Annotated in this window: 54 protein-coding genes and 4 tRNA genes (2 of these 58 running past the window's edge); 33 read left to right on the plus strand and 25 right to left on the minus strand. The window is 65.3% G+C overall.

Annotation, left to right across the window (positions count from 1 at the left end):
- Positions 1–874 carry the 3' portion of an ATP-dependent Clp protease ATP-binding subunit gene (locus TZ00_RS05335; RefSeq protein WP_044439821.1) on the plus strand. It extends 1706 nt beyond the left edge of the window, so only the last 874 of its 2580 coding nucleotides appear in the window; the start codon falls outside the window, past its left edge; the stop codon is at positions 872–874.
- Positions 875–976: 102 nt separating this feature from the next.
- On the opposite strand, the gene TZ00_RS05340 is transcribed toward TZ00_RS05335, so the two are convergent.
- The 8 genes from TZ00_RS05340 to TZ00_RS05375 all read right to left on the minus strand — a co-directional run bounded on the left by TZ00_RS05340 (position 977) and on the right by TZ00_RS05375 (position 10411).
- Positions 977–1759 (minus strand): SCO1664 family protein, encoded by a 783-nt coding sequence (locus TZ00_RS05340; RefSeq protein ID WP_044439822.1) that lies wholly within the window; start codon positions 1757–1759, stop codon positions 977–979.
- On the minus strand, positions 1760–2323 hold the full coding sequence (locus tag TZ00_RS05345; RefSeq protein ID WP_044439824.1) for a DUF3090 domain-containing protein: 564 nt from the start codon (positions 2321–2323) through the stop codon (positions 1760–1762).
- Positions 2324–2351: 28 nt separating this feature from the next.
- On the minus strand, positions 2352–3038 hold the full coding sequence (locus tag TZ00_RS05350; RefSeq protein WP_044439825.1) for a histidine phosphatase family protein: 687 nt from the start codon (positions 3036–3038) through the stop codon (positions 2352–2354).
- Positions 3039–3089: 51 nt separating this feature from the next.
- Positions 3090–5204, minus strand: a complete 2115-nt coding sequence (locus tag TZ00_RS05355; protein ID WP_044439827.1) for an alpha-galactosidase — start codon at positions 5202–5204, stop codon at positions 3090–3092.
- On the minus strand, positions 5201–7204 hold the full coding sequence (locus TZ00_RS05360; protein ID WP_044440370.1) for a beta-galactosidase: 2004 nt from the start codon (positions 7202–7204) through the stop codon (positions 5201–5203). The genes TZ00_RS05355 and TZ00_RS05360 overlap by 4 nt, the downstream gene beginning before the upstream one ends.
- Positions 7205–7206: 2 nt before the next feature.
- A complete protein-coding gene (locus TZ00_RS05365; protein ID WP_152631093.1) occupies positions 7207–8100 on the minus strand; it encodes a carbohydrate ABC transporter permease in 894 nt (297 codons plus the stop codon).
- A complete protein-coding gene (locus TZ00_RS05370; protein ID WP_238579589.1) occupies positions 8097–8924 on the minus strand; it encodes a carbohydrate ABC transporter permease in 828 nt (275 codons plus the stop codon). The genes TZ00_RS05365 and TZ00_RS05370 overlap by 4 nt, the downstream gene beginning before the upstream one ends.
- 197 nt (positions 8925–9121) lie before the next feature.
- Positions 9122–10411 carry an ABC transporter substrate-binding protein gene (locus TZ00_RS05375; RefSeq protein WP_044439829.1) on the minus strand — a complete coding sequence of 430 codons (1290 nt, stop codon included), beginning with the start codon at positions 10409–10411 and terminating at the stop codon, positions 9122–9124.
- Positions 10412–10586: 175 nt separating this feature from the next.
- On the opposite strand from TZ00_RS05375, the gene TZ00_RS05380 reads away from it, so the two are divergent.
- Positions 10587–11756, plus strand: coding sequence for an ROK family transcriptional regulator (locus tag TZ00_RS05380; RefSeq protein WP_202965825.1), 1170 nt, complete (start codon positions 10587–10589; stop codon positions 11754–11756).
- A 97-nt stretch (positions 11757–11853) separates the two neighbouring features.
- Here TZ00_RS05380 and TZ00_RS05385 read toward each other — a convergent pair.
- From TZ00_RS05385 to TZ00_RS05395, 3 genes are all read right to left on the minus strand, one after another.
- Positions 11854–11926, minus strand: a tRNA-Phe gene (locus TZ00_RS05385).
- A 58-nt stretch (positions 11927–11984) separates the two neighbouring features.
- Positions 11985–12061: transfer RNA gene (locus TZ00_RS05390), tRNA-Asp, on the minus strand.
- A 76-nt stretch (positions 12062–12137) separates the two neighbouring features.
- A tRNA-Glu gene (locus TZ00_RS05395) sits at positions 12138–12210 on the minus strand.
- 182 nt (positions 12211–12392) lie between these two features.
- Here TZ00_RS05395 and TZ00_RS18700 point away from each other — a divergent pair.
- On the plus strand, positions 12393–13751 hold the full coding sequence (locus tag TZ00_RS18700) for a M23 family metallopeptidase (RefSeq protein WP_161793733.1): 1359 nt from the start codon (positions 12393–12395) through the stop codon (positions 13749–13751).
- 69 nt (positions 13752–13820) lie between these two features.
- Here the strand turns inward: TZ00_RS18700 and ppa are convergent, their stop codons facing one another.
- Positions 13821–14312 (minus strand): inorganic diphosphatase, encoded by a 492-nt coding sequence (ppa, locus tag TZ00_RS05405; protein WP_044439831.1) that lies wholly within the window; start codon positions 14310–14312, stop codon positions 13821–13823.
- Between the two features lie 47 nt (positions 14313–14359).
- Between ppa and tilS the strand changes: the two genes are divergently transcribed.
- The 17 genes from tilS to cls all read left to right on the plus strand — a co-directional run bounded on the left by tilS (position 14360) and on the right by cls (position 28848).
- Positions 14360–15391 carry a tRNA lysidine(34) synthetase TilS gene (tilS, locus tag TZ00_RS05410; RefSeq protein WP_044439833.1) on the plus strand — a complete coding sequence of 344 codons (1032 nt, stop codon included), beginning with the start codon at positions 14360–14362 and terminating at the stop codon, positions 15389–15391.
- 14 nt (positions 15392–15405) lie between these two features.
- The gene (gene hpt, locus TZ00_RS05415) at positions 15406–15957 is read left to right on the plus strand and encodes a hypoxanthine phosphoribosyltransferase (protein ID WP_044439835.1); all 552 of its coding nucleotides are present in this window, start codon (positions 15406–15408) and stop codon (positions 15955–15957) included.
- A 4-nt stretch (positions 15958–15961) separates the two neighbouring features.
- Positions 15962–16393, plus strand: a complete 432-nt coding sequence (locus TZ00_RS05420; RefSeq protein WP_044439836.1) for an ASCH domain-containing protein — start codon at positions 15962–15964, stop codon at positions 16391–16393.
- Between the two features lie 186 nt (positions 16394–16579).
- On the plus strand, positions 16580–18592 hold the full coding sequence (gene ftsH, locus TZ00_RS05425; protein ID WP_044439837.1) for an ATP-dependent zinc metalloprotease FtsH: 2013 nt from the start codon (positions 16580–16582) through the stop codon (positions 18590–18592).
- 13 nt (positions 18593–18605) lie between these two features.
- Entirely contained in the window at positions 18606–19181 is a 576-nt protein-coding gene (gene folE, locus TZ00_RS05430) for a GTP cyclohydrolase I (RefSeq protein ID WP_044439839.1), read from the plus strand.
- Between the two features lie 125 nt (positions 19182–19306).
- Positions 19307–20098 (plus strand): dihydropteroate synthase, encoded by a 792-nt coding sequence (folP, locus tag TZ00_RS05435; RefSeq protein ID WP_044440373.1) that lies wholly within the window; start codon positions 19307–19309, stop codon positions 20096–20098.
- On the plus strand, positions 20095–20520 hold the full coding sequence (gene folB, locus TZ00_RS05440) for a dihydroneopterin aldolase (protein ID WP_044439840.1): 426 nt from the start codon (positions 20095–20097) through the stop codon (positions 20518–20520). The genes folP and folB overlap by 4 nt, the downstream gene beginning before the upstream one ends.
- Positions 20517–21038 (plus strand): 2-amino-4-hydroxy-6-hydroxymethyldihydropteridine diphosphokinase, encoded by a 522-nt coding sequence (gene folK, locus TZ00_RS05445; RefSeq protein ID WP_044439842.1) that lies wholly within the window; start codon positions 20517–20519, stop codon positions 21036–21038. Before folB ends, folK begins: the two co-directional genes overlap by 4 nt.
- Positions 21035–21490 carry a DUF3180 domain-containing protein gene (locus TZ00_RS05450; protein WP_044439844.1) on the plus strand — a complete coding sequence of 152 codons (456 nt, stop codon included), beginning with the start codon at positions 21035–21037 and terminating at the stop codon, positions 21488–21490. The genes folK and TZ00_RS05450 overlap by 4 nt, the downstream gene beginning before the upstream one ends.
- Before the next feature lies 1 nt (position 21491).
- Positions 21492–21998, plus strand: a complete 507-nt coding sequence (locus TZ00_RS05455; protein ID WP_174436063.1) for a PH domain-containing protein — start codon at positions 21492–21494, stop codon at positions 21996–21998.
- Complete coding sequence (locus tag TZ00_RS05460; protein WP_044439846.1) at positions 21995–23542, plus strand: PH domain-containing protein; 1548 nt, start codon at positions 21995–21997, stop codon at positions 23540–23542. Before TZ00_RS05455 ends, TZ00_RS05460 begins: the two co-directional genes overlap by 4 nt.
- Positions 23539–24267 carry a Rossmann-like and DUF2520 domain-containing protein gene (locus tag TZ00_RS05465; protein ID WP_044439848.1) on the plus strand — a complete coding sequence of 243 codons (729 nt, stop codon included), beginning with the start codon at positions 23539–23541 and terminating at the stop codon, positions 24265–24267. The genes TZ00_RS05460 and TZ00_RS05465 overlap by 4 nt, the downstream gene beginning before the upstream one ends.
- A 90-nt stretch (positions 24268–24357) precedes the next feature.
- Positions 24358–25242: a pantoate--beta-alanine ligase gene (gene panC, locus TZ00_RS05470; protein ID WP_044439850.1), complete on the plus strand. Its 885-nt coding sequence runs from the start codon at positions 24358–24360 to the stop codon at positions 25240–25242.
- Between the two features lie 90 nt (positions 25243–25332).
- Complete coding sequence (lysS, locus tag TZ00_RS05475; RefSeq protein ID WP_044439852.1) at positions 25333–26844, plus strand: lysine--tRNA ligase; 1512 nt, start codon at positions 25333–25335, stop codon at positions 26842–26844.
- 27 nt (positions 26845–26871) lie between these two features.
- A complete protein-coding gene (locus TZ00_RS19920; RefSeq protein ID WP_161793734.1) occupies positions 26872–27033 on the plus strand; it encodes a hypothetical protein in 162 nt (53 codons plus the stop codon).
- 54 nt (positions 27034–27087) lie between these two features.
- The gene (locus TZ00_RS05480) at positions 27088–27297 is read left to right on the plus strand and encodes a hypothetical protein (RefSeq protein WP_044439854.1); all 210 of its coding nucleotides are present in this window, start codon (positions 27088–27090) and stop codon (positions 27295–27297) included.
- A 78-nt stretch (positions 27298–27375) separates the two neighbouring features.
- The gene (gene cls, locus TZ00_RS05485; protein WP_044439856.1) at positions 27376–28848 is read left to right on the plus strand and encodes a cardiolipin synthase; all 1473 of its coding nucleotides are present in this window, start codon (positions 27376–27378) and stop codon (positions 28846–28848) included.
- Position 28849: 1 nt separating this feature from the next.
- Here cls and TZ00_RS05490 read toward each other — a convergent pair whose 3' ends face one another.
- Positions 28850–29875, minus strand: coding sequence for a pirin family protein (locus tag TZ00_RS05490; RefSeq protein ID WP_044439857.1), 1026 nt, complete (start codon positions 29873–29875; stop codon positions 28850–28852).
- A 111-nt stretch (positions 29876–29986) separates the two neighbouring features.
- On the opposite strand from TZ00_RS05490, the gene TZ00_RS05495 reads away from it, so the two are divergent.
- Entirely contained in the window at positions 29987–30355 is a 369-nt protein-coding gene (locus tag TZ00_RS05495; RefSeq protein ID WP_044439859.1) for a DUF5684 domain-containing protein, read from the plus strand.
- Positions 30356–30424: 69 nt separating this feature from the next.
- Here TZ00_RS05495 and TZ00_RS05500 read toward each other — a convergent pair whose 3' ends face one another.
- Positions 30425–31318, minus strand: coding sequence for an SDR family oxidoreductase (locus tag TZ00_RS05500; RefSeq protein ID WP_044439861.1), 894 nt, complete (start codon positions 31316–31318; stop codon positions 30425–30427).
- A gap of 164 nt (positions 31319–31482) precedes the next feature.
- The gene (locus TZ00_RS05505) at positions 31483–32484 is read right to left on the minus strand and encodes a hypothetical protein (RefSeq protein ID WP_044439862.1); all 1002 of its coding nucleotides are present in this window, start codon (positions 32482–32484) and stop codon (positions 31483–31485) included.
- A 221-nt stretch (positions 32485–32705) separates the two neighbouring features.
- Here TZ00_RS05505 and TZ00_RS05510 point away from each other — a divergent pair, with 221 nt between their 5' ends.
- The 7 genes from TZ00_RS05510 to TZ00_RS05545 all read left to right on the plus strand — a co-directional run bounded on the left by TZ00_RS05510 (position 32706) and on the right by TZ00_RS05545 (position 40782).
- Entirely contained in the window at positions 32706–35234 is a 2529-nt protein-coding gene (locus tag TZ00_RS05510; RefSeq protein ID WP_044440375.1) for an ATP-dependent Clp protease ATP-binding subunit, read from the plus strand.
- A gap of 182 nt (positions 35235–35416) precedes the next feature.
- Positions 35417–36109 (plus strand): nicotinamide riboside transporter PnuC, encoded by a 693-nt coding sequence (gene pnuC / locus TZ00_RS05515; RefSeq protein WP_044439863.1) that lies wholly within the window; start codon positions 35417–35419, stop codon positions 36107–36109.
- 248 nt (positions 36110–36357) lie between these two features.
- On the plus strand, positions 36358–36888 hold the full coding sequence (locus TZ00_RS05525; protein WP_044439869.1) for an amino-acid N-acetyltransferase: 531 nt from the start codon (positions 36358–36360) through the stop codon (positions 36886–36888).
- A gap of 34 nt (positions 36889–36922) precedes the next feature.
- Positions 36923–37408 (plus strand): 8-oxo-dGTP diphosphatase, encoded by a 486-nt coding sequence (locus TZ00_RS05530; protein WP_044439870.1) that lies wholly within the window; start codon positions 36923–36925, stop codon positions 37406–37408.
- A gap of 87 nt (positions 37409–37495) precedes the next feature.
- Entirely contained in the window at positions 37496–38767 is a 1272-nt protein-coding gene (locus TZ00_RS05535; RefSeq protein WP_052521315.1) for a helix-turn-helix domain-containing protein, read from the plus strand.
- Positions 38768–38855: 88 nt separating this feature from the next.
- Positions 38856–40379 carry an acetaldehyde dehydrogenase ExaC gene (gene exaC / locus TZ00_RS05540; RefSeq protein WP_044439871.1) on the plus strand — a complete coding sequence of 508 codons (1524 nt, stop codon included), beginning with the start codon at positions 38856–38858 and terminating at the stop codon, positions 40377–40379.
- 19 nt (positions 40380–40398) lie between these two features.
- A complete protein-coding gene (locus TZ00_RS05545; protein WP_044439873.1) occupies positions 40399–40782 on the plus strand; it encodes a DUF779 domain-containing protein in 384 nt (127 codons plus the stop codon).
- Between the two features lie 89 nt (positions 40783–40871).
- On the opposite strand, the gene TZ00_RS05550 is transcribed toward TZ00_RS05545, so the two are convergent.
- The 5 genes from TZ00_RS05550 to TZ00_RS05570 are packed head-to-tail and all read right to left on the minus strand — an operon-like array spanning position 40872 to position 46606.
- Positions 40872–41888: an alpha/beta hydrolase gene (locus TZ00_RS05550; protein WP_052521316.1), complete on the minus strand. Its 1017-nt coding sequence runs from the start codon at positions 41886–41888 to the stop codon at positions 40872–40874.
- Positions 41885–43036, minus strand: a complete 1152-nt coding sequence (locus TZ00_RS05555) for a hypothetical protein (RefSeq protein WP_044439875.1) — start codon at positions 43034–43036, stop codon at positions 41885–41887. The genes TZ00_RS05550 and TZ00_RS05555 overlap by 4 nt, the downstream gene beginning before the upstream one ends.
- On the minus strand, positions 43033–44181 hold the full coding sequence (locus TZ00_RS05560) for a hypothetical protein (protein WP_044439876.1): 1149 nt from the start codon (positions 44179–44181) through the stop codon (positions 43033–43035). The genes TZ00_RS05555 and TZ00_RS05560 overlap by 4 nt, the downstream gene beginning before the upstream one ends.
- On the minus strand, positions 44178–45035 hold the full coding sequence (locus TZ00_RS18705) for a hypothetical protein (protein WP_052521317.1): 858 nt from the start codon (positions 45033–45035) through the stop codon (positions 44178–44180). The genes TZ00_RS05560 and TZ00_RS18705 overlap by 4 nt, the downstream gene beginning before the upstream one ends.
- Complete coding sequence (locus TZ00_RS05570; RefSeq protein WP_052521318.1) at positions 45035–46606, minus strand: phenylacetate--CoA ligase family protein; 1572 nt, start codon at positions 46604–46606, stop codon at positions 45035–45037. Before TZ00_RS05570 ends, TZ00_RS18705 begins: the two co-directional genes overlap by 1 nt.
- Before the next feature lie 84 nt (positions 46607–46690).
- On the opposite strand from TZ00_RS05570, the gene TZ00_RS05575 reads away from it, so the two are divergent.
- Together TZ00_RS05575 and TZ00_RS05580 are read left to right on the plus strand one after the other, a co-directional pair.
- On the plus strand, positions 46691–47350 hold the full coding sequence (locus TZ00_RS05575) for a hypothetical protein (protein WP_044439880.1): 660 nt from the start codon (positions 46691–46693) through the stop codon (positions 47348–47350).
- 74 nt (positions 47351–47424) lie between these two features.
- A complete protein-coding gene (locus tag TZ00_RS05580) occupies positions 47425–48987 on the plus strand; it encodes a carboxylesterase/lipase family protein (protein ID WP_044439881.1) in 1563 nt (520 codons plus the stop codon).
- A 78-nt stretch (positions 48988–49065) separates the two neighbouring features.
- Here TZ00_RS05580 and radA read toward each other — a convergent pair whose 3' ends face one another.
- From radA to TZ00_RS05600, 4 genes are all read right to left on the minus strand, one after another.
- Entirely contained in the window at positions 49066–50538 is a 1473-nt protein-coding gene (gene radA, locus TZ00_RS05585) for a DNA repair protein RadA (RefSeq protein WP_084605932.1), read from the minus strand.
- A 59-nt stretch (positions 50539–50597) separates the two neighbouring features.
- On the minus strand, positions 50598–51260 hold the full coding sequence (locus tag TZ00_RS05590; protein WP_044439882.1) for a class F sortase: 663 nt from the start codon (positions 51258–51260) through the stop codon (positions 50598–50600).
- A complete protein-coding gene (locus TZ00_RS05595) occupies positions 51261–52760 on the minus strand; it encodes a tyrosine-protein phosphatase (protein WP_152631094.1) in 1500 nt (499 codons plus the stop codon).
- A 173-nt stretch (positions 52761–52933) separates the two neighbouring features.
- A complete protein-coding gene (locus tag TZ00_RS05600; protein ID WP_044439883.1) occupies positions 52934–53713 on the minus strand; it encodes a hypothetical protein in 780 nt (259 codons plus the stop codon).
- Positions 53714–53903: 190 nt separating this feature from the next.
- Between TZ00_RS05600 and TZ00_RS05605 the strand changes: the two genes are divergently transcribed.
- Positions 53904–53993: transfer RNA gene (locus TZ00_RS05605), tRNA-Ser, on the plus strand.
- 202 nt (positions 53994–54195) lie between these two features.
- Positions 54196–54987 carry an SDR family NAD(P)-dependent oxidoreductase gene (locus TZ00_RS05610; protein WP_202965826.1) on the plus strand — a complete coding sequence of 264 codons (792 nt, stop codon included), beginning with the start codon at positions 54196–54198 and terminating at the stop codon, positions 54985–54987.
- Between the two features lie 75 nt (positions 54988–55062).
- Here the strand turns inward: TZ00_RS05610 and TZ00_RS05615 are convergent, their stop codons facing one another.
- Positions 55063–56439, minus strand: a complete 1377-nt coding sequence (locus tag TZ00_RS05615) for an aminomethyltransferase family protein (protein WP_052521319.1) — start codon at positions 56437–56439, stop codon at positions 55063–55065.
- 204 nt (positions 56440–56643) lie between these two features.
- Here TZ00_RS05615 and TZ00_RS05625 point away from each other — a divergent pair, with 204 nt between their 5' ends.
- A protein-coding gene (locus TZ00_RS05625) for a serine hydrolase domain-containing protein (RefSeq protein ID WP_161793735.1) crosses the window boundary here: on the plus strand, positions 56644–57253 show its 5' portion. 602 nt of this gene lie beyond the right edge of the window; the window shows 610 of its 1212 coding nt (coding positions 1–610); its start codon is at positions 56644–56646; its stop codon lies beyond the right edge, outside the window.

The following is a 57253-nucleotide window of genomic DNA, read 5'->3' on the forward strand; positions in this document are numbered from 1 at the left end:
CACCGGAATGGGCGACGCGAACCGGCCCGTGGGCAGCTTCCTGTTCCTCGGCCCGACTGGCGTCGGAAAGACCGAGCTCGGCAAGGCTCTGGCCGAGTCTCTGTTCGGCGACGACAAGGCCATGGTGCGCTTCGACATGAGCGAGTTCGGCGAGCGTCACACGGTCTCTCGTCTCGTCGGTGCCCCTCCCGGATACGTCGGCTATGACGAGGCCGGACAGCTCACCGAGCGAGTGCGGCGCAACCCCTACTCGGTCATCCTCTTCGACGAGATCGAGAAGGCTCACCCCGACATCTTCAATCTGCTTCTGCAGGTTCTCGACGACGGGCGCCTGACCGATGGACAGGGTCGCACGGTCGACTTCCGCAACACGGTCATCATCATGACGTCGAACATCGGCTCGGAGTTCCTCGCGAGCCGCGGAGGCCCCATCGGCTTCGCCGCGCCAAACGCGGCCGACGGCTTCGGCGATGACAAGGCGTTGCGCGACCGGGTGATGGGCAAGCTGCGCGAGGCTATGCGCCCCGAGTTCATCAACCGCATCGACGAGATCGTGCTGTTCACGAAGCTCGGCCAGCCGCAGCTGCGGCAGATCGTGGCCCTGCTTCTGGATGCGACGCGGTCGCGTCTGGCCGCGCGCAACGTCTCGCTCGACATCAGCGAGGCGGCGATCGACTGGATCGCCGAGCACGGCTACGAGCCCGAGTACGGCGCCCGTCCGCTGCGCCGGGTGATCCAGCGCGAGCTCGACGACCGCATCGCCGAGCTGCTGGTCAGTTCTGCGGTTCTGGATGGCGGCGGAGTCTCGGTCGACGTCATCGACGGCCGGCTCAGCGTGGTCTCGGCCACAGCGGAGGTGCCGCTCGCGGCATAGCCCACGAGGCCGAAACGCGGTAGGAGTGCCCTTTTCGGACTGAAGTTCCCGGTGTGCCGGGAACTTCAGTCCGGAGAGGGCACTATTGGCGTTGATGCGCGGTTAGAAGAGGGGCCACGGCACCGCGGGCATGTGTCCTCGCGGGGCAGGGAAGCGGCCCCGCGAGAGCAGGCGCTCGCAGCGGGCGTCGAGCGCATCCAGTTCGAGCGGCGTGATGAGCTCTGACAGAGCCTCTCCCAACTCTGCATAGAGCGTCGTGCGCACCCGCTCGACGGCGGCGATCTCATCGGGGCGGAGTTCGTCTCCGGTGAATCCCCAGAGCACGGTGCGCAGTTTGTGCTCCTCGTGGAACGTGAGGCCGTGATCGACGCCGTGCCTGTGCCCGTCGGGCATGGCGAGGATGTGGCCGCCCTTGCGGTCGGCGTTGTTGGCGATCACGTCGAAGATCGCCATGCGCCTCAGAGCGTCGCCGTCTTCGTGGATGAGCGTGACCTCGCGGTCGTTCTCGTCGGTTCCGTCGAGTACCCGCCGCCATCCGGTTGCGGGCAGCCGATCCGCGGCGACGAGGTTGACGGCATCCTGTTCAGGATCGATGTCCTGCCACAGCTGCACCATGCCCACGCCCATCGGGCCGTCACGCAGCCAGGTGCGGGGAACGACGTTCCACCCGAACTCCTCAGAGAGGAGGTAGGCCGCGGCCTCGCGTTGAGCGAGGGTGCCGTCGGGGAAATCCCACAACGGGTTTTCGCCAGCGACGGGCTTGTAGACGACGACGGTTTCGCCGATCCGGGCGAGAAACGTGGCATTCGACGCGGTCGTGATGCGTCCCGTGAGGACGAGCTCCGCACCGAGCGCATCGACGGAGTCGTTTGCCTCTGTCGCCATCTACAAATCCGGCGATGGGTCGCAGACGTGCCCATCGGCATCCATCGGCATGCCGCACAACGGGCATAGCGGCCGACCCGCGCCCACGACCTCGAGGGTGCGTTTGGCGAATGCCCGGGCGGAGCCGACGGGAATGCGCACGAGCAGCATCTCGTCGGGTTCCACATCGCTGAGGTCGAGTTCGAGCTCGTCTTGATCTTCGTCGATCTCGATCTCGACGATCGGGAAGGCCTGGATGACGACCTGAGACGTCGAGGGATCCCAACCGAGGCTGAGCGTGCCGATGCGGAACTCCTCCTCGACGGGATCGAGCGGATCGTTGTCGACGAGCTCGACCGGTGTTGTCGCCGGGACGCTGGCCGGATTGCCCTCCTGGCTCATGAGCTCGTCGAGAACCTCCTCGATCTTCTCGGCGAGGGCGGCGGACTGCTGTTTCTCGAGGCCGACGCTCACGACGCGCTTGCCCGTGCGGGCCTGAAGGTAGAAGGAACGGGAGCCGGGTTGGCCGATCGTGCCGACCACCACCCGGTCGGGCCAGTCGAAGGCGTGGACGAGGGGAGCCATGGTTCTAGTCTACGAGCGCTGAACGGAGTCAGGCCGGGCCTGCCCCGCCTCCGACCGGAGCATCGGCGGACGGCGGGACTGTGCGCAGCCAGGAGAGATCGCCGGATTCCGTGTTGGTCGCGTGCACGCTCGGCGCGCCGGCGCCGTAGCGCACGATCGAGACGGATGCGGGGCCCACGCTGATGCGCTGGAACAGGTCGAGGTGCATTCCGTAGGCATCGGCGAGGATCGACTTGATGATGTCGCCGTGGCTCACCGCCACCCAGACCGCGCCCGGCCCGTGCTGCTCTTCGAACCGCGCATCGAGGCGCCGGATGGCGGCCACCGAGCGCGCCTGCATCGCGGCGAGCGACTCGCCTCCGGGGAACGCGGCCGCGCTCGGGCTCGACTGCACGACCTTCCACAACTTCTCCGTGCTGAGCTGCTTCAGTGTGCCGCCCTGCCAGTCGCCGTAGTCGCACTCGGTGATGTCGTCTTCGACGAGAAATTCGGGGGAGCCCTGCTGGCGGTCGAGGATCAGGCCGGATGTCTGGCGACACCGTTCGAGCGGACTCGAGACGATGCCCACGAGAGGAACCGTCATCAGGCGCTCGGACGTCGCTGCGGCCTGCTCGCGACCGCGATCGTCGAGATCGACGCCTGCGGTGCGCCCGGCGAGGATGCCGTCGACGTTCGCCTGGGTGCGGCCGTGCCGCACGAGAATCACTGTGCCCATGTGATCAGACTAGACACGTGCCGTGACAGAAATGTCCCACCTCTCGGTTGTTCAGCACGTCGCCTCAACACGAAGCACTAGCGCCTGGTCGGGGTCGAGCAGGGGCGCCGCAAGGCCGACAGCAGCCAACGTCAGGCCTGTGCCTGACGCTTCCCCGCGTTGCAACCACAGCGGCGGTGAGCTGTCTCGCATCGTCGGCAAAGGCAGGGCGTCGACGATCGACACCCGATAGTGCGCGTGCGGTGCGAGGCCGGTGAGCAGCAGCCGACCAGGGGCGGCGGATCGTGACGTACTCGTTCGGGCGTAGCGATAAAGCGCGCTTCGCTTCGCCTCGTCGATCACACCGGTGAGCTCGGTGCCGCTGTCGCCGGTACTGCCGTGCCGGAGGTCTCCGGAGTGGATGAGCTGTCGGTGCTCCTTATAGAAGGCGATCCACCGCGCAAGGTCGATGCGTTCCTCCGGTGTGCATTCCGCGATGTTCATCTCCAGACCAGGCGATGCGAAGAGAGTCGCGGCCATCCTGAAACCCAGATCCGTGTGTCGGCCGGTGGTGTGCGCGCGTGCCAGCCCGACATGGCTGCCGATGAGTTCGGGGGGAAGCAGTAACTCTGTCCACCGTTGGATCGCGAGCCGCTCGTGCGGATCGTTGCTGTCGGATGCCCAGACTCGGTCGGTGCGCGCGAGAATTCCGAGGTCTACGCGGGCGCCTCCCGAAGCACAGGACTCGATCTCGAGCGCCGGATACCTGGCTCGAAGCCCATCCAGCAGGCGATACAGGGCGGTCGTGTGGGCGTGCACCCCGGCGCGCCCTCCCGGCGCCGCCTCGTGCAGGTCCCGGTTCTGATCCCACTTGAGGTAGTCGATGTCGTATTCGTCGATCAGCGAACTGAGGTGCTCGAAGATCGTGTTCCATGCCTCGGGAATGGCCAGATTCAGCACCTGCTGGTTTCTCCAGGCGCGGGGCAGGTGGATGTCTGGTCCGAGGATCCATTCGGGGTGTTGGCGGGCGAGGTCCGAGTCGAGACTGATCATCTCCGGTTCCACCCAGAGTCCGAACTGCATCCCATTGACTCGCACACGATCGACGAGGGGGTGCAGACCATCCGGCCACACCTCGCTGTCGACGAACCAGTCTCCTAGCCCGGCCGTATCGCTCCGGCGACGGTGAAACCAGCCGTCGTCGAGGACGAACCGCTCTACACCGATGCCTGCGGCGGTGTCGGCGAGTTCGAGAAGCCGTTGCTGGTCGTGGTTGAAATACACCGCTTCCCAGGTGTTGAGGATGACGGGCCGAGGGGTGCGGGGGTGGCCCGGCCGAGCACGAAGCGAGCGGTGGAATCGTGCCGACAGGGCATCGAGGCCGCCATCAGACCAAGCGAAGACGGCTTCCGGTGCTTCGTAGACCTGCCCGTCGGCCAGAACGATTTCCCCCGGCCGCAGAAGTTCGCCCACACCGATGACGGGGACGCTCTCTGGCAAGATGTCCCGACGATAAATCGAGTCCCCGCTCCACGCCAGATGGGTCGCCCAGATCTGGCCCGTCTGATCGTCGAAGCCCTGTGTGCCGACTGCCAGCAGGAAGGGTGAATCATGGCCGGTGCGGCCGCGGCGGCTTTCGCGAACCGTGGAGCCCTGGGTGAGAGGGGACCTCTGCGGAGTCCTCTCTCGAGTCCACCGACCTGTGAAGTCGAGAACCTCGGTCGCCAGCCCGCCGACGGGCAGGGTCGCTTCCAAGGAATGAACCGAAAGCGGCTCGGTTCCATGATTCGTGATGCTCTGGTTGATATGCACCAGACCGGCCGTGTCGATCACTGCCGAATAACGAAACTCGAGCCCATCTGACACGAATCGAGATTCGAGACTGGCGTCCCGTACGGTTGTCGTCGGTTCTCGCCACACGGGAAAAACAGTGCTGGATTCCCGCTGGAGCACAAGACCAGGACGACCGGCCCACCCATCCGATTCTGTCGGCAGCACCGTGAGAGGCCACGGCTGATCGAGCGCGCTGGACGACACCCCACGGACGGTCGCTGTGTGGAGCTCGCTCAACTGCGGGGCGGTGAGGGCGCCAGGGTCGGCGCCCCAGTGCAGCACGAGCGGAAGGCCTGCTTCAGGCAGGAGAAAGATGACGGATGTTCCACCCGCGGCGATCTTGGCGACGGTCATCGAGTCTCCCGCACGATCCGAACCTCGCCCGCAGGAACGTCGAGCGAGCCCAACACTGCAGTGTCTGTGATGAGTTCCTGACCGCGCACCTCGACGGCGATCGGATCTGCGCTGTGATTGGTGAGAAAGAGGAAACTTGATTCCGGGTGCAGCCGCCGAACCGCCTCGATGCCCACCGGCACGGGCTCGCCGCCGATGCCGAGGCTCGCCGTTATATCGTCGATGATTGAATTGATTCCCTCGAACTCCAGTTTTGCGGACACGTACCAGGCCGAGCCCTCTGCATGCTTCGATCGGGTGATGGCAGGGTGCCCCGCCACAGCGCCGGTTGTGTATCGGGCGACCACCTCGGCCGTGGCGCTCTCACGCATGAGCTCGGTCCACTCCGTCGCGATCGTGGCATCGTCGAGATGCACGCGCTCGCCGTCGAGCAGAGGAAAGAACTCCTCGGAAGACGTGCCGAGAAGTTCACGGAATGCACCAGGAAAACCGCCGGTGCGGATGCGGTTGTTCTCGTCGACAACACCAGACAGGTACGTCACAACGACAACGCCACCGCGTTCGGCGACCGAGCTGATGTTCCGCGCATCCTCATCGCTCACCAGGAGGAGAGTCGGAACGATCACGAGGTCGTACTGAGTCAGATCCGCCCAAGGGCCGATGACGTCGACGAGGATGTTCTTCTCCCACAGGGCACGATGCCACGTGCGCGCCTCGCCGCCGTAGTCGCGCATATGTCGAGGCTTCATTCCCCGGATCAGCGCCCATCCGGCCTCATCGTCGAAAAGGATGGCGACTTTCGCCTTCTCTACAACGGATCCGGCCACCGGCTCGAGCCTGCGCAGAATTGCGCCCAGTTCTTTGGTTTCACGCCAGATCTTGGAGTCTGTGCCTGCGTGCGGGACCATGCCTGAGAAATACTGTTCGGCTCCGGAGCGCGAGGAGCGCCACTGGAAGAACAGGGCCCCGTCGGATCCTCGCGCGACGTGGGCCAAGCTATTGCGGATCAGCTCGCGCGGCGCCTTCGCCCGGTTGACCGGATGCCACGTGCCGCCGCTTGTCGAGTGCTCCATAAGGAGCCAAGGACCCTTATTCGACGACATCCCTCGAACACGATCGGCCGAGAAGGCGATGTCCTGGGCGGAATGGGGATCAGTCGGAATCGTGTAGTGGTCGTTCGAGACGACGTCGACATCAGCGGCCCAGCGAGGATAGTTCACCACGTCCTGCGATGGTCCCACCATGAAGTTTGTGGTCACTATCGCCTGCGGGTTGGCGCCCTTGATCACATCTCGTTCGGCGAGATACTGCTGCCTGAGCTGGTCAGACGAGAACCGGTCGAAGTCGAGCATGGCGGCGGGGTTCTGGGCCTCGTTCCCGCGCGGAGGCTCTACCTGATCGAAAGAGGCATACCTGTGGCCCCAGAAGCCGGTTCCCCAGCTGAGGTTGAGAGTGTCGATGTTGACATACTTATGCTCGAGCCAGCGGCGGAATGCGCCAGCTGAGACGGTGCAATAACAGCGACCGTTTCCGCCCCCGAGCTCATTGCTGATGTGCCACAGCGCGACGGCCGGATGCTGCGCATACCGTTTGGCCAGCGCGGTGACGAAGTTCAACGATTTCTCGCGGAAGATCGGCGAACTCGGGCACCAGCCGAGGCGAGCACCGCTGAACTGGGGCACGAGGTTCTTGTCTCGCGGAAGAATCTCGGGGTGCGCAGCGTGTAACCATGCCGGTGGTGCTGCCGTGGGCGTGGCGAGGTCCACCGAGATTCCGTGCTCCCAGAGAAGACCGATGATTTCGTCGGTGGCGGCCCAGTCGAAGCGTCCTTCCTCGAATTCGACGGTTCCCCAACTGAATACGCCGAGGGTGACGATGTTGACGTTCGCCTCGATCATCAGTCGGATGTCTTCGTCCCACGTTTCGCGGGGCCATTGCTCCGGGTTGTAGTCTCCGCCGAAACTGATCCCTCGCGTGGGCCACAACTTCTGTGTTGGCATGGTCATCCTTTGATACCTCCGGAGATGAGGTCGAGTTTCCAAAAGCGCTGAAGGAAGAGAACAAGCGCAATGAGCGGAACGATCGACACGGCAGCGCCGGTGATGGCGAGCGTGTAGAGAGCTGGTGAGCCGGAGCCCTTGGACAGCAGTGTGAAGAGACCCACGGTCAGCGGATAGTTGTCTTGGTCGGACAGCATCACAAATGGCAGCAGAAAGTTGTTCCAGATTCCGACGAACTGCAGCAGGAACACCGTCACCATGCCGGGAACGAGCAATGGCAGGGCGATCGACGAGAAGGTTCGCCATTCGGAGGCCCCATCGATCCTCGCGGCTTCCAAGGTCTCCTTGGGCATTGCCGATTCGCAGTACACCCGTGAGAGGTAGATGCCGAAGGGGCTGATGATGGAGGGGAGCAGCACGCTCAAAGGATTGCCCGCGAGCCCTACTTGTGACATCAGCAGGTATTGGGGGATGGCGAGCGTGATGCCTGGAATAAGAACCCCGGCGAGGATCGAGTAGAAGATGAGGTTGCGGCCGCGGAACTCGTACTTTGCCAGTGCGTAGCCCGCCATCGTTGAGACGAAGGTGGAGAGCACAGCCCCTACTCCGGCATACAGCACGGAGTTGGCTGCCCAGAGAGCGAACTGGCCATTCTCGTAGGCGAAGAGGTCGCCGAGATTCGAGAACAGGCCGGTTCCCGGCGCAAAGGTGAAGGTACTGAAGAGCTCACCATCGCTTTTGCTGGCCGCAACGAATACCCAGACAACGGGAATGAGGCAGTAGACAGATCCGAGGATCAGCAGGAACGTGGGCAGCAGACGAGTGTGCGGGCGGCGATCGACCCTCCCGGTCACCGCCACAGGGTGAACATCGAGGTTTTTCATTGTGCTTTTCATGATCTGGCTCCCGCCTTGCGACGAGACGACGACAGCCACAGCACGACGGCGGATACCGCGAGCGTACCGAGAGCCAGCACAGTCGATGACGCGGCCGCGGCAGGCAGGTTGTCGGTGATGAACGCGTCGCGGTAGATGGTCATCAAGGGCGCCCATGTCTGGGTGATCTGACTTGTCAGCGGCTTCAGGGTCGTGGGTTCGGCATACAGCTGGAGTGCGCCGATGAGTGAGAACACCCCGGTGAGGATCAGCGCGGGTCTGGTGAGCGGGATTTTGATGAGGAATGCCATCTGCGTCTCCGTGGCTCCGTCGAGGCGTGCCGATTCGTAGAGCTCGACCGGAATGCTGCGAAGAGAGGTGTAGATGATGATCATGTTGAAACCGACGCCGCCCCAGATCGCGATGTTCGCCAACGACCCGAAGAGGCCGGGGCTCTCGAGGAATGGAATAGTGCCGAAGCCCAGGGCGCGAGTGATGTACGAGAACGGGCTGGTGCTCGGCAGGTACATAAATCCCCACATCAGCGCGGCGATGATGCCGGGCACAGCGTAGGGAATGAAAATCGCGGTGCGCGAGAAACGTTTGGCACGAGCCGCTGGCACATCCAACAGCAGGGCGAAGAGCAACGCGAGCCCAAGGGTCAGGGGCACTGCGATCAGACCGTAGACGAGCAGTCGCAGGAAGCCCGCGATCATTTCAGAGTCGGAGAAGACTGTGGCGTAGTTGTCGAAGCCAGCGAACACGTCTACTCGACGGCCGCCAATGCCGGAGCCCTGCAGCCGGTACGCACGGAAGCTGATCCAGACCGTGTAGACGACAGGCACGAGTGTGAAGAGTATGTAGAGAAGCACCGCGGGGGCGCTGAAGAGGTACGGCGCGAACCGAGGCCGTGTACTCCGGCGGCGGATGCCTGACCGTCGCGACCCCGGCGGGGGACTCGCAATCGTCGGAGGTGCAGATGTGAGGCTCATTGTGTTCCTGACGTCATGGGTGGGGCTCTCTTTCGAGAGCCCCACCGCGGCTACTTATTTGTGACCGTGAAGCCGTTCTTCGTCATATCGTCGATGACAGCCTTTTGCGTCGCGATGAATGCGTCTCGCCAGGGAGTCTTGTCTGTGATCGCTTTGGACAGCGCGTCCGTCAGAACGGACTTCGCAAGGTTGACGTTCGGTCCCCACGTGACGGGCGTCGTGTTCGAGGAGATCTCGGCTGCCTGGGTGTAGAAATCCGTCTGCTGGGGCATCAGCGCCGGCGGGGCCTGCTCTTTTGCGAGGTCTTGGCCGGCCGTTGCCGCTGGATACAGGTTCTGCGTTCCCAGCACCATCTTCACGCCTTCCTCGCTGGCGTTGTACCATTTCGCGAAATCGGCTGCCGCTTCCGCATGCTTCGAGTTCTTCGTGACGATCACGGCCGATCCGCCCTGGTACGACACTGCCGTGTCGCCCGCCGTCCACTGTGGAAGCGGGGCCATCGCCCAGCTACCTGCGGTATCGGGCGTGACGCTCTGCAGCACTCCAGGAGCCCAGAGGGCAGATGGCCACGACAGCATGGTGCCGTCGTTGAGGGCTTTGTCGTATTCGGGTGTCAGGAGCGGATCTGTGCTGATCAGACCGGCGTCGGCAAGGCCCTGGAAGTAGTCCGCGACCTCCAACGATTTCTCGTCGGCGATTCCTACGGTCCACTTTCCGTCTTTGACATCCCACCATTTGGAGCCGGCCTGCGCGGCGATTCCGGCAAAGGTGCCGAACTCAGCTGGCGGGATAGACGCGATCACCGCTTGCGGATCTGCCGTGCGCACTGCCTCGGCGGCAGTTTTGAAGTCGTCCCAGGTTTTGGGAACGGCGATCCCGAACTTCTGGAAAATGTCCTGTCGGTACGTAATAGACATGGGACCGACATCCTGCGGGATGCCGTAAACCGCACCATCGAAAGTCGTCTGGGCCCACGTGCCCTCGGTAAACGCATCCTTGATATCGGAGGTGTACGACGTGATATCGGCCGGAACATCGGCGACGATCATGGCGGGCAGTGTCGTGTACTCGACTAGAGCGAGATCGGGTGCATTTCCCGCACGGCTCGCCGTGAGGAGCTTCGATGACGAGTCATCGCCGCCTCCGGCATCGGTGTACTTCACCGTGATGTCGGGGTTTGCCTTGTTCCAGGCATCGACGACTTTCTGGGTGTTCGGTGCCCAGGACCAGAACTCCAGGGTGACCTTGCCCGTATCGCCACCGGAGCTGCTGCAGCCCGAGAGAAGGGCTGTGCCGAGGATGACCGACACCCCGAGGGTGCCGAGAGTACGAAATCGCATGTGAAATCTCCTTTGACGTGATGCGCGGGTGTCGACCCTCACTGGTGAGTGCGACATGAACAAATATCAGCTACTCGCTACAGTTTGTCAACACGTGAAACAAAGTCGATGCCGGGCCGAGATGCGCGTCCGAGCAAGATCGACGCCCGAATTCGTGCAGGCTAGGGTGGTGGCCGTGTCTACAGCCGCTCATAACAACCCGGGGACGTGGCCCGTTCTGCAGTATTCAGCGCGGGCGGCACTGAGGCTTCTCCTGCGACGCGGACCGCTCGGTCGCTCGGAGATGGCTCGCATGCTGGGCGTTTCTCGAGCCAATCTCACTCGGGTGACACGTGAGCTTCTGGCCGCTGGTCTTGTGCGAGAAGGTCCAACCGAGCTGCGTTCGGCGATGGGCCGTCCTGTCGAACTGCTGCAGACGGTGCCGGATGCGTATCATTTCGTCGGCGTCAAGATCACCGGCGAAGCGCTCTATGCGGTCGTTGTAAATCTCAGCAACGTCGTCGTCGCGTCACTGGAGTCCCCCTTGCGTTCAAGGGAGCCGGTCGATGTCGAGGAGGTCGTCGACGAGATCGCCGTTATTCTCGACAGCTTCGGCGCTCGGTTCAACGACATCGCCGGTCTTGGCATCGCCCTCGCCGGCACTATTTCGGGGCCGCCAGAGCACGAGATCGTCTACGAGTCGACCTATCTCGGCTGGGACGGAGTTGCGCTGGCCGATCTCCTCAGGGTCCGCCTGGGCCTGCCGGTCACGGTGGGCAATGAAGTTCAGGCGTTGACTCTCACCGAAAGCCTCTCGATGCAGGGCCACCCCGGGGATGTCACCATGGCGCTTGTCACCGTTGGAGTTGGAATCGGTGTCGGCTATGTGATCGACGGTGCGCTCATCAAAGGCGCCAGTGGGCGACCGGGCAGGCTCAACCACCTCATCGTCGACCCGCAGGGTCCGCTGTGTGATCGTGGGCATCGCGGCTGTGTCGCGAGTTACCTCACAAATGAATCAATCGCGAAGAACTCGGGCTTCGAGAACTACGACCAGGCCATCGTTGCTGCGAGAGCTGGCGACGCGTCCGCGGTGAGGGCATTTGTTGGTGCCGGTCGTGCGCTCGGTGATCTCTTGGGAACGGTCGTCAATGCTGTTGATCCGGGGGTCGTCATTCTGACGGGCGATGGCCTCGCGCTTCATGAGATAGCCGCGGATGCCATAGGCGACGGGATCGCGCGCACGCGAGCCTGGAACGCGGGGCAGTTCACGCTCGACGTGCGTGCATTCGACTTCTCAGAATGGGCCCGTGCTGCCGCAGTGATGTCGATAAACCTTGCCCTGACGACCGGCAGGGGCCGTTGACACGCTTGGGCATCGGCTCCACATCCGGCACCACTCAATGGCGAAGCCGGACAAACAGAAAAGTCCCACCTCGCGTAGAAGCCGCGGGATGGGACAGTGCCTCCGACCGGCGTCGATCCGGTGACCTTTCGATTTTCAGTCGAACGCTCTACCAACTGAGCTACAGAGGCGAGTGACCGAAGTCGCTCACAGACAAAAAGCCCTTCCTCTCGGTTGGGCTTGTCGCCTTGGCGACCCTGACGGGACTTGAACCCGCGACCTCCGCCGTGACAGGGCGGCGCGCTAACCAACTGCGCTACAGGGCCATACTGGTGAAACTGTTAAGTTGTCGTGCTTGTACTGCTGGTTTCGTGCTGATGATTCTGCGTGCTGTTACCAATGTGACCCCAACGGGATTCGAACCCGTGCTGCCGCCGTGAAAGGGCGGTGTCCTAGGCCTCTAAACGATAGGGCCGTTGGTGACAACTCAACGAGTATGCCACACACTTCTCGCTCTCGCCAATTCGGCCTCGCGAGCCCGGTTCGAGATGCGACTCGACGCGGAATGAACCGGGAATTCCGGCCTGGGCAGGCCATGATCTCAAGGAGGCGAAAAGCTCTGTTGTTAGAGTGATGCCTGTTACTAGTGTTACTCGAGTGACAAAAGTCTGCTCATCACCACTGCCCGGGGGAATTGTGAAAGCCACGACCAGTCGACGTCGACACCGCGGCCGCTGGAGCCCTCGTCGCCTTCTCGCTTCGATCACTGTCACGGTCGCCCTCGTTGCCACGGGGTCCGTTCTCGCCGCTCCCGCCTACGCCGATGAGTACCCCACGTGGGAAGACGTGCAGGCCGCCCAGGCCAACGAGTCGACCAAGCAGAGCGAGATCCAGAACATCCAAAATCTGATCGCGTCGCTTAGAGACGCGACCGCGGCCGCTGAATCGCTCTCGATTCAACGGGGAACCGAATACCAGCAAGCCCAGACCAAGTACGACACAGCTGCGTTCAAGGCCGGTGAGCTCGACTCCCAGGCCGCTGCGGCTCAGGCCACGGCGGATGCCTCGATCAAGCAGGCGGGCCAGCTGGCCGCGCTGATGGCCAAGTCGGGCGGCAACGGACTGTCTGTCAACCTCTTCACCAGCGAGTCGAGCGAGGCCGACGGCCTGCTCTATCAGCTGGGCGCGATGAGCCAGCTCACGGGCTCCGCTTCGAAGCTCTACGCCATCGCCGAGCAAGACAAGAACACGGCCCAGTCGCTCACAGACCAGGCCGTCGTGGCTCGCGACGCGCTGAAGTCCCTGGCCGAGGAGGCCGAGGCCGCCCGCAACGAGGCGATCGCCGCGCAGAAAGCCCTCGAAGAGTCGCTTGCCGCGCAGCAGACGCACGAGGTCCAGCTCGAGACCCAGCTCGCGGTTCTCACCCAGAATCGTCAGGCGACCGAGGCCGATTACAACGCGGGCGTCGAAGCTCGGCGCGTCGCCGAGGAGGCCCGCAAAGCAGCGGAGCGCCAGGCGGCCGCCGACGCGGCGGCCGCAGCAGTGGCAGGTGGCGGTGGCGGTGGTGGCGGTGACAGCAGCGGCCCCGGACCGGTGTCGAGCGGCTGGGCCAGCCCGTTCCCCGGCTCGTATTCGACAGACGAGTACGGTATGCGCACGAACCCGGTTACCGGCAGCTACACGCTTCATGCGGGCCTCGACCTCAACTACAACAGCGGCACCTGTGGCGCGCCTGTCTACGCGGCTGCGGCCGGCCAGGTCAGCTACGCGGGCTACAACGGTGGCTACGGCAACTTCGTCGAGATCAACCACGGCGGCGGTGTGCGCACGGGCTACGGCCATAACACCAGCCTCAACGTGGGCTCGGGCCAGTACGTCGCGGCCGGCGAGATCATCGCGTTCGCCGGAACTACGGGCAACTCCACTGGCTGCCACGTTCACTTCGAGGTGCGTGTCGATGGCGATCCGATCAACCCGCGCCCCTTCATGGCCGACCGCGGCGTCTACTTCGGCTAGACCTGCAGACGACAAAGGCCCTTCGGCACACGCACAAAGCGATGTCGAAGGGCCTTTGTCGTCTGAGGCCTAGTGGCCTTCGGCCTTGAGCTTCTCGATGCCGTCGAGCACGATCTGCTCGGCCGCGGCGGCGTTCTGCCATCCCTCGGTCTTGACCCACTTGCCGGGCTCGAGGTCTTTGTAGTGCTCGAAGAAGTGCTCGATCTCCTTGCGGGTCGACTCGGGAATGTCGTCGATGTCCTGAATGTGGGCCCAGCGCGGGTCCTTCGCGGGAACGGCGATGACCTTGGCATCTGAGCCGCCGTCGTCGGTCATGTTGAACACGGCGACGGGGCGAACCGAGACGCCGACACCGGGGAACAGCGGGTACTCGAGCAGCACCAGCACGTCGACGGGGTCGCCGTCGAGGCCGAGGGTGTTCTCGAAGAAGCCGTAGTCGGTGGGGTAGACGAACGAGGTGAACAGCACCCGGTCGAGAAAGACCCGCCCGGTCTCGTGGTCGACTTCGTACTTGTTGTGGCTTCCCTTGGGAATCTCGATGATCGCGTCGTAAGCAGCCATGCCGGCGGTTCTCCTTCGTGGGTCGTGAACTGCAATAACGTTACTGGATGCCCCCTGAGACTCCCTCCGAACGCCGCCCCCGCCTCACCCCGGCGATCGCCGACGTGAGGCGGGCTGTCCGCGAGGCGATCGAGGTGCTACTGCGTTCCGAGGGCGATGCTCCTCTGGTGCTGGTGGCCCTGAGTGGCGGTCCGGATTCGCTGGCACTCGCCGCCGCAACGGCGTTCGAGGCGCCCCGGCGGGGGATGCGGGCCGGCGCGGTCGTCGTCGATCACGGACTTCAGCGCGATTCGGCCCTGATCGCCGCGAGAGCGGCCGAGCAGGCGCGTGCGCTGGGTCTCGACCCGGTGCTCGTGCGGCTCGTCGAGGTGGGATCCGGGCCGGGCTCGGGCGGGCCCGAGGCCGCGGCCCGTGACGCCCGCTACACCGCTCTGGATGCCGCCCGTCGCGACACCGGGTCGGTCGCGGTTCTGCTCGGCCACACTCTCGACGACCAGGCCGAAACCGTGCTGCTCGGTCTGGCGCGCGGAGCCGGCGCATCCAGCCTGCACGGCATGGCGCCCGCGTCGGGGCCGTTTGTGCGCCCGCTGCTCGGCATCCGGCGGTCGACGACCGTGGCGGCGTGCGCCGACGCGGGGCTCGAACCGTGGAACGATCCGCACAACTCCGACCCCTCCTACTCGCGCGTGCGGGTGCGCCAGACCGTGCTGCCGACGCTCGAGCGAGAGCTCGGCCCTGGCATGGCCGAGGCACTGGCCCGCACCGCGGAGCAGCTGCGCGAAGACGGCGATGCGCTCGATCATATGGCCCAAGAGACGATCGAGGAGATCGTGGAGCATGCTGAGGCGGGGATCGCGATCTCGGTCGGAGCCCTGGCGGCGAATCCGGCTGCTCTGCGCAACCGCATCATCCGCCACGTGGTGCTGAGCGAGTTCGGGGTCAGCCTCAGCCGCGTGCAGACTCTCGCCGCGGCCGCACTCGTGACCGATTGGCACGGGCAGAAGGGCGTCGACCTGCCCGGCATTAGAGTTGTCAGGGTCGCCGGGAATCTCGTGTTCCAGGCTGCGTCAGACATTTAATGTGAAGGAGCCACGTGCTTTCGAGTGACATCGCCGACGACCTCACCAGCGTGCTGTACACCGAGGCCGAGATCCACGCGCGGATCGCGCAGCTCGCCCGCAGCATCGAGGCGGACTACGTCGGCGAGGACATTCTGCTCGTGGGCGTGCTGAAGGGCGCGGTCATGGTCATGGCCGACCTCGCGCGTGAGTTGACGCTTCCACTGAACATGGACTGGATGGCCGTGAGCTCCTATGGAGCGGGCACGCAGTCGTCGGGCGTCGTGCGCATCCTCAAGGACCTCGACACCGATCTCTCTGGCCGCAAGGTGCTGATCGTCGAAGACATCATCGATTCGGGCCTGACCCTGTCGTGGCTGCTCGGCAACCTGCGCACTCGCGGTGCCGCGAGCGTCGAGATCTGCGCGCTGTTCCGCAAACCGGCGGCCGCAAAGGTCGAGGTCGATGTTCGGTACGTCGGCTTCGAGATTCCGAACGACTTCGTGGTGGGATACGGCCTCGACTACGCCGAGCGCTATCGAAACCTGCGCGATGTCGCGGTGCTGGCGCCGCACGTGTACTCCTAGGCACATGACCGAACCCAAACCTCTCGTCGTCGAGTTCGCATTTCCCGGCCCGCTCCGGGACCGGATCGTCGCCGCGATCCTCGACGGATCGAAGACGTCCACGACGTCGACCGTGGCGGAGTACGAGATCGAGAATGAGCCGTTGCCGACTGTCGGTACCCGTGGAACGGTGATCGACTCCGATGGTCGACCGGTCGCCGTCATCGAGACGACAGACGTGCGGATCGTGCGGCTCGAGGATGTGGACCTGCACCACGTCCTCGCCGAGGGCGAGGGTCATCGGTCGGTTGCGGCATGGCGTGAGGCACACGAGTCGTTCTGGGCCAGTCAGAGTATGCACCAGGTTCTCAAAGAGGCGGTGCATCTTATCGACGACGACACTCCCGTGGTGCTGGAGACCTTCACGCTAGTGGGTACCGCCGTCGCCGCCGATTGAGGTGCGGACTATGGTCGCTACAATTCCCGGGGAGGCGGCCAAAGTCCGCAACTCAGTGAGATGGAAGTCGCAAAGTGCCCGTTACGCCCACGGGGAACATGCAGTCGGTGTGCAGGCCCGCACCGTTACCCTTTCGATTACACGACGCTGTACATCAACACATCCCTCTCGACATGATGAAGAGACATGAACGCTAAAAAGATCGTCCGATCTCCCATTCCGTACATCCTGCTCGGCGCGATCGCGCTCTGGATCGGCTTCAGCCTCATCACGGGTGGCGGCTACAAGCAGATCGATACGCAGGAGGGCCTGCAGCTGCTGAAAGACGGCAAGGTCTCCTCCGCCACCATCATCGATGGCGAGCAGAGGGTCGACCTCACGCTGGCGAAGGCCGACAAGGAGTACGGCACGCAGGTGCAGTTCTACTACGTCACGCCCCGTGGCACCGAGGTCATCGACGCGGTCAACGACGCCGCGCCTGCCAAGGGCTACAACGACGAGGTACCGCAGACAAACTGGTTCCTGTCACTCATCGGCATCCTGCTTCCTGTTCTGCTCATCGGTGCCTTCTTCTGGCTCATGCTCTCGGGCATGCAGGGCGGCGGCTCCAAGGTCATGCAGTTCGGCAAATCGAAGGCCAAGCTGGTCTCCAAGGAGTCTCCGAAGGTCACCTTCGACGACGTCGCCGGCAGCGATGAGGCGCTCGAAGAGCTCGAAGAGATCAAAGACTTCTTGAAAGAGCCGGCGAAGTTCCTGGCCGTCGGCGCCCGCATCCCGAAGGGCGTGTTGCTGTACGGCCCTCCCGGAACCGGTAAGACCCTGCTCGCCCGGGCCGTCGCCGGTGAGGCGGGAGTTCCGTTCTACTCCATCTCCGGTTCCGACTTCGTCGAGATGTTCGTGGGTGTCGGTGCGAGCCGTGTTCGCGACCTGTTCCAGCAGGCTAAAGAGAACTCGCCGGCCATCATCTTCATCGATGAGATCGATGCAGTGGGACGCCACCGCGGCGCAGGAATGGGCGGCGGCCACGACGAGCGCGAGCAGACGCTCAACCAGCTGCTCGTCGAGATGGACGGGTTCGACGTCAAGACGAACGTCATCTTGATCGCGGCGACGAACCGCCCCGACATCCTCGACCCCGCGCTGCTGCGCCCGGGCCGCTTCGACCGCCAGATCGGTGTCGACGCCCCGGATCTGCAGGGCCGCAAGAAGATTCTGGAGGTGCACGGCAAGGGCAAGCCGCTCGCTGCCGGTGTCGACCTCGAGGTCGTCGCCCGCAAAACTCCCGGCTTCACCGGTGCCGACCTTGCCAATGTGCTCAACGAGGCCGCGCTGCTCACGGCCCGCTCCAACGCTCAGCTCATCGACAACCGTGCCCTCGACGAGGCCATCGACCGCGTCATCGCAGGTCCGCAGCGACGCACACGCATCATGCGCGATCACGAGAAGCTGGTCACGGCCTACCACGAGGGCGGTCACGCCCTGGTGGCCACGGCCATGAACAACACCGACCCGGTCACGAAGATCACGATCCTTCCCCGCGGTCGTGCTCTCGGCTACACGATGGTTCTGCCGCTCGAAGACCGCTACTCGGTCTCGCGCAACGAACTGCTCGACCAGCTCGCCTATGCCATGGGCGGTCGCGTCGCAGAAGAGGTCGTCTTCCATGACCCGACCACCGGCGCATCGAACGACATCGAGAAGGCCACGGCAACGGCCCGCAAGATGGTCACCGAGTTCGGAATGTCCGCCGACATCGGCGCGGTCAAGCTGGGCGCGGCCTCCGGTGAGATGTTCCTCGGCCGCAACATGGGCCACGAGCGCGATTACTCCGACCGCATCGCCGAGAAGGTCGACGATGAGGTGCGCCAGCTGATCGAGGCTGCTCACGACGAGGCCTGGAGCGTTCTCAATGAGAACCGTGACATTCTCGACCGCCTCGCGCTCGAGCTGCTCGAGCACGAGACGCTCGATCACGACCAGCTCGCCGTGATCTTCAAAGACGTCAAGAAGCTCACCCCGCGCCCGCAGTGGCTCTCGAGCGACAAGCGTCCGGTCTCGCAGCTTCCGCCGGTCGCCTTCCCCACCCCGAAGGCCCCGGTCGATGCGGGTGCTGTCGACGGGGGAGTGCAGTCCGACCCCGAGCCGGAGCAGAAGCCCAAGCGTTCGCCGCAGGCTCCGCCCCGACCCGCGACTGCCTAACCCAAGCGCACACGTGACAGCATTCGACCGGGCCCGCGTCGAGGCGGCCGTGCACGAGATCCTCATCGCCATCGGCGAAGATCCCGAGCGTGGCGGCCTCGAGCGGACACCGGCCCGAGTCGCCGACGCCTACGAAGAATTCTTCTCGGGGCTGGGTGTCGACCCGGCCTCGGTGCTCGGCGACACGTTCGCAGTTCCGGATGGCGCCGCGGCCGAGCCCGTGCTCGTGCGCGGAATCGAGTTTCGCTCGGTGTGCGAGCATCACCTGCTTCCATTCACAGGAGTGGCCCACGTGGCCTACATTCCCTCGAATCGTCTCATCGGCCTCGGGCGCATCGCCTCGGTGGTCGACGCGCTGGCGTCGAGGCCCCAGCTGCAGGAACGGCTCGGAGATGAGATCGCGTCGGCGATCGAGAGTGGCGTCGATGCCCGCGGGGTGCTCGTCGTTCTCGACGCGCAGCACGATTGCGTCAGAACACGAGGGCCTCGGCAGACGCGCAGTTCGACCGTGACCGTCTCTAGTCGCGGTACGCTGTCGCAGCCCGCCGAGCGCGCGGAGCTGATGAGTCTGATCGGAGCCACGACGTGAGAACCAGCGACGCGAGCGGCACCGAACGGAGCACCCACGGCGACCGGCCCGCGTCCGTTCGTCGCCGCATCCGGTCATCGACGACGGCGCCCGGCGTGCCACTCTCGGGCGAGCGCACGCTCATCATGGGAATCCTTAATGTGACCCCCGACTCGTTCAGCGATGGCGGACGGTGGAACACTCTCGACGCGGCTCTTGAGCACGCGGCCGAGCTGACCGCGCAGGGTGCCGACCTCATCGACATCGGCGGTGAGTCCACACGCCCGGGTGCCGAGCGAGTGTCTGTGGCCGAAGAACAGCGCCGTGTGTTGCCGCTCGTACGCGAACTCGCGCGCGGCGGTATCGCGGTGAGCGTCGACACGATGAATGCGGCAACAGCCCTCGCAGCAGCGCACGCGGGCGCGGCCGTCATAAACGACGTCTCCGGCGGACTCGCAGACCCCGACATGACTCGTGTCGCGATCGAGACGGGCCTGCCTTTCGTCGTGATGCACTGGCGCGGGCACAGTGCCGAGATGGCAGCCAAGGCAAGCTACGCCGACGTCGTCTCCGATGTGCGACGCGAGCTCGAATTCCGGGTCGCAGAGCTCATCGTGCGCGGCGTCGATCCGTCCAAGATCATCGTCGATCCAGGCATCGGGTTCTCTAAGAACGCCGAGCACAACTGGGCTCTTCTGGGTCACTACGGCGAGCTCGCCTCGCTCGGTCTTCCTGTGCTTGTGGCCGCATCGCGCAAGGGGTTCCTCGCGCCGCTCATCGCCGAGGGTGCCGCTCCGGATGCGCGGGATGCGCCGTCGGCCGTGATCGCAGCGATCGCGGCCTCGCAGGGCGCGTGGGCCGTGCGCGTGCACAACGTGGCCGAGACGCGCGCCGCCCTCGACGTCGCCGACGCCTGGCGAAGGGGAGCCCGATCATGACCGACCGCGCCGTGCCGATCGACGAGCTCGACACCCTCACCCTTACTGGGCTCGAGGTGTTCGCCCACCATGGGGTCTTCGACTTCGAACGCGCCGATGGCCAGACCTTCCTCCTCGACCTCACCGTATGGCTCGACACTGCCGATGCCGCAGCGGGCGACGATCTGGCTCAGACCCTCCATTACGGCGAACTCGCCACCGAGGTGGCCGAGGCCGCGGCTGCCGAGCCGGTCGACCTGATCGAGACGCTCGCCGAGCGAATCGCCACGCTCGTGCTCGCGCATCCGGTCGCGCAGCGCGTGAGTGTCACGGTGCACAAACCCGACGCGCCCATCCCGGTGCCGTTCGCCGACGTCTCGATCACGATCGTGCGGCCCCGCGCAGCCACGCACGCCGCCGCACGCCGGACGGGGGCGCTATGAATGCCCCGCGACTCGTCGGCACCCGCGCCGTGATCGCCTTCGGAAGCAACCTCGGCAATCGCGGCGACACCATCAACGACGCCATGGCCGAGATCTCGGCGCTGCCCGGTGTCGTGATGATCGGAGAGTCGAGCCTCTACGAGACGGTGGCCGTGAAGTTGCACGGCATCGATCTCGATGCGCCCGCCTACCTCAACGCTGCCGCGATCGTCGAGACCACACTGACACCGCACGCCCTGCTCGCCGCGCTCAACGAGATCGAGCTGCGGCACGGACGGGTGCGCGAGGAGCGCTGGGGTGACCGCACACTCGACATCGACGTCATCACCTATGGCTCGCTCGAACTGAGCGACGAGACTCTCACGCTGCCCCACCCACGAGCCTGGCAGCGCGATTTCGTGCTCGCGCCGTGGCTCGAGCTCGATGCGGATGCGACGATTCCAGGCCGTGGCCGGGTCGATCTGCTGCTCGCCTCGACCGATGACACGGCACGCAGAACCCGATCGGAGTCGATGTGAAGCGCACCACCCCGTTCCCCGTGATCGCCCTCGCACTGGGAGGCGCCGTCGTCGGTTTCCTCCTGCAGATAGGCCTGGCTTCTGGCGGCAGGCCCATTCTTGTTCCGCCCGTGACTCTGCCGATCACTCTGGCCGCGGCCGGGGCTCTTGTGCTGGCCTTCGCGATTCCCGTCTACCGTGCCATCCGCGGACCGGTTCGGCGTGAGGTCAACCCGTTCCGGGCCATGCGCGTGGTGGTGCTCGCCAAGGCGTCGAGCCTGGTCGGCAGCCTGGTGGCGGGTTTCGGCCTCGGAAGCACGATCTACGTGCTCTCCCGGGCGATCGTTCCCGAGGTCTCGTCGCTCTGGCTCTCGATCGCCAGTGCCGCCGGCGGGGTTGTACTGCTGGTGGCCGGCCTCGTCGCCGAACAGCTCTGCGCACTGCCGCCCGATGACTTCACTCCGGAGACCTGACATGTCCGACCCCACGCCCGTGACGAAGCGCGTCGAGATCGGCGGCGACTGGCGCCCGGTGAGTCCCAAGTACATCGGCGTCGAACTCGTGGGCGTCGCCCTCTTCGGAGTCATGGCCATCGGCGCCACTCTCGTCTTCTCGCTCACCAGGTGGTTCGCACAGCCGCTGGGATGGATCCTGGTGGCTGCGGCCCTCGTGGTGACGCTCGTGATGTTCGTCGTCGCCCCTCGACGGGTGCGCTCGATCGGCTATCAGCTTCGCGACGATGACCTGCTCTTCCGCCGCGGCATCATGTTCCATCGCGTCGTCTCCGTGCCGTACGGCCGTATGCAGCTCATCGACATCAACCGGGGGCCGGTAGCCCGCTTCCTCGGCCTCGCCGAGCTGCGTTTTGTCACGGCAGCGGCAGCGACCGGCGTCACCATCCCCGGGCTCGCAGACGCCGATGCCGACTCGCTGCGCGATGCCCTCGTGTCGCTCGCCGAGACACGTCGGGCAGGGCTGTGACCGAGTCCACCCCTCCGCCGCTGCCCGGCGGTGGCGACTGGCTGCGCCTGCATCCGGCGACTCCGCTTCTCAAGGGAGGCATCGCTCTCATCGCCGTGATCGGCTTCGTTCTCGCCAATGTGCGAGAGAGACTCCTCGAGATGTTCGTCGGCGGCCCCGACAGCGGCGACCTGTTAGAGGAACTCAACCGGCGAGGCCACCTAGGCTGGGCGATCGGCATCGTGCTCGGCGGCCTGCTTCTCGGCGTCGTGGCCTTCTACCTCTCGTGGCGCATGCACACCTACCGCATCAATGACGAGGCCGTCGAGGTGCGCAGCGGCATCCTGTTCCGCACCCATCGCCAGGCCCGACTCGATCGCATCCAGGGCATCGCCATCACCCGGCCGTTCATCGCGCGCCTGTTCGGTGCGGCTCGACTCGAGTTGAGCGTCGCGGGGCAAGACGCGAAGGTTCAGCTCGCCTATCTGCGCTCGGGCGATGTCGACAGGCTGCGCCACGACATCCTGCTTCTGGCCTCGGCCAGGCGCGCAGAAGAGGCCGCGGGCACCCCGGCGCCGGATGCTTCGGGCTCGGCCGGCATCATCGGCCGGCGGGTCACGGAATTGCTGGCCCCTGAGCTCGACCCCTCCGAGGCCCCACCGGAATCCGTGGTGCGCATTTCGCCGCTGCGGCTCGCGGGATCGCTCCTCGCGAGTGGCGCCACCGTGTTCGCGATCGCCGGCATCGTGGCACTCAGTGTGCTGGCTGCGAGCGGCCGCGAGCTTGGTTTCGTGTTTCTCATTGTGCCCGCGATCCTCGGCAGTGCCGGATACTTTGCACGCAAGGTCACACGATCCCTGAGGTTCTCCATCGCCTCGACGCCCGATGGTGTTCGCGTCGGCTACGGGCTTCTGACCATATCGAACGACACGCTCCCACCCGGGCGAATTCACGCCATCGAGGTCTATCAACCGCTGCTGTGGCGACCATTCGGCTGGTGGGCCATTCGAATCAACAGGGCGGGCCACGCGTCAAGCGGGTCGGGCAGCCAGCCGGCGACGACCATGCTGCCTGTCGGTACTCGCGCCGACGTCGACAAGGTGCTCAGCCTGGTGCTTCCTGGTCTGGCAAGCGCTGATACTCGGCATCTGATCCTGGCCGGCATGGTCTCGTCGGGCCCGACCCCCGGCTTCGCGGTCGACTTCATTCCCGCTCCGCGGCGCGGCCGGTGGCTGCGTCCGTTCTCGTGGCGGCGCACGGGTTACGCCCTCGCGGGCGACACGGTTCTGTTGCGCAAGGGTCTCGTGTGGCGACAGCTCGTCGCGGTGCCGGCGGCACGCATCCAGAGCCTTCGCATCGAGCAGGGCCCGCTCGAGCGCGCCCTCGATCTCTGCTCTCTGACTCTCGACACAGTCGCCGGGCCCGTCTCTGCAACCCTGTCTGTTCTCGACCGAGCAGGTTCGATCACCGCGTTCGACGCCATCAGCCGAGCGGCGACGATGGCCGGCGCCCTCGAAGACGGATCGCGCGACCCTCAGCCGCTACGACCGGAGAATGATCGATGAATCCTGCAGAACGAAGCGGACGGCTCGGAATCGGCATTGTCGGCGCCGGGCGCGTCGGCCCTATTCTGGGCGCGGCGCTCGCGGGAGCGGGTCACGCACTGGTGGGCGTCGCCGCGATCTCCGAGGAGAGCCGCGAGCGAGCCGACGCCCTCCTTCCGGGGGTGCCGATTCTCGAAATCCCGCAGCTAATCGAACGCAGCGAGCTGGTCATTCTTGCCGTTCCCCAGTCGGAACTGGCGACTCTGGTTCAAGGGCTCGCGGATACCGGCACCTGGCAGGCGGGCCAGCTGGTGATGCACACGGCGCCGGGGCTCGGCGTGGGAGTTCTCGCTCCGGCGCTCGCGCAGGGCGCGATCCCGCTGGCGGTGCATCCGGCCATGCAGTTCACGGGGTCGAGCGTCGACATCGCGCGGCTCGTCGGCACGTGGTTCGCGGTCACGGCGCCCGGCCCTGTGCTTCCGATCGGCCAGGCACTGGTCGTCGAGATGGGAGGCGAACCGGTGGTGGTGGCGGAGAAGGATCGGGAGGCGTATGCCGAAGCCATCGAGACGGCCACGACCTTCTCGAGCGCCATCGTCGATCAGGCGACGAGCCTGCTGTCGGCCATCGGCGTTCCTGCGCCAGGACTGGTTCTGGGCCCCCTCGTGCGATCGGCGGTCGAGAACGCGCTGCACCGCGCGCGCGGCGACGACACGGGAGCCCATTTCGACTCGATCGGCGGTTGAGCAGCGGGATCTCGGGTCTCGGCGAGGCACTAGCATCGAGGGTGGCGGCGAGCGGAACCTGCGCCCGTCGTCACGATTAAGGAGTCCTCAGTGACCGAAGTAGCCGATTCGATCGCGGGCGTTCGAACCCTGATCAGCGAGGCCAAGAAGGCTCTGGTAGCCGAGGGCATCGCCTCTCCAACGGTCTCACTCGTTCCCACCATGGGGGCGCTGCACAACGGTCATCTCGCCCTCGTCAACGAGGCCCGCCAGCGGGGGCACATCGTCGTGGTCTCGATCTTCGTCAACCCCACCCAGTTCTCGGCGTCGGAAGATCTGCAGCGATATCCGCGCGATCTGGAGTCAGACCGGGCGATCCTCGATGGCTCGGCCAGCGACGGTGACCGCTCCGTCATCGTGTTCGCACCCTCGGTCGATGAGATGTATCCGAACGGCCCAACGCAGACCACGGTTACCGCGGGTCGGGCGGGGTCGACCCTCGAAGGCCGGAGTCGAGCCGGACACTTCGACGGTGTACTCACCGTGGTGGCGAAGCTGCTCAACATCGTGGCGCCCGACACCGTCTTCTTCGGCCGCAAAGACGCTCAGCAGGCGTTCCTCGTGGGCCGCATGATTGCCGATCTCGACTTCGCGACGACCCTCGAGGTCGTCGACACCGTGCGCGAGCACGACGGCCTGGCGCTCTCGAGCCGCAACCGCTTTCTCGACGACAAGGAGCGCCGCGCATCCCTCGTGCTGTCGCACATGCTCGAGGCCGCCGAATCCGCCGCCGACAGGGGAATCGACACGGTCATCGCGGCAGCCCAGTCCGTTGCGATGGGGGAGCCCCTCGTTCAGGTGGACTACCTCGCCGTCGTCGATCCGGGCACATTCGTTCCCGTCGACGATGACTATCGGGGCAGGGCCATCGTGCTCGTCGCGGCGCGAGTGGGGTCGACCCGGCTCATCGACAACGAGACCATCTACCTGGGCTGAGTTGCCACGCGGTGCGCACCGACCATGCCGCCCGGCGGCGCCGGGCGCACCCGGTAAACTCTTGTGCGACCCGAGGAGAGATTCGCCCGCATGAGTGACGCACCCAACGACCACGAGCTGACCGACGACGAGCAGCGGGCCGAGGTCGCGGAACAGAAGCTCGTGCGTCTGGCCAAGCGCGACCGACTCATCGCATCCGGAGCCGAGGCCTACCCGGTGTCGGTGCCCATCACGACGACGATCCCCGCGGTGCGCGAGAAGTACGGCGCGCTCGTCGCCGATGATACGACCGGCGACATCGTCGGGGTCGCGGGCCGCGTCGTCTTCGCCCGCAACACCGGCAAGCTCTGCTTCGCGTCGCTGCAGGCCGGCGACGGCAGCCGTATCCAGGCCATGGTGTCGCTCGCTCAGGTCGGCGAGGAGTCGCTGGCCGAGTGGAAGGAACTGGTCGACCTCGGAGACCACGTCTTTGTCTCGGGCGAGGTGATTTCGAGTCGTCGCGGCGAACTCTCGATCATGGTCGCCGACTGGCAGATCGCCTCGAAGGCTCTGCTGCCGCTGCCCAATCTGCACTCCGAACTCAGCGAAGAGACTCGCGTGCGCAGCCGCTACCTCGACCTGATCGTTCGCGACCAGGCCCGCGAGGTCGTGCGCACGAGGGCCAAGGCCGTCGCCTCTCTGCGCCAGACGTTCGCCGAGCGTGACTACATCGAGGTCGAGACCCCGATGCTGCAGACCATGCACGGCGGGGCGAGCGCGCGGCCCTTCGCCACGCACAGCAATGCGTTCGACACCGAGCTGTTCCTGCGCATCGCGCCCGAACTCTTCCTGAAGCGCGCCGTCGTGGGCGGCATCGACCGCGTCTTCGAGATCAACCGCAACTTCCGCAACGAGGGTGCTGACTCCACGCACTCGCCCGAGTTCGCGATGCTCGAGTCGTATGAGGCCTACGGCGACTACAACACCATGGCCGACCTCACCCAGACCCTGATCCAGAACGCCGCCCTCGCGGTGGCCGGATCGCACGTCGTGACGTGGGCCGACGGCACCGAGTTCGACCTCGGCGGCCAGTGGGACCGCATCAGCATGTACGACTCGTTGTCGGATGCGGCCGGAGTCGCCATCTCGCCCGAGACGCCCGTCGGCGAACTGCAGGCGCTCGCCGATCGCGAGGGCGTCGAGGTTCACCTGCCGAACCACGGCAAGCTCGTCGAGGAGCTGTGGGAGCACTTCGTGAAGTCCGGCCTGACGCGGCCGACGTTCGTCATGGACTTCCCGCTCGAGACGAGCCCGCTGACCCGCGCGCACCGCTCGATCCCCGGAGTGGTCGAGAAGTGGGACCTGTACATCAACGGCTTCGAGCTCGCGACCGCCTATTCAGAGCTCGTCGACCCTGTTATCCAGCGGGAGCGTTTCATCGCGCAGGCCAAGCAGGGGGCTGCCGGAGATGTGGAGGCCATGCGCCTCGACGAGGAGTTCCTGCGGGCTCTCGAGTTCGGTATGCCGCCCTCCGGTGGCCTCGGGATGGGCATTGACCGGCTGCTGATGGCCCTCACCGGCCTCGGTATCCGCGAGACGATCCTCTTTCCCCTGGTCAAGTAGAGTCCCTGGTCAAGTAGGGTCGGCTTCATGAGCTTTTTCGGCGGAAACAAGAACCCTCTCGACGACGAGGGCAAGAAGAAGGACGGGCGCGTCAGCAACGCCCGACTCCTGGTATGGATCGTGGTCACTGCCGTCGCGCTCTATCTCACCGGCACCGGCGTCTACGGAATCATCACCAAGAGCAGTTGAGTAGCCAGACCCGGTCGGGCTTCTCCTCGGCAGTGGCTGCTAAACTCGCCGATCATGGATGACTTTCTCGCCGGGCTGGGCGCCCTCGCCCCCACTGTGCTCGTCGGACTCGTCTTCTGGCTCGTGATGTTCGTCATTCTCCGTGCCGACAAGCACGAGCGCCGCGCCTTCTCGAAGATCGAAGCAGAAGAACGCGCCAAGCTCGCCGCGTCGAACGCTGCCTCTGAAGACGCTCGAGTCGACGCCGCACCGCCCCGCATCTGAGCGGCGCATTCGGCGGCGCCTGACAGCCGTCCCGACACGCTACGGTTGTCGTCGGGGCAGTAGTCGAGGGGAGCCTGCATGTTCGGGATCAATGCAGCGGGCTGGGTTCTCATCTTCGGCGTGCTCATCGATTTTCTCGTGCGCGTCACCGCGATCATCGTGGTTCCCCGCAACAGGCGGCCGGCCACGGCAGTCGCCTGGCTCATGGCCATCTTCTTTCTGCCCTACGTCGGTGTGCTCACCTTCCTGCTCATCGGCAGCTACAAGCTGCCCAAGAAGAGGCGTGACAAGCAGCAGGCGATCAACCAGTTCATTCTCGAGACCACAGAGGGCATCGACCTCGTCACAAAGAATCACGCCTGGCCGCCGTGGCTCGAATCGGTGGTCGAGCTCAACCGCAACCTCGGAGCCATGCCGCTCGTCGGCGGCAACAACGCCAGCCTTATCGGCGACTACGCCCTGTCGATCGAGGCGATGGCGGCCGACGTGGCCAAGGCCCGGCGCTACGTTCACGTCGAGTTCTACATCATGTCGTACGACACCGCCTCCGAGGTGTTCTTCGAGGCTCTCGGGGCGGCGGTGAAGCGTGGCGTCACCGTGCGTGTGCTGCTCGACCACATCGCATCCATCAGATCGCCGCACCACCGCAGAACGGTCAAGAAGCTCACCGAGCTCGGCGTGCAGTGGTCGTTTATGCTGCCCGTGCAGCCCCTGCGCGGCAAGTACCAGCGCCCCGACCTGCGCAACCACCGCAAGCTGCTCATCATCGACGGCAAGATCGGGTACATGGGGTCGCAGAACATGATCGACCGCAGCTACAACAAGCGCGGCAACGTTCGCCGAGGCCTGCAGTGGCAAGACCTGATGACCCGGCTCGACGGCCCGATCGTCGCCGGTCTCAACGCCATCTTCATCACCGACTGGTACAGCGAGACCAACGAGCTGCTGATGCGAGAGACCGACCCGATCACTCCCGACGTCATCGAGGAGGCACCCGACTCGCTCGACTGCCAGGTGGTGCCCTCGGGCCCGGGATTCGAGGGCGAGAACAATCTCAGGCTGTTCCTCGCGCTTCTCTACTACGCGCAGACACGCATCATCGTCACGAGTCCGTACTTCGTTCCCGACGAGGCGATGCTCTACGCCATCACCACCGCTACGCAGCGCGGCGTCGAGGTCGAACTCTTCGTGTCGGAGATCGGCGATCAGGGCCTCGTCTATCACGCCCAGCGCTCATACTACGAAGCCCTGCTGCGCGCGGGAGTGCGCATCTATATGTACCAGGCGCCCTACATTCTGCATGCCAAGCACTTCACGATCGACGACGACGTGGCGGTCATCGGATCGAGCAACATGGACATGCGATCGTTCAGCCTCAATATGGAGGTCTCGCTCATGGTGCGCGGCCGATCGTTCGTCTCCGAGATGCGCGAGATCGAAGACGGCTATAGAAAGGTCAGCCGTGAGCTCACCCTCGAAGACTGGCTCACTCAGCCCCTGCGCTCCACGATCCTCGACAACCTGGCCAGGCTCACCAGCGCACTGCAATAGCTCAGCGTCGACGCGGCAGAAGTCGTACGGTCGGCAGTTCGGGTGCGGGCAGGGGAGAGCCCGTGTACCCGTGGCCATCTCGGGTGCCGGGGTCGCCGTGCGTGCTGATGAAGCGCGGCGCCCGCGCATCCACCTCGCCTGAGCCGATCGCCTCGGCCTGCCAGGCCGTGCGGTACGCGACGATCTCCTCGTGGGTGCGCCCCACGAAGTTCCACCACATCACGATCTGCTCGCCGAACGGCTCGCCGCCGATCAGAATCAGCCTGGCGTCATCGTCGCCCGACTCGATGGTCAGGGTGGATGCGCCCGTCTCGACGAACGCGAGTTCGGTTCGGGCGACGGGCGTGCCGTTGACGGTGACGGATGCTCTGTCGACCAGGATGCCGTGCTCGTCGCGCGGATCGACCGCGAGCTCGATGCGGGTGCGACTCGGCACGTCGATCTGAGCGGCGAGGATACGAGTGAATGTCTTGGCGGTGGCGGATACCCCGGCGACGGAGCCGAGGAAGACGGTGATCGTGGCGTTGCCGAGCGTTGCGGCGACGGCGGTGTGGCTCTCGAAGAACGGCTCCACCTCGCGGGCCGCATCAGGCAAGGCCAGCCATAGTTGCACACCGCGGAGGATGGTCGTGTTTTCGGTCGACACCTCGGAATGGCTGATGCCTCGCCCCGCAGTCATGAGGTTCAGCTCGCCCGGCCGCACGAAGGCGTGGCTGCCCACACTGTCGCGATGCTCGATCTCGCCGTCGAACAGCCAGCTCACCGTCTGCAGCCCCGTGTGCGGATGGGGCGGCACCACCATGCCCGTGCCCGTGCGCACGTCGGTAGGGCCGTAGTGGTCGACGAAGCACCAGGCGCCGATCATGCTCCGCTCCCGGCTCGGCAGCGTGCGGTGCACGGTCATTGCCCGGGGCCCGCCGAGTGGCACCTCGCGCGGTGCCAGGATCGTGGTTCGGCCCGTATCGATGGAGGGCCTGTCGTCATCACCGATCACCACTTCGTGCGGCTGCTTCTCGAGGTTCGACACAGCCCTTAGCTTAGACGCGACATTTTCTCGCTCGACAGGTCGTTCGCTGCTAACGTATAGGCGCCGCCGGGGGTTCGGGCGGCATCAGGCGACGATCCTCTGGGGGACACAATGGAGTACTCATACGAATATCAGGCTGACCCGGTCACCACGACGCTCAGCATCGTTCTCGCGGTCATTGCGATCGCCGGACTCTGGGCCACGTTTATCAAGGCCGACCGTCACGGATGGGCTGCCATCATCCCGATCTACAACATCTACACCCTTGTGAAGGTGGCCGGTCGCCCGGGCTGGTGGACGATCCTGTTCTTCATCCCGATCGTCAACATCGTGATTCACATCATCGTGGCGCTCGACGTTGCCAAGCGCTTCGGTAAGAGCGGCGTCTTCGGCTTCTTCCTTCTGTTCCTGCTGGGCTTCATCGGTTACCCGATCATCGGCTTCGGAAAGGCGCAGTACAACGGCGCACAGGCCGCGTAGCAGGTGCCCTCGACAGGCTCAGAAGACAGCGTTGTCTCCTGAGCCTCTCGAAGGGCATGCCGGTCGACGCTACGGCGTCGGCATGCCGCCGTTCACGTGGAGAGTCTCGCCGACGACGTAGCTGGATTCGTTCGACGCGAGAAACACGTACGCCGGCGCGAGTTCGGCCGGCTGACCCCAGCGGCCGAGTGCTGTTTGCTCTCCGACGCTCGGCAGCTTCTCGGGCGGCTGTCCACCGGCCGTCTGCAGGGGCGTCCAGATAGGGCCGGGCGCGACCACGTTGACTCGGATGCCCTTCGGGGCCAGCTGCTGGGACAGGCCCTTGGAGAAGGTGTTGATCGATGCCTTGGTCGTGGCATAGTCCACCAGCATCTCGCTCGGAGCGTAGGCCTGGATCGACGACGTGTTGATGATGGCCGAGCCCGGCTTGAGATGGGGTAGCGCGGCCTTCGTGATCCAGAACATCGCGTAGACGTTTGTCGTGAATGTCTCGTCGAACTGCTCGTCCGAGATCTCGGCGAGGGTCTCCCGGAACTGCTGCTTGCCCGCGTTGTTCACGAGGATGTCGAGACCGCCCAGACCGTCGACCGCCCGACCTACGAGGTCGCGGCAGAACGCCGGATCGACAATGTCACCGGGGATGGCAACAGCGGTGCGACCCTCGGCTTCGATGAGTCCGACGATGCGCTTCGCGTCCTCCTCCTCTTCAGGGAGATATGAGATGGCCACATCGGCACCCTCTCGTGCGTAGGCGATCGCTACAGCTGCTCCGATGCCGGAGTCGCCTCCGGTGACGAGGGCTTTGCGGCCGGAGAGGCGGCCCGTTCCACGGTACGTCTTCTCGCCGTGGTCTGCCTTGTCTTCGAGCTTCGTGTCGAGGCCTGCGCCCTCCTGATACTGCGCTTCTGTGTCGATGTCGGCGTACATCGTCGTGGGGTCCTGGAGTGTGTACTGATCAGTCATTCATCCAGGCTAGGCACCGCGGGAGAAGCCTCCGAGGGTGGTTGCGCTATTGCGGGTGAGCGTGTTTCACTCCGTTCCACCATCGATCGAGTGCAACGACAAAGGCCGGGCATCGAATCGCCCGAGAGCGATTGGATGCCCGGCCTTCGGCCGGAGTAGGAACGTCAGTCGACCGAGGCCTCGCGGCGGCGGAGGACGCCGGTGATCGCGAACGCCATGCCGCCGAGCACCAGAGTGCCGAGAGCGATCAGACCGAACGGAACAGCGTCGGCCGAACCGGTGTTGGCGAGAACCGGGGCGGGCGGTGCCGTGTCCACAGCCGGCGTCGTGACCGGCGGCGCGGTGACTCCGCCGTCGAGCTCGATGCCGGTGATCACACGACCGAACGAATCGAACGACACCAGGGTGTGCGGGTCGGTGGTGAAGGCGGCCGGAACGGTGAACGCGAAGGAGCCCGCCGTAATACTCGAGGTTCCGATGAGGGTCGGCGCGCTGTAGCCGTAGTTCGAGACGTCGATACCGTCGATGACCTCACCCGTGGTGATGTTGGTGATTCCCGAGAAGCTCAGGTCGAAGGGCGTGCCTGCGATGTATGTGGAGGGAGAGAAGCTGTAGACGGCAATCGGAACAAGTGTGTCGAGCTCTTCGGAGTCTGGCGCTGCGACTGTGGGGGCCTCGCCCACCAACTGGAGCTGCCCGCCGGTGTATTCGAACGTGACCTCTTTGCCGCGCCAGATGGCCGCCGTGGCCGGCTCCGGTGCGCTGAAAGCAACGATGTTCGAGTTCGACTCGGTATCGGATGCCGACGAATCAGGCGAGTCGCTGGGGATCGGGTCGGACCCGCCCGAGCTGCGGGTCGGGTAGCCCACGAAGTCGACGGTGACGGGACCGGCGAAGTTCTGGAACGACGCGACGCCCTCGTCGTCGGTCACGGCGGTGGCCGTGTTGTACTGGTCTTCGAGCCCTGGCACCTCCGAGGTGACCTCGATCAGGAAGCCCGGGTCGAAGTCGGTTTCGATGTCGATGGTTCCTGAGTTGGCGGCGAAGGTCGGGTCGATGGGTTCGGCGACGGCGCCCGTGGCGCCGAAGCTCACGCCGAGTGCGACGAGCGCAAAAGCCGAGGCGCCGGCGATGCCGGCGCGTGCGGAAAGGACGGATTTCTTCATGTGATGTAGCCCCCGGTGGTTCATGATGCGGCGGCCAGACGGCGGCCAATAGAGCAACTGTGGCGGTAATTGCCAGCTGACGTCAAGCTTCGGCCGCAGATTCTGTGGCATGGATCGAGTCGAGGTCACGCCTAGGGCGAACAGAGCAGTATTCGACCTCGGCGCTGATTAGCATCAGTACATCGAGCGCCATCCCTGCCCTGGTGTTCAAGGAGACAGACATGTTTGAGAGATTTACCGACCGAGCTCGCCGCGTCGTCGTTTTGGCCCAAGAAGAGGCCAAGATGCTCAACCACAACTACATCGGCACCGAGCACATCTTGCTCGGGCTCATCCACGAGGGGGAGGGCGTCGCTGCTAAGGCACTCGAGTCGCTCAACATCTCCCTCGACGCGGTTCGCGAGCAGGTTCAAGACATCATCGGCCAGGGTCAGCAGCAGCCCACCGGTCACATCCCATTCACCCCTCGTGCCAAGAAGGTGCTCGAGCTCTCGTTGCGCGAGGCTCTGCAGCTGGGTCACAACTACATCGGCACCGAGCACATCCTGCTCGGACTCATCCGCGAGGGCGAGGGCGTCGCAGCCCAGGTTCTCGTGAAGCTCGGCGCAGACCTCAACCGGGTGCGTCAGCAGGTCATCCAGCTCCTCTCTGGCTACCAGGGCAAGGAGCAGGTCGCCGTTGGCGGAAACGACGCCACTCCCGACAAGGGTTCGCAGGTGCTCGACCAGTTCGGACGCAACCTCACCCAGGCAGCGCGCGACAACAAGCTCGACCCGGTGATCGGGCGCGAGAAAGAGATCGAGCGGGTCATGCAGATCCTGTCGCGCCGGTCGAAGAACAACCCCGTTCTGATCGGTGAGCCGGGCGTCGGCAAGACCGCCGTCGTCGAGGGCCTCGCCCAGGCCATCGTCAAGGGCGATGTTCCGGAGACGCTGAAAGACAAGCAGCTCTACTCGCTCGACCTGGGCTCGCTCATCGCCGGAAGCCGTTACCGCGGTGACTTCGAGGAGCGCCTGAAGAAGGTCACCAAAGAGATCCGCACCCGTGGCGACATCATCGTCTTCATCGACGAGATCCACACGCTCGTCGGTGCAGGCGCCGCCGAGGGCGCCATCGATGCCGCGTCGATCCTCAAGCCGCTGCTGGCTCGCGGCGAGCTGCAGACGATCGGTGCGACCACGCTCGACGAGTACCGCAAGCACTTCGAGAAAGACGCTGCCCTCGAGCGCCGCTTCCAGCCCATTCAGGTCGCCGAGCCTTCGTTGGCGCACACGATCAATATCCTCAAGGGGCTGCGCGACAAGTACGAGGCCTTCCACAAGGTTTCGATCACCGACGGCGCCATCGTCTCAGCGGCCAACCTCGCCGACCGCTACGTGGCCGACCGCTTCCTGCCAGACAAGGCGATCGACCTGATCGACGAGGCCGGTGCGCGACTGCGCCTCTCGATTCTGTCGGCGCCACCCGAGCTGCGCGAGTTCGACGAGCGTATCGCCGGTGTGCGCGGCCAGAAAGAGGCCGCGATCGAAGACCAGGACTTCGAGAAGGCGGCAAGCCTGCGCGACGAGGAGAAGAACCTCCTCGGCGAGCGACTGCGCCTCGAGAAGCAGTGGAAGTCGGGTGATGTCAAGACATCCGGCATCGTCGACGAGGGTCTCATCGCCGAGGTACTGGCCCAGGCCACCGGCATTCCGGTCTTCAAGCTCACCGAAGAGGAGTCTTCGCGACTCGTCTTTATGGAGCGTGCCCTGCACCAGCGGGTCATCGGCCAGGAGCAGGCCATCGAGGCGCTCTCGCGCACGATTCGCCGCACGCGTGCCGGTCTCAAAGACCCGAAGCGCCCGTCGGGCTCGTTCATCTTCGCCGGCCCCACGGGTGTCGGAAAGACCGAGCTCGCCAAGGCGCTCGCCGAGTTCCTGTTCGACGACGAAGACGCGCTGATCTCCCTCGACATGTCGGAGTACGGCGAGAAGCACACGGTCTCGCGACTGTTCGGTGCCCCTCCCGGATTCGTCGGTTTCGAAGAGGGCGGACAGCTCACCGAGAAGGTGCGCCGCAAGCCGTTCAGCGTCGTGCTGTTCGATGAGATCGAGAAGGCTCACCCCGACATCTTCAACTCGCTCCTCCAGATTCTGGAAGAGGGACGTCTGACCGATGGCCAGGGCCGCGTCGTCGACTTCAAGAACACCGTCATCATCATGACCACGAACCTCGGCACGAAGGGAATCTCCGGAGCGCCTATCGGGTTCCAGAGCGAGAACAACGTCGAGACCACGTATGAGCGTATGAAGGCGAAGGTGAACGAGGAACTGAAGCGTCACTTCAAGCCCGAGTTCCTCAACCGCGTCGACGACACCATCGTGTTCCCGCAGTTGTCGAAGGGCGAGCTGCTGCAGATCGTCGATCTGTTCATCAAGCGTCTGCGCGACCGTCTGCTCGACCGCGATCTGTCGATCGAACTCACGCAGGCCGCCAAGGAGCGCCTCATCGAGGTCGGCTTCGATCCCACGCTGGGAGCTCGCCCTCTTCGCCGCGCCATCCAGAACGAGGTCGAAGACCGTCTCTCCGAGCGCATCCTGCACGGAGAGCTGAACGCGGGCGACCACGTGCACGTCGACTTCGTGGGAACGGAGTTCGTGTTCACCACGAGCCGCCGCCCGGGTGTTGACGACGAGTTGGCGCCTGTCGGCGAGATCGCGGCGTCTTCCGCTGCGGCCGCCGCATCCACCGGCCCCACCGACGCACTGTAAGAGCCAGCCGCAACGAACGCGAATGCCGCGTTCCGACACCGAACTCCGGTGTCGGAACGCGGCATTCGTCGTTTTAGGCCGAGCGTGTCATCGTCTCTACACTGGTGCCGTCTGCAGGGAATGACACGAACCCCTCTTGCGTTGTGTCGCTGTGGCCTGATGGCCGAGAAAGAAGGGGCGTCGTGGACGTACTGAACTGGCTCTTCAACGCCCAGCTGCACATCGGCGACCAGACGATCCTGTGGCGTGAGGTTCTCGGCAACGTGTTCGGGCTGCTCAGCGCGCTCGGCGGCATGCGACGCAAGGTCTGGGCGTGGCCGATCGGCATCATGGGCAACGCGCTATTGTTCACCGTGTTCCTCGGCGCCGTCTTCGGCACCCCCAACCCGGTGAACCTTCTGGGGCAGGCCGGTCGACAGGTGATGTTCATCGTCGTGTCGATCTACGGCTGGGTGCGATGGCAGCAGGCGAAGCACGACGGCGGGTCGGCGGTGAGCCCGCAGTGGGCCGGATGGAAGAACAGGATCTGGCTCGTGGTCGCCCTCGTGGGCGGCACGGCGATCGTGACGCCGGTGTTCCAGCTGCTCGGTTCGTACGAGCCCGTCTGGGCCGATGCCTGGATCTTCGTGGGCTCTCTTCTCGCCACCTACGGCATGGCCAAGGGCTGGGTGGAGTTCTGGTTGATCTGGGTGGCCGTCGATGTGGTCGGCGTGCCTCTTCTCGTCTCGGCCGGTTATTACGCCTCTGCCTTCATGTACATCTTCTACGGAGCGTTCACGATCGTGGGCTTCATCGTCTGGGCGCGCGTTCGCCGGGGCGAGAGACTCACGATCGAGACGCGTTTTCCCGACCCGACGGTGCGCACCGATTTGTGATCGGCGACGGATCAATGCGCGAAGAGGGCATACAGCCTGGTCCGCACACGGGGATAGCGAGAAGGATCATCAGAGAGCTGGGCATGAAGAAGATCATCAGAAAGCTGGGCGACCGACGAGCGTCGAACATCGAACGACGCGTCACGCCGCGCGAACTCGAGTTGCTCGGACGTCTTCTCTCAGCCGAGCCGAAGGCCTGACGGCGTCGCATGCGCATGGAGATGCTGAACTGGCAATAAGCTGGTTCGATGCCCGAAGTGACAAAGCCCGCCCCCACCTTCACGGTGCGGCGCGCGCAGACGAGTGATGTGCCGTGGATCAAGGAGCTCGTGGAGCCCCTCGTTCAGCGACGAATCCTCTTGGGCAAAGAGCTCGTTGTGTTCTACGAGGCGGTGCAGGAGTTCTACATCGCGCTCGACGATGAGGGCAACCGCATCGGCTGCGGCGCCCTGCATGTGTTCTGGGACGACCTCGGCGAGGTTCGCACTCTCGCTGTGGCAGACGCGTGGCTCGGCAAGGGAGTGGGCCACGCTCTGCTCGAAGCGGTGGAGCTCGAGGCGCGCCGTCTCGGCCTCACGAGATTGTTCTGCCTCACCTTCGAGGTCGGCTTCTTCGAGCGCAACGGCTTCAAGGCCTCACCGCTCGGTCTCGTCGATCCCGAGGTCTACTCCGAGCTGGTTCGCTCACCCGACGACGGTGTCGCCGAGTTCCTCGACCTCGCGCGGGTCAAGCAGAACACCCTCGGCAATACCCGGATGCTCAAGCACCTCACCTCGTAACATGCCGAACATGTGCGGCGGGTAGCCTGCTGCAATGTCTCCATACCAGGTCTGCGTGTGCTTCATCACTCGGCGTAACGAGCGCGGAACACGGCAGGTATTGCTCGGTCGCAAGAAGACCGGGTTGGGACTCGGCAACATCGTCGGCCTCGGCGGAAAGATCGAGCCGGGCGAGACTCCCCTCGAGGCGATCGTGCGCGAGATCGAAGAGGAGTCGAGCCTGATCGTCGATCCTGCGGCCGTGAACGAGATGGGCTTCATTCGCTACGCGTTTCCGCACCGCGAGAACTGGAGCCAGGACTCGACGGTCTTCGTCGTCGACGCGTTCTCGGGCACCCCGATGGAATCAGACGAGGTGGTTCCCGCCTGGTACGACGTTGCAGACCTGCCCCTCGACGGCATGTGGGACGACGCCAAGTACTGGCTGCCCCAGGTGCTCGCCGGCGAGACCGTGCACGCGAGCTTCACCTTCGGCGAAGACCTGAAGACTGTCTCCGAGTCGTCGTTCGACCCCGCGTAGGCACCGAAACGAGTATCCTCGACAGTACGGTCGGATGCTCGCGGTCCGGCCGCATGCTCCGTTCGATCAGCGTTGATTGGCACCTCTATGACGAGTCCGTGGCTCGCGCAGCCTCAGGTTGCGCTGGCAGCTCCCCGACCTCTGGTGCGCGCCTCCTGGAACCGTGCCCTCGAACGACACCTCGATCCTGAGCTGCTGCTTGCCTCGCTCGAAGTCGCCGAAGACGAACTGAGTGACTACCGACTCGCGCATCCGCTCGCCTCGGTGCTGCCGGTTATCCGCCGTCTGCTCGTGCGAGACGCCGACGACGATTCCGGCATGCTCGTGGCAGTGGGGGATGCGATGGGCCGCCTCCTGTGGGTCGATGGCGACCGTGCGCTGCGGCGTCGAGCCGAGGGCATGCTGTTCGTCGAAGGCGCGGGGTGGGCGGAAAGCCGCGTGGGCACGTCGGCCCCCGGAACCGCGCTCGAACTCGATCATGCGGTGCAGATCTCGGGAGGCGAGCACTTCAATCGCCTCGCGCACGAGTGGAGCTGCACCGCGGTTCCGGTTCATGACCCGGAGACCCGGCGCATCCTGGGCATGATCGACATCACCGGCGGGCGCGAGGCGGTCGATCCGCATACCCTTCCGCTGATGGAGGCGACGGCCGCGGCCGTGGAGTCGGAGCTGATGGTGCAACGGCTGCGGGCCCAGCGCGACCGCATCGGGGTCGTGGGCCGATCCGCCCGCCGGCCATCGGCATCCGGAGCCACCGGCGTAGCGCGGGCGGATCGAGCGGTTCTGCGCGTGCTCGGCCGCGACACGGGAGAGCTGACGGGCGGCGGAGAGCCCGTGGAACTGAGCGCTCGGCACACCGAGCTGCTGACACTGCTGGCCTGGCATCGCCAGGGGCTGACGGCAGGGCAGCTCGCCGAACTCGTCTACACCGAGGGCGAGTCGGCCGTGACGCTGCGCGCCGAGATGGTGCGGCTGCGCAAGGTTCTCGAGCGAGCCCACGTCGATCTCGGTTTGGAGTCGCGGCCCTACCGGCTCACAAAAGCCCTCGAACTGGATGCGCAGCACGTCATCGCCCTTCTCGATCGCGGCGCGCACAGGGTCGCCCTCGCCACGGCGACGGGTGCGGTACTTCCGGGATCGACGGCGCCCGGTATCGAGGCGGTGCGCGACGAGGTGCGGGCCCGGCTGCGGGAGTCCGTGCTCACCGACGCCTCGGTCGATGTGCTCCACGAGTACGCCCGCACCGCCGACGCCGTCGAGGACGCCGAGGTGTGGGCGGCGCTGCTCAGGCTGTTGCCGCCGCGGTCGCCGCGCCGGGCCGGCATCGTCGCCCATCTCGAGGCGCTGGCCGCATCCTGAGTTGCAACGGTCTGCAACGTCGCCGGGCGTAGCGTCGAAGGAGTCTGAACCACAGAGATCCGACAACGACGTCGAAAGGCACACACGCATGACTGTCTACGCGAACCCCGGAACTGACGGGGCCGTCTTCACCTACAAGCCGCGCTATGACCACTTCATCGGCGGCGAATACGTTGCACCGGTCAAGGGTCAATACTTCGAAAACCCGACGCCCGTCACGGGTCAGAACTTCACGGAGATCGCCCGCGGCACGGCCGAGGACATCGACCGGGCGGTCGACGCCGGCTGGAAGGCGTTCGACGCCTGGGGCAAGACTTCGGTGGCCGAACGCGCGGTGATCCTGAACAAGATCGCCGACCGCATGGAGGAAAATCTCGAGCTGCTCGCGGTGGCCGAGACCTGGGAGAACGGCAAGCCCGTCAGAGAGACGCTGAACGCCGATATCCCCCTGGCTATCGACCACTTCCGCTACTTCGCCGGCGCCATCCGCGCGCAGGAGGGCGGCATCTCCGAACTCAACAACGACACGGTGGCGTACCACTTCCACGAGCCACTGGGCGTGGTTGGCCAGATCATTCCGTGGAACTTCCCGATTCTCATGGCCGTGTGGAAGCTCGCCCCAGCGCTCGCGGCAGGAAACTGCATCGTGCTGAAACCGGCCGAGCAGACGCCCGCGTCGATCCACGTCTGGATGGACCTGATCAAGGATCTGCTGCCCGCCGGTGTGCTGAACATCGTCAACGGCTTCGGCATCGAGGCCGGCGCACCGCTGGCTTCGCACCCGCGCATCCGCAAGATCGCGTTCACGGGTGAGACGACCACCGGCCGGCTCATCATGCAGTACGCCAGCGAGAACCTCATTCCCGTGACCCTCGAGCTCGGCGGCAAAAGCCCGAACGTGTTCTTCGCCGACGTGGCCGACGAGAAGGACTCGTTCTACGACTCGGCGCTCGAGGGCTTCACCTTCTTCGCGCTGAACCAGGGCGAGGTCTGCACCTGCCCGTCGCGCGCTCTGGTGGATGCGTCGATCTACGACGGCTTCGTCGGCGATGCTCTTGAGCGGGTCAAGCTGGTGAAGCAGGGGAACCCGCTCGACACGGACACGATGATCGGCGCGCAGGCGTCGAACGACCAGCTCGAGAAGATCCTCAGCTACATGGACATCGGCAAGCAGGAGGGCGCGAAGCTGCTGATCGGCGGCGAGCGCAGTGATCTCGGCGGCGAGCTCTCGGGCGGCTACTACGTGCAGCCGACCGTGTTCGAGGGCACCAACTCGATGCGCATCTTCCAGGAGGAGATCTTCGGGCCCGTGCTCGCACTGACGAAGTTCAACGGCTACGACGAGGCCATCGAGATCGCGAACGACACGCTCTACGGCCTCGGCGCCGGGGTGTGGAGCCGCAGCGGAACCCAGCTGTATCGCGCGGGCCGTGCCATCCAGGCCGGGCGTGTGTGGTCGAACACCTACCACCAGTACCCGGCGCACGCGGCCTTCGGCGGCTACAAGCAGTCGGGCATCGGGCGCGAGAACCACCGCATGATGCTCGACCACTACCAGCAGACCAAGAACCTGCTGGTGAGCTACGCGAACAAGGCGCAGGGATTCTTCTGATGCCCTGCTCGATCGGCTCATGAGCCCCCGGGTGGAAGTGACGAGTGCCGCAGCGGACATGCTGCGGCACCTCGCCGAGCAGCACGGGCCGCTGATGTTCCACCAGTCGGGCGGGTGCTGCGACGGCTCGTCGCCCATGTGCTATCCGGTGGGTATGTTCCGCACGGGCGGCTCCGACGTGCTGCTGCAGACGCTCGAGATCGACGGCCTCGCCCCCATCGAGTTCTACATGTCGGCCAGCCAGTTCGAGTACTGGAAGTACACGCACCTCACCGTCGACCTCGTCGATGGACGGGGCAGCGGCTTCTCTGTGGAGGCTCCCGAGGGCAAGCGCTTTATGATCCGCTCGCGTCTGCTGACCGACGGCGAGCTCGAGGAGTACGGGGTGGAGGCGCGGGCGTAGCCTTCCGGGCGGAGATCAGAGCATCTGACGTCGTATACGTGTCGGATGCGCTCAGCTCCTCCCGTTCTGTCGTCAGGCGCCGCGCGGGCTCAGTTTGCGGCGAGTTCGCGGCGCAAGAAGTCGACCAGGTCGGCGGATGCTCGCGCCGAGACCCGCATGATGCCCGGGTAGGTCACCCAGCCGTGGGGCGCCTCGGCGTAGGTCTTCACTTCGACGGGCGTTCCCTCGGCGCTCAGCCGCGCGGCATAGTCCAGCGCCTGGTCGCGCAGCACGTCGTGGGCCGACACCTGCACGAAGGCGGGCGGCAGGCCGGCCAGCGATGCGGCGTGGATGGGCGCCACCGACGGGTCGTCGTCGGCCCCGTGCTCGCGCGACGCGCCCAGGTAGTAGCGGAAGAAGGCATCCATGTCGGCACGATGCAGCACCGGCTTGCGCGCGTTCTCACGCATCGATTCGTCATCGAGTGTGGTGTCGGTGACCGGGTAGATCAGGCCCTGGGCCCGGATGGCGGGGCCGCCCGCATCCCGGGCGAGCAGGGCCACGACGGCCGAAAGATTGCCGCCGGCGCTGTCTCCGAAGACAGCGAGCCGCGACGCCGATGCTCCCAGCTCCTCAGCATGCGAAGACGCCCAAGAGACGGCGGCCAGGCAATCGTCGACAGCTGCAGGGTATGGATGCTGCGGGGCCAGCCGATAGTCGACGGCCACGACTACGGCGCCCAGCTCCGCGGCGACCCGTGAGGGCAGCCAGTCGCAGACGTCGAGGCCGCCGAAGAGGGTCCAGCCCCCGCCGTGGAAGTACACGGCGATCGGCAGATCAGCATCGACAGCTTCCCCGGCGTGGGAGCTGCGGGGCGTGTAGATGCGCACGCCGAGCGGCCCGTCGGCAGTGGGGATCGTGAGGTCGCGCACATCGACCCGGGTGTCCCTCGCTCCGAAGAGCATTCGCCTGACCGGCGCCGGGATGCCGCGCATCGTCTGGTTGTGCTCGATGTCGGTCGGGCTCATGGTGGCGATGTGCATCGAGCGGAACCGGTCCATGAACCAGCCCCACGCGCGCACCCGAGCGGGGATCGTCACGGGCCGCGCCGCCGGGTCGTTGGTCACTGCGCCGACGGATCGGTGAGTCGAGGCGAGCGGGGAACGCGCCGCGTCTGGGCAACTCCGGCGCTGAAGACCGAGAGCGCGACGTCGCTGCGCGCGAGGCCGAGTCGCTTGCGCAGCGCGCCGTGCGCGGCGGGTGAGTCGATGACCTCGGAGTGCGGCGAGATGGCGATGCCCTGCCGGTGAGCGTGCAGCCAGAGCCGCTGCAGCACGCGGCCGGCCTCGAGAGCGTGCGGCTCGGTGACGCCGATCCGGCTGTCCATGGCCTCGGTGACGCTCAGGATGTCGTCGATGCCTGCCGCGCGCGAGTTCGCCACGAGCACGTGGTGCGTCGGCGCTCCCACTTCGTCGACCGTGCTGCTGGAAAGGCTGGCATCTCGACCGAGACCCTCGAAGAAACGGGCGAGAGGACCGGCGACGGCTACCAGCGGATCGCGCAGCCGCGCTCTTCGCGTGAACGGGGCCGCGATTCGGGCGAGGGGCTTGGGCATCACGAGCATCGCATCGGTCATGCCGTCGCGGCCGTAGCGCGGGTGGCGCGGATCGAGCCGCAGCCAGTGCAGCAGCTCGTTCGCCACGGTGGCGCGCGATGCGGTGAAGGCGATGCCGAGCGTGCTGAGTTGCTGCATCGCGCGATCGTCGAGCGAGCGAACGCTGAGCCAGGGCGGCAGTTGCAGGGAGTCGAGCTGAGAGAACACCTCGGGCCTGCCTACGAGCTTGCCGCGGTACACACGTCGCTCGCGCACATCGGCGGCGGTGAACGGGCGGAGGTCCGACGCGTTCGCGGACGCATCCTCTGGTGTGGCGGCCGGTAACAAGGTGACCCGGAACACGGGGCGCGTCGAATCTGCCGGCCCTGAGATCGGCAGCGAATCGAGCTCGGACAGGGCGGGGAGCACCTCGACATCGATGGCGTAGCCTGCCTCGGCAGCTCCGATGGCCACACTCTCGATCCAGGCGCCGAGTGACATGATCACGTCGCGAAAGGTGGGGTCGCCGGCGGGCAGTGTGCGCCCGGGAACGATGGACACCTCGATGCCGCCGTCAACGATCCGGGGCGACCAGGGCTGCGTGTTGTGCGGAGAAGGCGACCGGCTGGCGAGCAGAACCAGTTCGTGCAGCAGCTCGGTGGAGGGATTCTCGGGCGTCATACAATTCCTTCGTCGGTGTCGGTCGGTGTCGCGGTCGTGGATGCGGTCGACGTGGGCCGCCGGTACAGCGTCGAGCCGTGCAGCGGCCGGCCTCCGAAGCGCGAGAACTGCCGTGCCGAACCGACGTTGTCGAGACCCACGGTTGTGGTGCGCAGCCGCCGGTATCCGCCCTCGGTAAGGTTCACCTGCAGCTGGCGGCTGAGCAGCGTCAGGATGCCGCGGCCCTGTCGATCGGGCGCCGTGCCCTGAATGATCAGGATGGCCTCGCGGCGGTAGCGCCCGCGGGTCAGAAGCAGTTCGAGCTGGCGCAGAGCCGTGAGCCGACCACGGACTTTCTGCACGAATGGCGAGATGTCGGGAAGCACCAGGATGAATGCCACCCCCTCGCCGGAGTCTTCGTCGCGCGCGAGCAACAGCAGCTTCTCGTCGAGCAGGAACGACAGGCCGTCGGTCGCCGCCTTCATCTCGGCCGACGTGATGCGGGTGTAATACGGCAGCTGCTCGAATGCGGCGTTCAGCACGACGAGCAGCTCGGGAATCAGCGTGTCGGTCTTCGACTTGTCGCCGTATTCGAGCCGGATGCCCGCGGCGGCGAGCTCTGCCGGTGTTGGCGGCGTCGCCTTCACGGCTCCGACCTCGACGATCCAGGTCTGCGCCTCTTGGGTCCGCGAGAAGCCGGCGGCCTCGTAGACGCCGGGGACCCACTCCGGGTTCCAGGCAGAGTCTACGAATCCGCGCTCGTCGAATCCCGAGGTGATGACGCCGGCCGACTGATTCGGCAGCAGCGAGACCGGTCCGAGAATCTGCAGTTTGCCCGCCGCCCTCGCGGTCTCGTCGAGGTGCTCGAACAGTGCTTCGGCTGCCTCGGCGTTCGCGAAGTCGGTGGCTCCGAACAGCTGCGAGGGCACACCGAACTTCTCGTCGAGACGGGCGTCGGTGTGCACGGTCGACCGCCCCACGACCCGGCCCTCGTCATCGCGCACCACGACGAGCCGCACCGGCTCCGGATGTGCGCTCGTGCCCCGATACCAGGAACGGATCGTCGACTCGAGCAGCGGCACGGCGAGCTCGTGGGGCCAGAGGCGACTCGGAAGCTCGACGAACTCGCGGAAGGCCGCGTCGTCGGCGACCGTCTCGACCCTCACGAACCCGGCCCCGTGGCATCCGGAGCGGCAGCGAGACGCGTCACCGACTCGGGCGCCACATGCAGCCGGATGTACCCGGCTGTGCCGTTCGTGGTGTCTTTGGTGATCCATTGCATGAGGTGCCGGTGGCCCGGCATGCGGGCGAAAGCGAGCAGGTCGTCGCGCCGTTCGAAGAAGGCCAGCGTGCCGAGGGTGAACGGGAACTCGTAGTAGGTCGTGAACCAGACGTAGCCGCGCATCGTGACCATGTGGGTGATCATCGGATAGTAGATGCGCGCGAGAGCGATGAGTGCCGTGGGACCGGTGTATTTGGTGGCACCCACGAACATGGCGTGCGCGTCTGAGACGGGCCGTGGCTCGCGCTTCGCCTGCCGCGGCTTCTTCGGGCCGCGGCCGGTCGGGCGCTCGGTGGATGCGGCGTCGACCCGAGGCGGCTCGGCCTCGCGGGCCGCCTCCACCGAGGTAGGGGTGAAGCGTTCGATGTGTCCCATGCGGCCGTCTTCGGCGCGCCAGATGCCGTTCGTGTACCCGGATGGCTCGGCCTCGAGAACACGGCCGGTCGGATGCGCGCCGCCGAGTCGCAGCCACGGTTCGACGTGCGAGGGGGCCGTGACAAGTGCGTGGTCGAGCTTGTCACGGGTGGAGAAATAGGAGGCGATTCCGAGCGTACGCGGCGGCCGACGGTAGCTTTTCTGCCACAGAAAGCCGGGGGAGTCGGCGAAGTGAGCCGCCAGATCGCGGCGGGCGCTGCGGGCGCGTCGCGCATCCATCGCCGTTTCGAACCGGCGCTCGACCACGACCATCGCGCCCGCTCGGCCCTGCGGCGGCGCGAGCGAGAAGTCGGTAGAGCGCATCAGGCCGCCCCGCCGCGGTCGGCCTCGTCGACGAGATAGACGTTCTTGATCTTGCGCGGGCCGCCCTCGAACACGCCTGTGCCGAACGCGTGCACCTCGATGCGCACGTCGCTGGCGGTGGGATCTTCCTCGAGCGACTGGGCGATGTCACGCGAGACGGAGGCCAGGTGGGTGAGCACTCCGGCGGCCGACCGGGTCTTCAGGTCGTCGGTCGCGGCGGCGTCGAGCGTCACGCCCTCGCGCAGCTGCAGGTGGATGACCGGGCGCTGCTCGAGATTGCCGATGTCGAGCAGGCTCAGCTTGAACGACTCGATTTCTTTCGCGTGCGGGTTGTCGAGATAGAGGCCGTTTTCCACATCGAGCGGGTAGATGTTGGCGCCCATGTACGAGATGGTCGAGTCCTTGCGGCCGAAGAGCAGCACGAACGGCAGCTTCATGCGCTGGGTCGAGAAGGCGCGTTCGAAGGCGAAGCCGAGGCGCGGGTACTTCTCTGCATAGGCCTGCATCTCGGGGAAGGTCACGATCTTGGCCTCGTCGCCGATATTGTAGCGCAGCTTCGGGCTCATGATGGCCATTGAGTTGAGCGTGACCAGAAGTTCGTTGTCTTCGGTGGTCTCGAGGTAGGTCTCGAGGGGGTTGTACTGGAAGATCATCGGGGTGCGCTGCTCGCTCTCACCCAGCACATCGCGTCTGAACGGCTCGTTGGCCACCAGTGCCCGCCGCAGCCAGACCGAGAGATCGCTCTCGCCCGACATGCCTATGGTGAGGTCGGATGCGCCGTAGCCGGAGTAAACGCGCGTGAAACGGTCTTCGAGGTAATCGCGGAGCCCCTCGGTGAGGGCCTCTCCGCCGACGAAGCCGTTGAGGTTGTACGCATCCCAGTCGAAGCCTTCGGAGTCGAGACGATCGCGCAGGTGTTTGAGAAAGGGCGGATAGGCGCTGATGAGGTAGACGTAGCCGGGGCCGAAGTGCTTCAGGGTGTCGACGATCTTGTCGATGTCTGGACCGGTGTTCTTGACCATGGCGATCTTCGACATGGCGAGACCGGTGTTCGTTCCCGTAGCCCACGCGCCCATCGAGAAGGCGTTGATGCAGAAGAGCTTCTTCGTGCCGAACAGCAGCGTGATGTAGCCGGCCACATTCTTGTGCACGGTGTCGAGCTCGCGCTTCGAGCGCATCCAGTTGTAGGGCTTGCCGCTAGAGCCGCTCGACTCATCGACGACGGTGCCGACCGTGACGATCTCGCCGTTCCAGCAACGCTCGGCCTCGGCGTATCTGTTCACATAGTCGGTTTTGGATGTCGGCCGGTAGTTGGTGAGCTGCCACCAGCGGAACGAGAACTTCTCTTCGTCGAGGTAGCTCTTGTAGGCGGGAACATCGAGGTAGGCCTGCTGGCAGACCATCCACGCGTTGAGTCTCGCGAAGCGCTCCATCGATGGGTGGTAGTGCCGGGCGGTGAAGCGCCAGAGCGCCGGGTGGAGCCGATAGATCGCATATGTCGCGGTGACGAGCGCTGTCGCAATGCGCAGCGCAGCCTGCCGTAGTGCACTCGTTCGTTGGGGCCTGGCCACGGGAGTCCTTCCGTCGGAGACGTAATTCACCCTACAGCCGCGCCAATGCGGGTGTCGGGTCGTCGAAGCTCGTACCCTTGGGTCATGTCGACGATCAAGAATCCCGTCGGACCGGAACCGAGCAAGGTTTACTGGCGCCGGCGTGTGCTCGTGCTCGCAGGTCTTCTCGCTGTGATCGCCATCATCGTGCTCATCATCGTGCGCCCTGGCTCGTCTTCCGACGTCGGAAGCTCGGCCGCTCCCCCTGCGTCGACGACTGCCCCGGCAACGACGACTCCGCCGGCCGCCGCGAGCGAGCCGCAGAATGTCGATGCTGCTCCTCCCGCCGACGGTCAGACGGCGGCGTGCGATCCTGCGAACATCAAAGTCATCCCCGTGACCGATGCCGAGACCTACGCCGCGGGGGTCAACCCGCAGCTGTCGCTCAGCGTGACGAACACGGGCGGCACGGCCTGCTCGATCAACGTCGGCACTGCACAGCAGGTCTATACGATCCGAAGCGGTGACGAGCAGTACTGGGTGTCGACCGACTGCCAGGCCAGCCCCACCGACATGCCCACGGTGATCGCGGCCGGCGCCACACTCGCGTCGACGCCGTTCGCGTGGGATCGCACTCGCTCCGCCGCCGACACGTGCGCGTCGACAGATCGGCCGCAGGTTCCCGCGGGGGGCGCGTCGTACCATCTCGACGTGTCGATCGGCGGATTCGCGTCGACGACAAGCACGCAGTTCATTCTGGGCTAGTGCCCCGCTCGTCTTGTGCCGTCCTGCTCAGGGGCTCCGGTCGATCGTTCATGTGGCGGCGTTAGCATCGGCGCATGACCCGGCAGACAGACACGCACGAGCTGGAGGTGCGCACACAGCAGGGGATCGTGCGCGGTGTTCGTCTGTCGCAGATCGATGTCTGGCGCAATATTCCGTATGCTGACGCCCCCGTCGGCGAGTATCGATTTCGGGCGCCGCGGCCGCCGCAAGGGTGGGTCGGTGTTCGCGATGCGTCGACTTTCGGCCCTGTCTCCTGGCAGTCCCGCGAGGGAAACTTCGTGGGAGCGTCGAAGAACCAGGAGATGAGCGAGGACTGCCTCACTCTCAACGTGATGAGGCCCGCGCGTGATCATCCGTCGAGTGAGACGCGCGAGCTGCTACCTGTGATGCTCTTCATCCACGGTGGCGCCTATGCGGTCGGCTCCAGCGCGGAATACCCGCGCAACGGCGAAGCTCTCGTGCGAGACGGTGGCATCGTCTACGTGAGCATCAACTACCGTCTCAGCGCGCTGGGATATCTCGACTTCACGCGCTTCTCCACACCGGAACGCCCGTTCGACTCGAATCTCGGGTTGCGTGACCAGGTGGCAGCGCTCGAGTGGGTGCGCGACAACATTGCTGCCTTCGGAGGCGACCCGAACAACGTCACCGTGTTCGGCGAGTCCGCCGGTGGCAACGCCGTCACGACTCTTATGGCCACGCCGGCCGCGCACGGACTCTTCGCCAAGGCCATCGCCCAGAGCGCGCCGACGAACGCCATCTATCCTCCGGAGCAGACCCATCGCTGGGCCGACGAGTTCGTGGCCTTTCTCGCCGATCGCATCGAACCGGGCGGCGTCGAGACCACCTCTGTCGATGACGCAGGCGAATTGCTCGCCAGAGCCGACGCATCCGATCTCGTCGAGGCCGCCGTGGCTCTCACCCTGCTTGCCCCTGACCGCGACCCGGGAACGATCGCGCTGTGCCCCGTGATCGACGGCGACTTTCTGCCCGAGCGGCCGCTCGACGCGTTCAAGCAGGGACGCGCTGCGCGCATCCCCCTGATCATCGGAACGAACGACCGCGAGGGCTCGCTGTTCACGGGGCGTCTCGACATTCTGGCCACGACGCCGGCCCGTATCCGTGCCATCTTCTCGCGCACCAAGAAGAAGGCCCGCAAGGCGATCAAGGCGGAGTACCCGGGACTGCCCGACAAGCGCCCAGCAGCAGATTTCGCGGGAGACTACGCCTTCTGGTACCCCACGGTGAAGGTGGCCGAGCGGCACTCGCGCTACGCCCCCGTGCACTTCTATCGCTTCGACATCGCTCCGCGGCTGGTTCGGCAGCTTGGATTCGACGCGACCCACGGGCTCGAACTCTTCGCGCTGTTCGACCGCATGAACGGCTGGTTCGGACGCGCCATGGGGGTCTTAGGTGGGCGACGAGCGTTTATGCGCACGGGTGACCGGATGCGACGGCACTGGATCGACTTCGCCCGCAGCGGGCAGGTGGACGGCTGGCCCGCCTACGACGAAGAGACCCGTGCCACGATGATCTTCGATGAGACAGACCGTGTGGAGAACGATCCGCGCGGCGCCCGGCGCGTGGCCTGGCAGGAGTTCGTGCCCCACGTGTGACGACGTATCCGCGCCCGTTCGGCGTGCCCGCGCCTGTTCGACCGGGAGCGGATGAACCCAATCGGCGCGGATGCGGAGCTAGTCGCGGTCGCGGTCTGTCTCGACGAGTCGCAAGGGGGTGGTCGGCGCCTTCTTTTGCGGGGGCTTCGATGCGGGCGTTCGAGACTGCACGGGGAACGACCCTGTCGACGGATGCGCCGGTGTGACCCGGGAGCCGGCAGCGGGCTGCTTGTCGAAGGCCACGCGGAACGCGCGACGGATCTGCGTCTCGTCGGGGCCGAGGATATCGGTGAATCCCAGCCGTCTCGCCTCGGTGACGCGCAGGCTTGAGGACGCGACAGGACGCACTTCGCCGGCGAGGCTGATCTCGCCGAACGCCGCGAAGGTGTGGGGCAGGGAGAGATCACTGTTCGCCGAGGCGATGGCGAGGGCGATAGCGAGATCCGCAGACGGATCGACGAGGCGCACGCCGCCGACCGTCGACACATAGACGTCGCGGTCGCCGAGCGGGATGTTGAGTCGGCGCTCGAGCACGGCCAGGAGCATGGCCACCCGCGAGCCGTCTACGCCGTTGGTGACGCGGCGTGGATTGGGTGCCGTGGTCTTGACCACGAGCGCCTGGATCTCGACGGGCATCGCTCGCCGCCCGTCGAGCGCTACTGTGACGCAGGTGCCGCTGACCGCCTCGCCGCTGCGACTGAGGAACAGGCCGCTGGGATCGGGAACCTCGGCGATGCCTTCAGCAGTCATTTCGAAGCAGCCGACCTCGTCGGTGGGGCCGTATCGATTCTTGAGCGCGCGAACGAAGCGCAGGCTGGTGTGGCGGTCGCCCTCGAATTGGCAGACGACGTCGACGAGATGCTCGAGAACGCGGGGGCCGGCGATCGAGCCGTCTTTTGTGACGTGGCCGACAAGGATGACGGGAAGGGAGCGTTCTTTGGCGACCCGGATGAGCGCCGATGCGACCTCGCGCACCTGGGTAGGGCTGCCGGCCGCGCTATCGATGGAGTTGCTGGCGACGGTCTGCACGGAGTCGACGATGACGAGGTGCGGTTGAACGGCGTCGATTTGGCCGAGCACGGTCGACAGATCGGTCTCGGCGGCGAGCATCAGCGTGGGGGAGAGGGAGTGGGTGCGCTCGGCGCGCAGCTTGACCTGGCTGACCGACTCTTCGGCGCTGACGTAGAGCACACGCAGGTGCTCTTCTGCCGCTTTCGCCGCCACCTCGAGCAGCAGGGTGGATTTGCCCACGCCCGGCTCGCCCGACAGCAGGATCGTGGCGCCGGGAACGAGCCCGCCCCCGAGCACGCGGTCGAACTCATCGATGCCCGTGGCCCAGTGGCTGGCCGCCTCGGTGGAGATCTCTGTGATGGGCTGCGCGATGCGGGTCTCGCTGAGCTTTGCCGCCTTCACGGTGCGGGCTATGCCCTCGTTCTCGGCGCTCGAGACGACCGTGCCCCACGCCTGGCACTCACCGCAGCGGCCGACCCATTTGACGCTCTGCCAGCCGCACTCCGTGCAGCGGTAAGCGGTGGGGGTGCGTGAGGCCATGCATCCACGATAGACGCGACCGACGACATCCGATCACAGCCTGTGGAGAGTGGTAGGTGTCAGCCGCGCATCGCCTCGATGACCATGTTGTCGGTAGAAGGACTGCCGTCTGGCCGCTGGAGGCAGGTGATGACGACAAGACGACCGGGGGTGTCGGCCCAGACCGACTGGTCGTGAGAGATCTGGGTCTTGTCGACGGTCTCGGTGTTGACGACCTTGTATAAGACGTCGTCGACGACGATGCTCGCTCCGGTCGAGATGCGTGCGCGACCATTGTCGACATCGATCAGGGCATTGCCGGGTGCCTGCCCGCCGTTTCTGAGCGAGTGCATCACGACGAACACGGTGCCATCAGCCCCGTCGCTTGGCGCAACGCCCAGATTCCTCACCCAGTAGGCCGAGGTGAACCCGGGCGGCTCCAGCTCGTTGTCGACGACATCGAGTGAGCCGAGAGGCACGTCGAGATCGACCGATGGCGACTGGAAGCGTCCCGTGCCGGAAGGCGTGGCCGACGCGCTCGGATTCGGGCCCGGTCCGTCGAACTGAACCGCGTTGCCCGCGAGGTCGGTGGGGTCAGGAGCCGAATCCATCGTCGACGTATGAGGTACGAGGAAGACGGCGGAGATCACGACCATGCCCGATGCCACGACGACCGCGATGGCGGCGACGATATTCAGTCGCCGCCATCGCGATGCCGGCCGCGGCTGGTGCCGCGGAGTCATCTAGCTTCCCAGGTTCCGGCGTGCCCGACGGTAGGCGACAGCGATTGCCGCGAGCAGTGCAATACCGAGCGCTCCCAGGCCGACCATCGGCCAGACGGGGGCCTGTGCGATCACGGTCCCGCCGGTGGCGACGGACGGACCGGCAATCGACGCGGCGGTATCTGTCGCGGACGCGGCGAGCACGGTCACATTCAGCTGCTCGGTCACGGGATTTCCGCTGCTGTCGGCGAGGAACACCGTGTGCGCTCCCGCTTCGAGCGTGGTCGGAAGCGCCGCGCTGGCGGTGATGCTGCCGTCTTGCGCGGTGGTCGCTTGGCCGATGACCGTCGGGGTGGAGTGGACGACGATCTGGTAGACGGTTCCGGGGGTGAACCCTGAACCGGAGATGCTCACCGTGGCGCCCGGAGCAAGCGTGGCGCCCTGGGCGATCGTGAGAACGGGCTTCGCGACCGTGATGCGGTAGTGCGTGGTTGTCGCGCCATCCTGCGCTGTGACGACCACGTCGACCTTCTGGCCGGACACCGTGACCGACGACGTCGCATCCGTGTCTTCTGTGACGACCTTCACATCGGCCGATGTGAGCGTCGCGCTCGCAAAGGCGATGGATGCGCCGGTCTCGGTAGCGGCGGCGTCGAGCGGCACGGCGACCCCGCCGATGCTAATCGATGCTGCTTTCGCGTCGTTGGAGACCAGGAATCGCTCGCGGAGCGCGGACACCTCGTGGGAGGTCACTCCGATGGTCTTCGACAGATATGAGTCCATGCCGTTGTACTTGGAGGCGACGTCACTCTCGAAAGTGCCCTGCAGCAGCTCAGGAGTGGCCCAGGTGACGCCGAGCTGTGTGTTGGAGAGCAGATAGTCGTGCAGAATGTCTGCCTCGGAGACGCCGAGGATGTGGTCGAGCATGTCGATCACGGTTCCCGTGCGGTCCATGCCGTGCGAGCAGTGAATCAACACGGTGCCGCTGGTGTGGGTTGCCAGCAGCTGCAGAATCTGGCCGTAGGCGCTGATCATCGGTCCGGGTGTGGCCGCATCGACGTAACCCTTGTCGACGAGGTCGTGATACATCACCGTGTCATCGCTGTAGTTGCCATCGGCGCCGAACATCGAGATGTTGACGTTCTGTGCCCCGGGGATGGGCACGTCAGGCTTCGCAGCGACCTGGCTCGGGGTTCGCAGATCGATGACGAGGTCGACGTGGTACGTGTCAGCGAGCGTCTGTGCGCCGGCGGTCGTGATCTTGTCGAGGGACTCGGAACGAATGAGGCGGGGCGCGTTGACGGTCTGGCCGTCCAGGCCTGTAACGGCGTTGAGTTCGCGCCCGTTTACGAGTCCGGGCACGTCGGTGATGGCGTGGTCTTGAGCCGTGAGCGCTGGTTGCGCCTGGGTGGCGGCGCTGGCGCTTGTGGCGGAGAAGCCGACTGCAGCGGTGACGCACAGGGCGACCGCGGCGAGGCGGTTGACCGTCGAAAGACGGCGACGATGGGCATGGATGTTCACGGTGATCCCCGTTCGGGTTCGGGAGGGAATGCCGGGTGTTTATGGCACCGTCGGCGGGATGCCGAGAACGCTAAGCACGCTTGGCGCGGTGATGGCAAACGGCCGGTGAACGGAGGGCGACGGACTGCTGAGAAAGTGCCCAGCCCATGTCGATTCGGTGATCTCCCAGGTAATCAGGCCTCGGGGTCTTCGCCGAATCCGTCGTCGTGGCGGCCCTTGGCAGCAAGCGCGGCGGCGCGTTCTGCCAGGCGCTGACGAACCTCGGCCTGCGCCTCCTCAACGATCTTGGGGTCGATGGGAACGTTCGGGTTGTACGGGTTGCCGTGGTACTTCTCGATGTAGGCGTCGAGCTCGGGGCCGGAGGTCCACGAGGTGATGAGGCAGTAGCGCGGCTCTGGACCCTTGTGCCAGACGGCGTGCCAGAAGCGCTGCGTGTCGACGATGAGCTGGGCGCCCGCGGGCAGCGCGATGCGCACCTCCGTGTCGGGGTCGAAGCGGTTCTCGCGCAGGATCATGAACGACTCGGCATCGTCGGAGAGATTGAAGAAGCCGCGAACGATCCAGCCGGTGCCGTCGGGGTTGAGGCGGTTGTTGTCGTCCTGGTGCAGGTTGTAGAGCGCGTTCGCGTAGGTGTTGGGCTGCAGCTCGATCACGCGGCAGCGGCCGATGTTGGCTCCAGGCTCCTCGGCGCGGGCCTTGAGGATGGGCGCGTGCTCGACGTTGGCCTGAACCCAGACGCCGTCCTTGTCGGTGCGCGGTGGCGTGTGGTTCCAGAAACCGTTGCACTCCATCTCGCCGAAGGCGGAGGCCAGAGGGGCGAAACGGGTCACTCCGGAGGACTTCCAGTCGACGTATTCGAGGTCGAGCCACTCCTGCGGATCGGCAGCCTGGTCGTAGCGGTCGAGAACCACGTAGCCGGTCTCTTCGAATGCTGCGGAGCGGATGTAGCTCATAGAACCAGGACCCTTTCAGTGGGAGGGCGCGCGGGTTTTGTCGCGCCCAACTAAGGCAAGGCTAACACCTCGGATGCGCCGGATTTCGGCCCAGAACGGCTCGATCGGGCGGCATCCGCGAGATTCCGGGCTTCGATTTCTACACGCTGTAGATTCGCGCGAACCTCTGGTCTGCATTACACTCGTCCCCGGTACCGTGTCCGAGCGGCCGAAGGTGCAACTCTCGAAAAGTTGTGTGCTTGAAAGAGCACCGTGGGTTCAAATCCCACCGGTACCGCCACGAATCAGCCCCCTGAATTCCTTTTCTATAAGGGAATCAGGGGGTTTTGTCGTTTCTGGATGCGGGGTTGGAAGCGATCTGCACAGAGCAGATCGGCGGGAACGTCACTGGTGCTGTCCTTGATGCGACCACGAGGACTCCTCGAGAGGATCGAAGTGTCTCGATGCTCGAGGCGCGCAATTCAACGAGGAAGCGAGAACACGTGGACGTCCGATATGACTACACAGGCAAGGTAGCCCTGGTCACCGGAGCAGCTTCGGGGATGGGGCGGGTGAGTGCCCTCGCCTTCGCCGAGACAGGCGCCGCAGTCGCTGTCAGCGACATTGACGTAGCGGGAGGCGAGGCGGTTGTCAGAGAAATAGAAGCGGCCGGAGGGACCGGCAGGTTCTTCGAGATGGATGTGTCGGATTCGGACTCGGTCGACCGCGGAGTGACAGCGGTCGTCGACACCTTCGGTGGCCTGGACTTCGCGCACAACAATGCGGGTATCGAGGGCCAGCACGGAAAAATCCTGACTCAGACCAAGGAGAGCTGGGCGAAGCTGGTCGGCGTAGACCTGTCGTCGATCTTGTACTGCATGCAGGCCGAAATCCGCGTGATGCAAGCTCGCGGCGGTGGAAGCATCGTCAACACGGCCTCCGCGGCCGGCCTCATCGGAGGGTACGCATTCGCGCCCTATGGCGCCGTCAAGCACGGAGTCGTCGGACTCACCAAACACACGGCGCAGGAGATGGCCGACCTCGGTGTTCGGATCAACGCTGTGTGCCCGGGTCCGATCGACACGCCCTTCCTCAACGCCCTCCCTCCGGCGGCGCTCGACCGTCTCGTGCAGGGAACACCGATCGGGCGTCTCGGACGACCGGAAGAAGTCGCTCAGGCAGTTCTCTGGCTGTGCTCGGAAGGCGCGTCGTTCGTCATCGGAGTCGCGTTGCCCGTCGACGGCGGCACGGTGATCGGTGGGATGTCGACTCGGTCGGACGACCTGGGTCATTGACACCGAGCGTTGTCGATCGAAAGCGCAGAAATGGGGCAGACCGTGCAGGTCTGCCCCATTTCTGCGTGTCATACGTCAGCGGCGAGGGATCGACGAGGTATCGAACTTCTCGTTGCGGAATTCGCCCTGGTAGTAGGGGAATTGAGCGACGGTGGCGCGGATCTCGATCTTCGGGTGGTCGATGTCGCCCCAGAGCACGGTGACCTCGGTCCCCTCTGCGGCGTGCTCAACATCGAGCCAGGCGAGGGAGATCATCCTGTTCTCGACGAAGGCCGGTGTGCGGCCGGTCGCAAGACCGATCTTCTCCCCGTTCAGGAGCACGTAATCGATGCGCATCCGGCCTACCGCGTAATCCGCGATCGCGATTACCGGATCGTTGCTCATCCGGTCGTAGACCACGGCGTCGGCCCCGCGGAATTGAGCTGAGTACGCCGCGCCGATGTCATCGGCGTTCCATTCGAGCGTCACGACCTTTCGAGGGCGGTTCGACGCAATCGCCTGGAGGGCGGCCTTGCCGGGGAACTCGTGGTCGAAGTTGACGAGGTAGCCCCATCCAATGTCATACGGGGTGACCCAGGCGTTGCTGAGGTCGTCGCTGGCGCTGCCGTGGACGCCGATGTCGAAGGGGATGACCGACTCCATGTATGCCGCGAGTTCGGGCCCGCTGTCGCGGTAGGGCGGCAGGAAATGGATCACCTGGTTCGGGTAGCCGGCGACCGTGTGGTTGACCAGAGAGTAGTTCCAGAAGCCCTGCGGGCGACCTCCTACCTCCTCGACCGCGGCGCGAAGCTGCCGATATGCCTCCCGCGCAACAGTCGACGGACCATGCACCTCGTAGGCGAGGGCACCCGACATGCCGAGGCGATGCACCACTGCCTCGGCACCCGCGATCGACACCGTCGCGTTCTGCGCGAACCGCAGGTGGTGCAGGTCGCTGCCCGTCACCTTCTCGAGGATCTCGAGCGACTTGGGGCCGTCGATCTGGTAGAAGTACTCATCGAGCACCCACGTTCCCGTGACATCCAGAGTGCTCTTCGTCAAGAAGAAGTCGAGCACGGGAGCCAACCAATAGGTGCGGAAATGGTTTTCGCCGAGCTTGAGCAGCACGCCGTCCGCGAGGATGTAGCCCTGCTCGTTGCAGATGACGACATGCTTCGACGCGCCGGTCTCGAGGGGACCGAAGTCCTTGTTGACGGCGACGGAGTTGAGGAACGCCGCGGCCTCTGGTCCGGTCACGTCGTAGACGGGGCTGTTGTTGAGCACGAACCCTATCGATGCGGTCTCGCGCGACGCGAGGAACTCATCACGGGTCGTCGAATATTCGGCTGGAACCCATCCGAAACCGATGTTCGTCTGAACATTGGACCCTTCGAATATGGGGCTGTCAGGCGCAAAAATGATCTGGCCGATCGGTGTACCGGGCGGGACAGAAACTTCATTGTTATCTGGCATGAGGGCGAGTCTCCTTCGGCTCTTCATTGATTCATTCATCATCGGCACCGTGTCGACGGGCCGCATCCATGAATCCACCGGTATTCAAGAGACGACGATCGCGCTCCCCCCACTGGTGGATTCATCGATGCGACTGCGGCGGCTCGCATCGAAACTGAGGAGGCGCCGGCGCACACCGGAGTGAAGACCGAAGGAGTCCCGTCCGTGACCAGAGCATCCATACCCGATTCGGTGCACCTCGGTTCGGTCGATCTCGGAGGGAAGCTGCTGCCTCTGGGTGGCAGCTACGATCCAGCCTTCGCTCCGGTGGCGGAGGCATTCGTCGAGAATCACCTCGCGGGGGAGGAGATCGGCTCTGCCGTGTCGGTTGTCATCGACGGACGGGTCGTCGTCGACCTCTGGGGAGGCTGGACAGACGCGAGCCGTGCCCGCGAGTGGGATGCCGACACGATCGTGTGCATGATGTCGGTCGCGAAAGGCATCGCAGGAATCGCATTCGCCATCTTGGTGGATCGAGGTCTCGTGGATCTCGACGCACCGGTCGCCGACTATTGGCCGGAATTCGCCCAGAACGGAAAAGCAGAGCTCCCGGTGCGCTATCTGCTCGACCATCGCGCGGGACTGCCGGTGCTGACGCCGAACAAGCTGTGGCCGGGGGCCATGTTCGACCGCGAGGCGATGGTCGACGCATTGGCCGCGCAGGCGCCGCTATGGACACCCGGGAGCACGTCTGCGTACCACGTGCACACACAGGGTTACCTGCTGAGCGAGATCACGCGTCGCGTCACGGGCAAACTCATGGGCGAGTTCCTTC

The organism is Agreia bicolorata (assembly GCF_000938265.1).
GTDB lineage: Bacteria > Actinomycetota > Actinomycetes > Actinomycetales > Microbacteriaceae > Agreia > Agreia bicolorata.

What these genes read in the sequence shown, in the direction of transcription:
- TZ00_RS05340 (WP_044439822.1), bottom strand. Translation starts at nt 1,759, where the DNA reads ATGGCGACAGAGGCAAACGACTCCGTCGATGCGCTCGGTGCGGAGCTC.
- TZ00_RS05345 (WP_044439824.1), bottom strand. Translation starts at nt 2,323, where the DNA reads ATGGCTCCCCTCGTCCACGCCTTCGACTGGCCCGACCGGGTGGTGGTC.
- TZ00_RS05350 (WP_044439825.1), bottom strand. Translation starts at nt 3,038, where the DNA reads ATGGGCACAGTGATTCTCGTGCGGCACGGCCGCACCCAGGCGAACGTC.
- TZ00_RS05355 (WP_044439827.1), bottom strand. Translation starts at nt 5,204, where the DNA reads ATGACCGTCGCCAAGATCGCCGCGGGTGGAACATCCGTCATCTTTCTC.
- TZ00_RS05360 (WP_044440370.1), bottom strand. Translation starts at nt 7,204, where the DNA reads ATGCCAACACAGAAGTTGTGGCCCACGCGAGGGATCAGTTTCGGCGGA.
- TZ00_RS05365 (WP_152631093.1), bottom strand. Translation starts at nt 8,100, where the DNA reads ATGAAAAGCACAATGAAAAACCTCGATGTTCACCCTGTGGCGGTGACC.
- TZ00_RS05375 (WP_044439829.1), bottom strand. Translation starts at nt 10,411, where the DNA reads ATGCGATTTCGTACTCTCGGCACCCTCGGGGTGTCGGTCATCCTCGGC.
- ppa (WP_044439831.1), bottom strand. Translation starts at nt 14,312, where the DNA reads ATGGCTGCTTACGACGCGATCATCGAGATTCCCAAGGGAAGCCACAAC.
- tilS (WP_044439833.1), top strand. Translation starts at nt 14,360, where the DNA reads ATGCCCCCTGAGACTCCCTCCGAACGCCGCCCCCGCCTCACCCCGGCG.
- TZ00_RS05420 (WP_044439836.1), top strand. Translation starts at nt 15,962, where the DNA reads ATGACCGAACCCAAACCTCTCGTCGTCGAGTTCGCATTTCCCGGCCCG.
- ftsH (WP_044439837.1), top strand. Translation starts at nt 16,580, where the DNA reads ATGAACGCTAAAAAGATCGTCCGATCTCCCATTCCGTACATCCTGCTC.
- folP (WP_044440373.1), top strand. Translation starts at nt 19,307, where the DNA reads ATGGGAATCCTTAATGTGACCCCCGACTCGTTCAGCGATGGCGGACGG.
- folB (WP_044439840.1), top strand. Translation starts at nt 20,095, where the DNA reads ATGACCGACCGCGCCGTGCCGATCGACGAGCTCGACACCCTCACCCTT.
- folK (WP_044439842.1), top strand. Translation starts at nt 20,517, where the DNA reads ATGAATGCCCCGCGACTCGTCGGCACCCGCGCCGTGATCGCCTTCGGA.
- TZ00_RS05455 (WP_174436063.1), top strand. Translation starts at nt 21,492, where the DNA reads ATGTCCGACCCCACGCCCGTGACGAAGCGCGTCGAGATCGGCGGCGAC.
- TZ00_RS05465 (WP_044439848.1), top strand. Translation starts at nt 23,539, where the DNA reads ATGAATCCTGCAGAACGAAGCGGACGGCTCGGAATCGGCATTGTCGGC.
- lysS (WP_044439852.1), top strand. Translation starts at nt 25,333, where the DNA reads ATGAGTGACGCACCCAACGACCACGAGCTGACCGACGACGAGCAGCGG.
- TZ00_RS19920 (WP_161793734.1), top strand. Translation starts at nt 26,872, where the DNA reads ATGAGCTTTTTCGGCGGAAACAAGAACCCTCTCGACGACGAGGGCAAG.
- TZ00_RS05480 (WP_044439854.1), top strand. Translation starts at nt 27,088, where the DNA reads ATGGATGACTTTCTCGCCGGGCTGGGCGCCCTCGCCCCCACTGTGCTC.
- cls (WP_044439856.1), top strand. Translation starts at nt 27,376, where the DNA reads ATGTTCGGGATCAATGCAGCGGGCTGGGTTCTCATCTTCGGCGTGCTC.
- TZ00_RS05495 (WP_044439859.1), top strand. Translation starts at nt 29,987, where the DNA reads ATGGAGTACTCATACGAATATCAGGCTGACCCGGTCACCACGACGCTC.
- TZ00_RS05500 (WP_044439861.1), bottom strand. Translation starts at nt 31,318, where the DNA reads ATGACTGATCAGTACACACTCCAGGACCCCACGACGATGTACGCCGAC.
- TZ00_RS05505 (WP_044439862.1), bottom strand. Translation starts at nt 32,484, where the DNA reads ATGAAGAAATCCGTCCTTTCCGCACGCGCCGGCATCGCCGGCGCCTCG.
- TZ00_RS05510 (WP_044440375.1), top strand. Translation starts at nt 32,706, where the DNA reads ATGTTTGAGAGATTTACCGACCGAGCTCGCCGCGTCGTCGTTTTGGCC.
- TZ00_RS05525 (WP_044439869.1), top strand. Translation starts at nt 36,358, where the DNA reads ATGCCCGAAGTGACAAAGCCCGCCCCCACCTTCACGGTGCGGCGCGCG.
- TZ00_RS05530 (WP_044439870.1), top strand. Translation starts at nt 36,923, where the DNA reads ATGTCTCCATACCAGGTCTGCGTGTGCTTCATCACTCGGCGTAACGAG.
- TZ00_RS05535 (WP_052521315.1), top strand. Translation starts at nt 37,496, where the DNA reads ATGACGAGTCCGTGGCTCGCGCAGCCTCAGGTTGCGCTGGCAGCTCCC.
- exaC (WP_044439871.1), top strand. Translation starts at nt 38,856, where the DNA reads ATGACTGTCTACGCGAACCCCGGAACTGACGGGGCCGTCTTCACCTAC.
- TZ00_RS05545 (WP_044439873.1), top strand. Translation starts at nt 40,399, where the DNA reads ATGAGCCCCCGGGTGGAAGTGACGAGTGCCGCAGCGGACATGCTGCGG.
- TZ00_RS05555 (WP_044439875.1), bottom strand. Translation starts at nt 43,036, where the DNA reads ATGACGCCCGAGAATCCCTCCACCGAGCTGCTGCACGAACTGGTTCTG.
- TZ00_RS18705 (WP_052521317.1), bottom strand. Translation starts at nt 45,035, where the DNA reads ATGCGCTCTACCGACTTCTCGCTCGCGCCGCCGCAGGGCCGAGCGGGC.
- TZ00_RS05575 (WP_044439880.1), top strand. Translation starts at nt 46,691, where the DNA reads ATGTCGACGATCAAGAATCCCGTCGGACCGGAACCGAGCAAGGTTTAC.
- TZ00_RS05580 (WP_044439881.1), top strand. Translation starts at nt 47,425, where the DNA reads ATGACCCGGCAGACAGACACGCACGAGCTGGAGGTGCGCACACAGCAG.
- radA (WP_084605932.1), bottom strand. Translation starts at nt 50,538, where the DNA reads ATGGCCTCACGCACCCCCACCGCTTACCGCTGCACGGAGTGCGGCTGG.
- TZ00_RS05590 (WP_044439882.1), bottom strand. Translation starts at nt 51,260, where the DNA reads ATGACTCCGCGGCACCAGCCGCGGCCGGCATCGCGATGGCGGCGACTG.
- TZ00_RS05600 (WP_044439883.1), bottom strand. Translation starts at nt 53,713, where the DNA reads ATGAGCTACATCCGCTCCGCAGCATTCGAAGAGACCGGCTACGTGGTT.
- TZ00_RS05615 (WP_052521319.1), bottom strand. Translation starts at nt 56,439, where the DNA reads ATGCCAGATAACAATGAAGTTTCTGTCCCGCCCGGTACACCGATCGGC.